The sequence below is a fragment of the Kitasatospora sp. NPDC001664 genome (assembly GCF_053596675.1).
The window spans coordinates 285941-342970 of sequence record NZ_JBSFGS010000005.1 but is presented as its reverse complement, the minus strand read 5'-3'; the positions used below and the strand labels follow the sequence as shown (position 1 = coordinate 342970).

Sequence of the window (57030 nt, the reverse complement as noted above, 5' to 3'; positions counted from 1 at the left end):
AGCCGGCTGACCGGCGGCTCCTTCGGCCGCGGCGCCGGGGCCTCCTTCGGCGGCGGTGCGCTCGGCGCCGACAGCCCGCTGCCCGGGCTCGACCCGAGGGCCCGCAGGGCCGCCGCGGTCCGTCCGCTGGCGGCCGCCGTCCGTCCCGTCGCCGCCGCGGTCCGCCCGCTGGCCGCGCTGGCCGAACTGCCCCCGGCGGTGCGGGTCTCCGCCCCCCGCGGGCGGCGCTTCGTGTTCGCGGCGGCCGGGGCCTTCTCGGTCGCGGCGGTCACCCTGGGCGGGGTCGGCGCGGTCTCCGGCCAGCCGGTGCCCACCCGGATCTCCCCGGTCAGCGGCTCCGGCTCCGGCGGGTCGGCCGTGGTCCCGGTGGACTTCCAGGGCGAGCGCGCCGTCCAACCGGCCCGGGGCCCCCGCCCCTCGGCCACGCCCGACGGGTCCCCCTCCGGGCCGCAGCACTACTTCCGCTGACCTGCACCGTCCCCGCCGCGGCCCGCCCGGGCCACGGCGGGGACGCTTTTTGCCACAGCTTCATCCGGGGGCATCCCTGGTCGGCGCCGGGGCCGTTTACTCTGTACTGACTGCTGTCCAGACCTCTTTTTCAGCGCCGGGAGCTCGGGTGTTCACTGACATAGGCCCACTTGAGTTGCTGACGATCGTCGTCCTGGCCATCGTGATCTTCGGTCCGGACAAGCTGCCGAAGCTGATCCAGGACGTGATGGGCTTCATCCGCAAGGTGCGCTCCTTCGCCGACAACGCCAAGGAGGACATCCGCAGCGAGCTCGGCGACGACTTCAAGGACTTCGACTTCGAGGACCTGAACCCCAAGACCTTCGTCCGCAAGCAGCTGCTCGGCGGCAACGAGGACCCGCTCGGCTTCAAGGAGCTCCGGGACGGCATGGACATCAAGTCGGTGCTGAACGACGAGCCCGCGCCGATGCGCGCCGTCGCCGACCTGACCAAGTCCGCCCCGCCGGTCACCCTGGAGCCGCTGAAGGCCGGCGAGCGCCCGCCCTTCGACCCGGACGCCACCTGACCCGGACGCCGCCCGGCCCGCCGCCTGACCCGCCGTCAGGCCCCCGTACCGCCGCCCCGCCAGCTCCGCTGCGCGGGGCGTCGGCGTCCGGCGCCCGCTACTGTGCTGAGTGCAGATCAGCGGTGTGACCTAGGAGGAGCGGGATGGACGCGAGCAGCACGACGGTGGGGGCCCCGGTCGGTGCGCAGAAGCGCGCCGCCGCCGACCCGTTGGCGCCCTACCAGTCCGCCGACTTCCCCTGGTACGGCCTGGACGACGGCTGGACGGGGCGGCGCTGGCTGATGCAGGCCGGCGCGGGCGGCCGCGACGGCGGCCCCGTCGACTACGGCACCCTCGGCCACGGGGACGAACCCGCCAAGGCCTACGAGCCCCGGGACGTCCGCAAGTTCGCCGTGGTGGTCACGGTGGCCCGCCGCGACTCCCGGCGCAGCGCCGACAACACCGGCACCCTGGAGGCCACCTCCGCCTCCTCCGCCGCCTGGCTGGCCGGCTCCGGCCTGCTCGCCGCCACCTGGCCGGGCCAGCTCGACCGCACCCTGCGCCAGGACTGGCTCGACCAGCAGACCGCCCTCGCCTGGGACCTCGCCGACGACCTCGACGGCCCCGGCTGGTCCCCCCTGACCCTCCCCGTCAACGGCCTCCCGCAGCCCTTCCGCTACCGCGAGTCCGAGTACGGCTGGGTCCTGGCCGGCGAGGCCCCCGGCGTCCTCCTCGGCGCCTACGGCCGCGGCGTCAGTGCCTACGGCGCCGGCTTCTCCACCGTCCCCGACCTGACCGTCTACGACGGCCGCTGAGGCTCCGGCGGGACGGCCCGCACCGACGACGCACGCGGCCCCCGGGAGGATCTCCTCCCGGGGGCCGCGCCGTGCGCCTGGCGGTCCGTCAGAACTTGTTCTTCGGGGTGAGGCCGAGGGAGAGGCCGGAGAGGCCGCGCTGGCGGCCGCCGAGCTTGCCGGCGATGGTGCGCAGGGCGGAGCCGGCGGGGGAGTCGGGGTTGGAGAGGACGACCGGGCGGCCGTCGTCGCCGCCCTCGCGGAGGCGGACGTCGATCGGGATGGAGCCGAGGACGGGGACGGTGGCGCCGACGGAGCGGGTGAGGGCGTCGGCCACGGTCTGGCCGCCGCCGGTGCCGAAGACGTCGATCATCTCGTCGCAGTGCGGGCAGGGCATGCCCGACATGTTCTCGATCACGCCGACGATCTTCTGGTGGGTCTGCAGGGCGATCGTGCCGGCCCGCTCGGCCACCTCGGCGGCGGCCATCTGCGGGGTGGTGACGATCAGGATCTCGGCGTTCGGGACGAGCTGGGCGACCGAGATGGCGATGTCGCCGGTGCCGGGCGGGAGGTCCAGCAGGAGGACGTCGAGGTCGCCCCAGTAGACGTCGGCCAGGAACTGCTGGAGGGCGCGGTGGAGCATCGGGCCGCGCCAGACCACCGGCGCGTTGCCGGGGGTGAACATGCCGATCGAGATGACCTTCACGCCGTTCGCCGACGGCGGCATGATCATGTCCTCGACCTGGGTCGGCCGGCCCTCGACGCCGAGCATGCGGGGCACGCTGTGGCCGTAGATGTCGGCGTCGACCACGGCGACCTTGAGGCCGTCGGCGGCCATCGCGGCGGCCAGGTTGACGGTGACCGAGGACTTGCCGACGCCGCCCTTGCCGGAGGCCACGGCGTAGACCCGGGTGAGGGTGCCGGGCTTGGCGAAGGGGATCTCGCGCTCGGGCGCGCCGCCGCGCAGCAGCTGGGAGAGCTCGCGCCGCTGCTCGTCGCTCATCACGTCCAGCTCGACCTGAACCTCCGTCACGCCGGGCACGGCGGAGACGGCGGTGGTGACCCGCTCGGTGATGGTCTCGCGCATCGGGCAGCCGGAGACGGTCAGGTAGACCGCCACCTTCACCGCGCCGCCGGCCCCGATCTCGACCGATTTCACCATGCCGATCTCGGTGATCGGTCGGTTGATCTCCGGGTCGTTGACGGTCGCCAGCGCGGTGCGCACGGAGTCCTCCGTGACGCCTGCCGGGACCTCAGTCTCGTTCGCCATGCCTTGATGGTAAGGCCCGGCGGTACCCGGCCGACCGGAGAGTAACGTGCGGAGGGTCACAACGTGTCGGCGTGGTCCCGGCGTTCGTCGAGTTCCTTGAGCAGCGCCTGGAGTTCGGAGCGGACGAAGTCGCGGGTGGCGACCTCGCCGAGGCCGTGCCGCAGGGCGGCGACCTCGCGGGTGAGGTACTCGGTGTCGGCGATGTTGCGGTCGCTGCGGGCCCGGTCCTGCTCCATGTTGACCCGGTCCCGGTCGTCCTGGCGGTTCTGCGCGAGCAGGATCAGCGGGGCCGCGTAGGAGGCCTGGAGCGAGAGCATCAGGGTGAGGAAGATGAACGGGTAGTCGTCGAAGCGCCAACTCACCGGCCCCACGGTGTTCCAGACCACCCAGGCGATGATCACCACCGTCATCCAGACGATGAACCGGCCGGTGCCGAGGAAGCGGGCGATCCGTTCGGAGAGCTTGCCGAAGGCCTCGGGGTCGTAGGCCGGCAGCGAGATCAGCCCGGGGCGGGCGGTGCGCGGCTGGTCCAGCCGGACCCGGGCCGAGCTGCCGGTGGACTCGGTGCGGCTGCTGCGCTGGGTGCCCTCGCGCGCGCGCAGTTCGCGCAGCTGGCGCAGTTCGCGCAGCTCGCCCTGGAGGCGCTGGCGCGGGGACTCGTCGCGGCGGTTCCTGCGGTCACCGTCCACCGGTGGTCACCTCGCTCTCGGCATCGCGGTCGTGGGAGTCGTGCGCGTCGCCCGCGTGCAGCGCCTCCTCGCGCCAGTCGTCCGGCAGCAGGTGGTCGAGCACGTCGTCGACGGTGACGGCGCCGAGCAGGTGGTCGGCCTCGTCCACCACCGGCGCGGCCACCATGTTGTAGGCGGCCAGGTAGCTGGTCACCAGGTGCAGCGGGGTGTCCGGCGGCAGTGGGTCCAGGTCGTCGTCGACCAGCGAGCCGACCAGGGTGTACGGGGGCTCGCGGAGCAGCCGCTGGAAGTGGATGGTGCCCAGGTACTTGCCGGTCGGCGTCTCGTTCGGCGGGCGGCAGACGTAGACCTGGGCGGCCAGGGCCGGCTTGTGGTCGGAGACCCGGACCCGGGCCAGCGCCTCGGCCACGGTGGCGTCCGGCTCCAGCACGATCGGCTCGGTGGTCATCAGGCCGCCGGCGGTGTTCTCCTCGTAGCTGAGCAGGCGTCGGACGGAGGCGGCGTCGTCCGGCTCCATCAGCCGCAGCAGCCGCTCGGCCGCCTCCTCGGGCAGGTCGGAGAGCAGGTCGGCGGCGTCGTCCGGGTCCATCGCCTCCAGCACGTCGGCGGCGCGCTCCTCCTGGAGCTTGCCGATGATCTCGACCTGGTCGTCCTCCGGCAGCTCCTCCAGCACGTCGGCCAGCCGGTCGTCGTCGAGGGCGGCGGCCACCTCGGCGCGGCGCTTGGGGGAGAGGTGGTGCATCACGTTGGCCAGGTCGGCCGGGCGGAGCTGCTCGAAGGTGGCCAGCAGGTTGGCCGCGCCCTGGCCCTCCTCGGCCAGCGAGAAGCCGCTGACGGCGGACCAGTCCAGCGTCAGCGTCTCGCCCTTGGCCTTGCGCAGCCGGGAGACCTTGCCGACCTGGACGAAGACCTTGCTGATCTCCCACTCGCGGACCCGGGTCTGCACCATCGCCACGTCCAGCACGGTGACCTCGTCGGAGGTCTTGGTCCGGGTGACGGTGCGGTCCAGCAGCTCGGCCAGCACCAGGGTCTCGGAGGGGCGCTGCTCGAACCGCCGCATGTTGATCACACCGGTGGTGAGCACCTGCCCGGACTCCAGGCTGGTCACCCTGGTCATCGGCAGGAAGATCCGCCGCCGGCCGACCACCTCGACCACCAGGCCCAGCACCCGGGGCGGGCGGCCGCCGATCCGCAGCGAGACCACCACGTCCCGCACCCGGCCGACCTGGTCGCCGTTCGGGTCGAAGACCGCGACCCCCGAGAGGTGCGAGATGAAGACCCGGGTGCCCGGCCCTGCCATTGGCTTCCTCCTCGCGACGATCCGCGCCCAGGCTACCCGCCCGCGACGGCGGCAGCCCGCCGACCGGCGGCGGCGCGGTACGGTCGGACACTTGATCATCCGTCAGACGGAGTGGTCGTCACGCGTCACGGGAGGGGATTGCGCATGAACGGTTCGGCACACGTACGGATCGCCCGGCCGAGCAGGGACCTGGCGGCGGCGGAGCGGTTCTGGATCGAGGGCCTCGGGCTGAGCGTGCTCTGGCGCTCGGAGCCCGAACCGGGCTCAGAGGAGCACGCGCTGCTGATGGCCGGCTGGCCGGACGCCGCCTGGCACCTGGAGCTGGTGGACGCGGGGGCGGTCCGGCCGCAGCCGACGGCGGAGGACCTGCTGGTGGTCTACCTGGGCGGGGAGGTGCCGCAGGAGCTGGTCGAGCGGCTGGAGGCGCACGGCGGCCGCCGGGTCCCCGCGCACAACCCCTACTGGGACCAGTGGGGCGTCACGGTCGAGGACCCGGACGGCTACCGGCTGGTGCTCTCCACCCGCGAGTGGTCGAACGCGGCGGCGCCCGTCCGGTCCTGAGCGGGCGTCAGGCGAGCGGCTGCTGGAGTTCGGTGACCCAGCCGGCCAGGTCGGCCGGGCACTCCAGGTAGAGCTCGCGGTTGTACCCGACGGCGCGGTGCCCGGTGGACTCGGTCCACCGGGCCAGCGTCTGGACGGTCGGCAGGACCTCGTCCATCGAGCCCCGGTGGATGACGGTGGCGGCCCGCTCCACGGCGGGCAGGTCGGCGACCTCGAAGCCGTACGCCGGGTCGGGCGCGGCGTTTACCGGCAGCGCGGCGAACATCCGGACCCGCTCGCTGCCCGGCTCGGCCTCCTCGTACAGGGCTAGGCCCGGGCCGGCCACCGTCAGCCCGGCCTCCTCCACCAGGCGGCAGAGGCGGTCGAACAGCGGCCCCGCCACGGGGGTGATGTGCTCCGGCTCGAAGCTCTCCGCCACGGCGGACAGCCGGGCCACCCGGACCGCCGGAAGGCTCTTCACCACGATGTCGTCGGCAGGCATGTGCCCCTCGCTCTCGATCGACCGGAGCCGCGACTCCACCCGGGTGAGGCGGCTCTCGGCCTCCGCCACCGCCGCCGCCAGCTCGGCCCTGCGCAGGCGCAGCATGCCGCGGAGCTCCTCCGGGGACACCTGCTCGTCGATCACGGCCGCCACCTGCTGGAGCGTGAAGCCGAGGTCCTTGAGCGCGATGATCCGGTTGAGCCGGGCGAGCTGGGCCGCCTCGTAGCCCCGGTAGCCCGTGAACGGGTCCACCCGGGCGGGGGCGAGCAGGCCGATGGCGTCGTAGTGGCGGAGCATCCGGACCGACACCCGGCCGTGCTTCGCGAAGTCTCCGATGCTGAACATGACGAGGGCTACTCCAAGCCCTGACACGGTGTCAGGGTCAAAGGTGGGGGCGGGCCGCAGGCTTGCCCTCCGGGCCCGCCGGGAGGGCAGCGACCCAGGGGCGCGAGGAACTGCGCGCTGCGGGAGGCGCCGCCCGTGTGCCGGGTACGGACGCTCACGTGCAAGTAGATCTCCGTACCCGGCACACGGGTCTCGTTCTTCCGACTCGCGCAGTTCCTCGCGCCCCTGGGTCGCTGCCCTTCCGGACCTTCGGAGATCGTCAGCGGGAGCGCTTGAAGAGGAGCTTGGGGAGGCCGGCCGGGATGGGCTTGCGGGTGGTGGCGTCCGTGGGCATCGGGACGGCCTGGTGGGAGACGTCCGGCATCGTGCCGGGCTTCTCGGAGAGGGCGCCCGCCGGCTCCAGGCGGAGCACGCGGCACTCGCGGGCCCAGCGGTCGCCGATGGTGTCGGTGTCGGGGGCGTTCAGGCGCTTGCCCTTGAGCTCCTCGACCGCGCCCGTCCAGGCCTCGCTGCCCGGGGCCAGCTTGCTGACCCGGGCCGGCCAGGCGGTCAGCCGGCCCCACTTGTCCTTGCTGCGCACCGTCACCTCGGCGCCCTGACCGGCCGTCAGGCCGTGCAGCGGCTGTTCGGCGCCGTCGCCGACCACCACCACCGCGCCGTCGTGCCAGGCGTGCCAGACCGGCCTGGCCTGCGGCTGCCCGTCGGCGCGGACCCAGAGCAGGCCGGACTTCTTCGCGGCCTCCTCCAGCAGGGCGCGGTCCAGCAGGTCGTCGGCGGCGATCGTGGGCTCCATGGCGGACAGCGTACGGCTTGCCGTCCGCCGGATGTCCCAGCAGGCAGGACGACAGTTCCGTCCGGCCGTCACAGCCCTTACGGTAAGAGCCGAAACCCGAGCACCACCCTGAGCACCACCCCGAGGAGCACCGTGCCCGCCGCCCGGTCCGAGACCGTCACCGCCGCCCAGGCGCCCGCCGCCGCGCCCGCCCGGGCCGTGCTGCCCAGGACGGACCTGGTGCTGCTGGCCGTCTCGATCACCGGCATCTCGCTCTCCGCCCCGCTGATCACCGCGACCGCCGCCCCCGCGCTGGCCATCGCGTTCTGGCGCAACGTCATGTCGGTGGGCGTGCTCGGCCCGTACGCGCTGCTGCGCCACCGCGCCGAGCTGCGCGGGATCGGCCGCCGGGCGCTGCTGCTGGCGGTGGCGGCCGGCGTGCTGCTGGGGCTGCACTTCGCGCTCTGGATGCCCAGCCTGCGGATGACCTCGGTGGCCTCGGCCACCGCGCTGGTCACCACCACGCCGCTCTGGACGATCCTGCTGATGCGGCTGATGGGCCACCGCGCGCCCCGGCTGGTGTGGATCGGCACCTGCGTGGCCTTCGCCGGGGTGCTGGTGCTGACCGGGGTCGACATGTCGCTCTCCCCGCGGGCCCTGCTCGGGGACGCGCTGGCGCTCGGCGCCGGGCTGGCCGCGGCCGGGTACATGCTGCTCGGCGCGGAGGTCCGGCGGACCGTCAGCACCACCGCGTACACGCTGGTCTGCTACACCACCACCGCGGCGGTGCTGCTGGTCATCTGCCTGGCCGCCGGCACCCCGATGAGCGGGTGGGACGCCGGGGTCTGGTGGCAGATCGCGCTGCTGATGGTGGCCGCCCAGCTGCTCGGACACTCGCTGAGCAACCGGGTGGTGCGCACCCTCGGCCCCACCGTCACCTCGACCGCGATCCTGCTGGAGACCCCGGGTGCGGCGCTGATCGCCGCCCTCTGGCTGGGCCAGCTGCCGCCGGTGGCCGCCTACCCGGCGCTGGTGGTGATCCTGGCGGGCCTGGCCCTGGTGGTCCGGGGCCAGAGCCGCGACTGACCGGGCGCGGCGGCGTGACGGGCCGTCAGAGCCATCCGTTGCGCCGGAAGCCCCGGTACATGCCGACGCAGAGCACCCCGATGCAGGCCATCACGATCGGGTAGCCGTACTTGGAGTGCAGCTCCGGCATGTAGTCGAAGTTCATCCCGTAGACGCCGGTGACCATGGTGGAGACGGCGAAGATGGCCGCCCAGGCGGTGATCTTGCGCATGTCCTCGTTCTGCGCCACCGAGACCTGGGCCAGGTTGGCCTGGAGCAGCGAGTTGAGCAGCTCGTCGAAGCCGTGCACCTGCTCGACCACCCGGGTCAGGTGGTCCGCCACGTCGCGGAAGTACTTGCGGATGTCCGGGTCGACCAGCCGCTGGCCGGGCTCGGAGAGCTGCTGCATCGGCCGCAGCAGCGGGGTGACCGCACGCTTGAACTCCAGCACCTCGCGCTTGAGTTGGTAGACCCGGCCGACGTCGGCGCCGCGCCCGCCCTTGTTGGCGAAGACGTCGAACTCGATGTCGTCCACGTCGGCCTGGAGACGGTCGGCCACCAGCAGGTACTGGTCCACCACCTGGTCGGCGATGGCGTGCAGCACCGCGGACGGGCCCTTGGCGAGCAGCTCGCCGCCGCCGTCGCTCTCCAGCCGGCGGCGCAGCTGGGTGAGCGAGCTGTGGCCGCCGTGCCGGACGGTGATCACGAAGTCGGGGCCGACGAAGACCATCAGCTCGCCGGTCTCGATCACCTCGGAGGTCGGGGTGAGCGCGTCGTGCTCCACGTACCGGATGGTCTTGAAGACCGCGAACAGCACGTCGTCGTAGCGCTCCACCTTGGGGCGCTGGTGCGCGTGGACGGCGTCCTCCACGGCCAGCGGGTGCAGGCCGAAGCGCTGGGCGATGCCCTCGAACTCGGCCTCGGTGGGCTCGTGCAGGCCGATCCAGCTGAACGATCCTGCATCCGTTTCCCGGGCTGCGCGGACCTGGCGGGCCGCCTCGCGCGGGCTGCACTTGGCTCCGGACCGCTTGCCGTCCAGGTAGACGGCGCAGTCGACCACGGCCGAGGAGGCCTGGTCGCCGGTGGCGGCGTCGTACTTGGGCGCGGTGCGGCGCGGGCGCGGGCGGACGACGGCACGGAGGTTGTCGATCATCGACATGACGGGCTCCTCGGGCAGGAAACCGTCGCACGGCGGAGCTGTGGGCAGACCGTGGTGCGGCGGGGCGGGCGGCACGTTCGTAGCGGCCGAGGCCGGTGTTTCCGGAGCCGTGGAAGAAGTCCTGCTGCCTTGCTGGGGCGCGGTTTGGACCCTGCGGCTTCGGGGAAGGTGCTCTCCCGGCCGGACGTGACGCTGCCTCAGGTGCTCGCTCGGCCGATCTGCTGGGCGATCGGACGGTGCCCTGCGGAGAGGGGCCCTGCGAAGAGGGGCCTCAGACGAGGGTGACGAGGACGGAGCGGAGGCGACGCGGCCGGGCAGAGCTGCTGGTACTGCATGGTCGGCTGGTATCCACCGCAACCACCTCCTTCACGTCGTGGCCCTGTAGGTGGAGTGATGCCCCAGTGGCCAGCTCCATACCCTAACAGTTGACGGGCCGCCAGCGCTGGGGGTCTACGCGCCCCGGCTGTCAACCGGGCGTTAGGGTCTGCCCATGGCGCACGACTTCCACGACCCCGCCGAGCTCTCCCGCACGGCCGTGCTGGCCGCCGTCGAGGCCCGCTTGCTGGCGACTTTCGGCGAACCGACCGGCCGGGCCGCCGTCACGTTCCTCGGCGCGGACCGGATCGAGGTGCTGCGCTTCGGCCCGGACGCGGCCGGTCTGGTGAGGTACGTCACCCTCGGGATGTCGGCCGCGCCGATGACCGATCCCACCGCGGTGGTGGCCGACCCGGTCCGCGGGCCGCGCACCGAACTGGTGCTGACGGTCCGTGGGGGGCGCGACGACGTGCTCCGCACGCTGGCCACCTTCGCCGCCACCCCTCAGGTCGAGGGCCTGGTGGTGGCCCCCGGCGCCTCGCTGGACCTCGGCTCCCCGCTCTGGGCCGGCGCCCCGTTCACCTCGGTGCTGACCGGCGAGCCCGGCGGGCTGGTGCCCGACCTGGAGCTGCCGGAGCCGGCCGAGCCGGTCCGCTTCCTGCCGCTGCTGCCGATGACCCCCAACGAGGCGGCGCACAAGCGGGTGCACGGCGCGGCCGAACTGGAGGAGCGCTGGCTGCGGCACGGCACCGACCTGCGGGACCCGGAGCGCCGCGGGGTGGCGCTGGACTGACGGGCCGTCGGCCCCGGCCGTCAGCTGTAGTCCTTGATGAAGCCGTAGACGCCGCTGGCCACCAGCTGCACCGCGATGGCGGAGAGCAGCAGCCCGGAGAGCCGGGTGATCAGGACCACGCCGCCCTCCTTGATCACCCGGATGATCACCAGCGAGAACCGCATGGTCAGCCACATCACCACGTGCATGGCCAGGATCGCGGTCCAGACCGAGAACTCCTCGGCCGCGCCGTCCGCCCCCTGCACCGCCAGGATCACCGCGACGATCGCCCCCGGCCCGGCCAGCAGCGGAGTGCCGAGCGGGACCAGGGCGACGTTCACGTCCTTGGTCTGGGTCGGCTCCTCGATCTTGCCGGTGAGCAGGTCCAGCGCGATCAGCAGCAGCAGGATGCCGCCCGAGACCTGGAGCGCCGGGATCGAGACGTGCAGGTAGTCCAGGATCTGCTGGCCGAACAGCCCGAAGCAGGTGATCACCCCGAGCGCCACGGCGGCGGCCTGCCAGGCCATCTTCCGCTGCACCTTGGCCGCCCGGCCGGAGGTCAGGGCCAGGAAGATCGGGATGGTCCCGGGCGGATCCATGATCACGAACAGGGTGACGAAGAGCGATCCGAAGGTCGTGAGGTCGAAGAAGCTCATCGGCGGGCGCCCGTCGACCGGGGTGGTACGCGGCTCATGTGACGAATTGTCCGGTCCGTCGAGCCGTGGCGCGAGGTCAGGGGGTGCGGCGGGGGCCGGCCCTGACGCGAGGTCAGCCGGTGATCGGGGCGGCTCCGGTGGCCTGGGCCAGCAGGGCCTCGTAGACCGCCGGGTCGGTGGTGTGCTCGCCGAGCCGGACGGTCTTGCGGGTGCCGTGGTAGTCGCTGGAGCCGGTGGCCAGCAGGCCCAGCTCCGCGGCCAGGGCGCGCAGCCGGCCCCGGGTCTCCGGGTCGTGGTCCATGTGGTCCACCTCCAGGCCGCCGAGGCCCGCCGCGGCCAGCTCCCGGATCGTGTCGTCCGAGACCGTCCGGCCGCGCTTCACCGCGCCGGGGTGGGCGAAGACCGGCACCCCGCCGGCCGCCCGGACCAGCCGGACGGCCGTCACCGGGTCGGTCTCGTGCTTGGGCACGTCGGCCCGGCCGCCGTTGGCCAGCCAGTCGGCGGTGAAGGCCGCCGAGACGTCCGGCACCACCCCGGCCTCGACCAGCGCGCTGGCGATGTGCGGGCGCCCGACGCTGCCGGTCCCGGCGATCCGCTCCACCTGCTCCCAGCTGATCGGCGCCCCGAGCTCCACGCACTTCTCCACCACCGCCCGGCCCCGGCGGAACCGGTCGGTGCGGACCAGCTCGCGCTCGGACGCGAACTCCGGCTCGGCCGGGTCGAAGAGGTAGGCCAGCAGGTGCATCGAGATCCCGCCGGTCCGGCAGGACAGCTCCGCCCCGGGCATCAGCGTCAGCCCCGCCCCGCTGCGGCGCACCGCCTCCGCCGCCTCGGCGTGCCCGGCCACCGTGTCGTGGTCGGTCAGCGCCACCACGTCCAGCCCGGCCGCCACCGCGGCCGCGACCAGCTCGGCGGGGGAGTCGGTGCCGTCGGAGGCGTTGCTGTGGGCGTGCAGGTCGATGCGCACGGGGTGATCGCTCCTCGGGTCCGGGGGCCGTGGGCGCTCAGCCTACGACCTGCCGTCTCCCGGGTGCCGCGGGCTACCCCAGCAGCCGCGGGGAGGGCGCCCCGCAGGGCAGCAGGCCGAGCTCGGCGCCGGCGTCCCGCAGGTCGGTGAGCACCAGCTCGTCGTGCATCATCAGCGCCGACTGCTCGGGCCAGGCGATCGCCCAGAGCCAGAGCCCGCGCGCCTCGCCGACGTACACCGCGCGGTCGTCCGGCGCGTTCGGCACGTGGAACATCGGGGTGGGCCGGCCGGCCGCGGTCAGCTTGGCGTCGGCGGGCTTGTAGAGCGAGACCGAATCGCCCGGATCGGGCCCGGGCAGCCCCGCGTACCGGGCACCGAGGCCGACGCCCAGCTCCTCGGCGACCAGCACCAGCTCGCCGAAGCCGCCGAGCGGGGCAGGGCCGGAGCAGGCCACGGCGGTGGCACGGGCACCTGACACGTCGTCACCCGCGTGCGCGATCCCGGTGAACAGCCAGCCGACCGGCAGCGGCCAGGGCAGCCAGACGGGCACCTGCGAACGGGCGACGGCGACCCCCAGGGCCTCCACGCTCGGCGGCAGCACGGGCTGCATCGGATGGACCGCGCCGTGCTGGTCACACTGCCAGGTGTCGGAGAAGAGACCGGGTGCGCGGACCCGGGCGCCACACCTCGGGCAGCTTGGCTCGCCCCTCATGACGGACAACGGTCCTCCTCCCGGAGCGCCGCGTCAAGGACGATCACCCGGATGGAGTGCCGCTCCGCCGGGGGGTGGTGGGCTGCCCCGTTGTGGGATGTCCCGCCGAGGGGCCCGGCAAACGTGCGCGGGCCCCGTCCGGCCGCGCGGCCGGCGGTGCGGACGGGCCCGCCGGGGCCGTCCGCGGACGCACTGACGCCCCGTCACCCGTGGGGGTGAGCGGGGCGTCGGCTGCTCTCGGGGCGTCGGATCCGGCGTCGGCCGGCCCTGCGCCGGTCAGGCCGTCTTGCACGGGCGGATGTAGATGCGCTCGCCGGTGCGGGCGGCGCGCTCCACGTACTCGCGGACGGTGTCCGCGTCGGCGATCAGGCGGTCGGTGGCGGCGCCCTGGATGTCGTCCAGGCGGAGGATCTCGAAACGCATGGGTCGCTCCCTTCGCTGCCCCACGCGGGGTGGGGCCGTTGTGACAGCTCGGTCTTCGTCGTCCGGGTGTGGTGCTGTCCTGCTACGTACGGTCTCGCACTGCTGAATCCGGGCGGTTGCCCGCCCGTTAAGTCCCGGTTTCGGCGCATCGGCGCCGGTGTGCTTCGAGGGCTACAACCGGGCGCCGGGCTCGGTGATTCCCGGACAGAATCAAATATTACCTGAACTAAAGAAATGGTGCCCGTGCTGAGCCCGCGCCGTCCTCGGCGCGGGCTCATTCCGTCAGGTCAGGTCCCAGAAACCGGCGAGTACCGCGGTGGTCGCGGCGGGCTGCTCCGCGTTGGGGGAGTGCAGCGCGCCGGGGACGGTGGTGTGCGGGACGCCCAGGCGGGCGGCCATCGCGATCTGCTCCTCGACCGGCCAGGCGTAGTCCCGCTCGCCGGAGACCACCTGGGCCGGCAGCCCGGCGGCGGCCAGCTCCGCCACCCGGTCCGGTGCGGCGACCAGGTGGCCGCCCATCGCGATCAGCGCCTCCGGGCGGTTGGCCACCCAGCGGCGGTGCAGGAAGCCGGCGATCTCGGGGTCGAGGGCGGGCTTCTCCTTCTCCTTGTCCATCTCCTGCATCAGCAGCCAGATCTCGTCGAGGGACAGGCCGCCCGCCAGCGCGTCGACGAGCAGCCCGGTGCGGGCCGCCTCCGGCGGGTCGATCGCGCCGGGGCCGGTGGAGAGCAGGGTGAGGGAGCTCCACGGGAGGGCCTGCGGGTCCGCCCGCAGGACCGCCTCGCGGGAGACCTGACCGCCGAAGGAGTGGCCCAGCAGGTGGAGCGGGGCGTCGGTGGGCAGCGCGGCGGTCAGGGCCAGCACGTCGAGTGCCAGCTCGCCGATCGCGTACGCGGCGGTGTCGGCCGGGCCCTCGGACTCGTACTGGCCGCGCTGGTCCACCGCCACGGTGCGGTAGCCGCGCTCGGCGAGCGGCTCCAGGAGGGCGATGAAGTCCTCCTTGCTGCCGGTGAAGCCCGGGACCAGCAGGGCGGTGCCGCGGACCGGCCCGGCCGGTTCCCCCACGAAGGCGGCGAAGCTCCCCCGGGAGGTGGCCAGCCGGACGGCACCGGCGCAGACGGGCAGCTTCAGGAACGGGGGAGTGCTCACCTCGCAGAGCGTAGGCCAAGGGACTTGCCCGGTAGGGCAGCGACCCAGGGGCGCGGGGCTCTGCTGATGTGCGGCTGCGCCGCGTGGGCGCGCGGTGGTGGTTACCCCGGGGGCGCGGGGAACTGCGCGAGGCGGGAGGGAAAGACCCGTGTGCCGGGTACGGAGGCTCACTTGCAGGTGGCTGTCCGTACCCGGCACACGGGTCGTTGTCTTCCGATGCGCGCAGTTCCTCGCGCCCCTGGCCGCCTCCGGCGGCCTGTTACTCCGCGGCCGGGGCCTCGGTGGTGGTGCGGCGGGTGCGCGTGCGGGTGCGGCGCTTGGGGGCCTCGCCCTCGGCCGCCGGGGCGGCCTCGGTGACGGGGGCCTCGGCGACGGCCTCGGTGGTGGCGGCCGCGCGCGGGCGGCGACGGCGGCGCTTGGGGGCCTCGCCCTCGACCTCCGGGGTGGCCTCGCCGGCCTGGGCCGGGATGACCGGGGCGGCCTCGGCGACGGGCTGGCCGTCGGCGCCGACGCCACCGCGGGTGCGGCGGCGCTCACGCGGCTTGCGGGCCGGCTTCTCGGCGGCCGGAGCGGCCTCGGTGGCGGGGGCGCCGCGACGGCCGCCGCGGGTGCGGGAGCCGCGGCCGCCGGTCTCGCCGAGGTCCTCGATCTCCTCCGCCTTCAGACCGGCCCGGGTCCGCTCGGAGCGCGGCAGGACACCGGTGGTGCCGGGCGCGATCTTGAGCAGCTCGTAGAGGTGCGGCGAGGTGGAGTAGGTCTCCTCCGGGTCGGTGAACGGCAGGTCCAGCGCCTTGTTGATGAGCTGCCAGCGCGGGATGTCGTCCCAGTCGACCAGGGTGACGGCGGTGCCCGAGGCGCCGGCGCGGCCGGTGCGGCCGATCCGGTGCAGGTAGGTCTTCTCGTCCTCGGTGCACTGGTAGTTGATGACGTGCGTGACGCCCTCGACGTCGATGCCGCGGGCGGCGACGTCGGTGCAGACCAGGACGTCGACCTTGCCGGAGCGGAAGGCGCGAAGCGCCTGCTCGCGGGCGCCCTGGCCGAGGTCGCCGTGGACCGCGCCGGCCGCGAAGCCGCGCTGGGTCAGCTGGTCGGCCACGTCGGCGGCGGTGCGCTTGGTGCGGCAGAAGATCATCGCCAGGCCCCGGCCGTCGGCCTGGAGGATGCGGGCGACCATCTCGACCTTGTCGAGCGAGTGGGCACGGAAGACGTGCTGCTCGATGTTGGCCACGGTGGTGCCGGTGTCGTCCGGGGCGGTGGCCCGGATGTGGGTCGGCTGGCTCATGTACCGGCGGGCCAGCGAGATGACCTGGCCGGGCATGGTGGCCGAGAAGAGCAGGGTCTGCCGCTTGGCCGGCAGCATGGTGATGATCTTCTCGACGTCCGGCAGGAAGCCGAGGTCGAGCATCTCGTCGGCCTCGTCGAGGACCAGCGCGCGGACCTTGGAGAGGTCCAGCTTGCGCTGGCCGGCCAGGTCGAGCAGACGGCCCGGGGTGCCGACGATGATGTCGACGCCCTTCTTGAGGGCCTCGACCTGCGGCTCGTAGGCCCGGCCGCCGTAGATGGCGAGGACCCGGACGCCGCGGACCTTGCCCGCGGTCTGCAGGTCGTTGGTGACCTGGGTGCAGAGCTCGCGGGTGGGCACCACGATGAGCGCCTGCGGGCTGTCGGAGAGCTGGTCGGCGGTGGCCCGGCCGGCCTCCACGTCGGCCTTGACGACGACCCGCTCGATCAGCGGGAGGCCGAAGCCGAGGGTCTTGCCGGTGCCGGTCTTCGCCTGGCCGATGACGTCGTGGCCGGTCAGCGCGACCGGCAGGGTCATCTCCTGGATCGGGAAGGGGTGGACGATCCCGACGGCCTCCAGGGCCTCGGCGGTCTCGGCCAGGATGCCCAGGTCCCGGAAGGTGGTCTTGGTGGGTTCAGCGGTGGTGGACAGGGTGCTGCCTCTTCCGTGTGGGTGGGCCGAGAGCGAGAGAGGCGGCGTGGCAGCCCCGTGCCCGGTCGCGGGCCGCGTCGCAGCCCGTCCCGTCGTCACGAGGTCGCACAACCGCGCCGGCCCCTGTGCCCTGCCGACCCGAGCGGCCCGGTTCCGGGCGCGGGGTGCGGCGGCGTCGGGGAGGATTCCCTTGAGGGGCGCGGCGCGGGACCTTGCGCCGGGGGGAGGCGCGGTCCGCGGCGGCCCTCGCTCGGCCACTGATGCGGTGCCAGGGCCCGAAGTCCGGGCCATGGTCGGAGCCGATCGGCTCTCCGACCGGGCATCCGCGTACGTGAACGCCCGGTGTCCTGCGCGGCACCGTCATGTGCCGCCCGGATACATCGGGCCTCACTACCACCATACAGTCAGGCGACGACTCGAACACGTGACGTGCCCTACTCCGTGCCGACCTGGCCTGTCGAGGGGGAGGCACTAGGGTGGCGGGAATGGAGACTCAGGCCGCCGACGACGGCACCCCGCTGGACGCTTCCGTCACTCCCGTCACTTCCGACGCTCCCGCCTCCATCGGCGGCTGGGAGGCCAGGGCCGCCGACCCGGGGTACCGGGCGGCGGTGCTGGACCTGCTCGGCGCGCTCGCCTACGGCGAGCTGAGCGCCTTCGAGCGGCTGGCCGAGGACGCCAAGTTCGCGCCCGGGCTGGTGGACAAGGCCGCGCTGGCCAAGATGGCCTCCAACGAGTACCACCACTACCAGCAGCTGCACGACCGGCTGGTCGAGGTCGGGGCCGACCCGACCGAGGTGATGACCCCGTTCGTCGAGCCGCTGGAGAACTTCCACCGGATGACCGCGCCCTCGGACTGGCTGGAGGGCCTGGTCAAGGCGTACGTCGGCGACGCGATCGCGACCGACTTCTACCGCGAGGTGGCCGTCCGGCTGGACGACGACACCCGGGACCTGGTGCTCAGCGTCTCCGCCGACACCGGGCACGCCCAGTTCGCGGTGGACCGGGTGCGGCAGGCGATCGAGGAGGACCCGCGGGTCGGCGGCCGGCTGGCGCTCTGGGGCCGGCGGCTGATGGGCGAGGCGCTCAGCCAGGCCCAGCGGGTGGTGGCGGAGCGGGACGCGCTCTCCAACCTGCTGGTCGGCGGCGCCGAGGTGCAGGGCTTCGACCTGGTCGAGGTCGGCAAGATGTTCAACCGGATCACCGAGGCGCACACCAAGCGGATGGCCGCGATGGGGCTGGCCTCCTAGGGCCCGACAGGCGCCGGCGCCCTCAGGCGTGCCGGTGGCGGCCGTGCCCGGCCGCCCGGTCCGGGCGGGCCAGCACCGAGAGCAGCAGCGCCGAGCTGACCGCCGAGAAGAGCAGGGCCAGGCCGGGCAGCCGGTGGTCGAGGGCGTAGCCGGAGACCACCCCGCCGATCAGGGCCGAGACCACCGCGGTGCAGACGGTCAGTGCCCTCGGATTCGGGAAGTAGTCGACGAACAGCGTCAGCGCCACGGCGGCGACGGCCAGTCCGATGACGGCGAAGGCGATCGACTGCAGGACCACGGGCTGCCTCCCAGGTGTGGGGCCGGGGCGGGGGGTACCACCCGGGCCATACCCAGTGCGGACGGGTGGTACGCGCACCGGACGCGGAACGGCCGCCCCTTCGGGTGAAGGGGCGGCCGTTCCGCCTGAGACAGCGTCAGGTGCTGCCGGTGCGTCAGATGGTGCCGAAGCCCACCTTGCGGACGCTCGGCTCGCCGATCTCCACGTACGCCAGGCGCTCGGCCGGGACGATGACGCGACGGCCCTGCTCGTCGGTCAGCGTGAAGAGCTTCGTGGTGCCCTCCAGCGCCTTGGCGACCGCGCTCTCGACCTCATCGGCAGTCTGCGAGCTCTCGAGAACGATCTCTCGGGGCGCGTGCTGCACGCCGATCTTGACCTCCACGGCTTCCGTCCCTCCGGGTTTGCAGTCATCCGTGCGCTCGAACCGCCGTTCGCGGCCTTCGCGTCTTACGGCTTCACCATAGAGCACCTGCCTGGCCCGGCGGCGAAGGTCCCGCGATCACCGCGGGACTCCGGTCAGCCCGCGGCGGACTCCGGGCCCTGGTCGCCCGGGTGCATCGGGAAGCCCTTGAGGCCGCGCCAGGCGAGGCTGGCGACCAGCTTGACGGCGGCGTCGCGCGGGATCTCCAGGTTCTGCGAGAGCCAGTAGCGCGCGGTGATCTGGGCCAGGCCGCAGACGCCGACCGCGAGCAGCTTGGACTCGGCGTCGGGGAGGTCGGTGTCCTCCGCGATCACCTGGCTGACCAGGGTGGCGCTGGCGTCGGCGGCCCGCTCGACCCGCTCGCGCACGGCGGGCTCGTTGGTCAGGTCGGACTCGAAGACCAGGCGGAAGGCGCCGGACTCGCTGGAGACGTAGTTGAAGTACGCCTCCATGGTGGCGGCCACCCGCTGCTTGTTGTCGGTGGTGGCGGCGAGCGCGTCCCGGGTGGCGTCGACCAGGGCGTCGCAGTGCTTGTCGAGCAGCGCCAGGTAGAGCTCGAGCTTTCCGGGGAAGTGCTGGTAGAGGACGGGCTTGCTGACCCCCGCGCGGTCGGCGATGTCGTCCATCGCCGCAGCGTGGTAGCCCTGGGCGACGAACACCTCCTGCGCGGCACCGAGCAGTTGTTCACGGCGGGCGCTGCGCGGCAGGCGGGCGCCGCGCGGGCGCTCCTGAGCCTCCTGGACGGCCGACACGGGCGCTCCTCACTTCTCGGTCTGCGGCACGCCCGGGAACGGGGACGGTGTGCCGTGCGTGGCTTGCAGAGGAGTCCGATTCTACTTTTGGGTAACCGGATCCGCGCCGGGCGGGCGCCGATCAATTACCCCTCGGACCCCTTGTCGGGAGCCCACAATACGGGGCCGACCTGCGCTGTCCAGAGGTCGAGACGGCGGCGGGGGTGATCGTGGGGGCTGGGCCGGCACCCGCGCGCTCACTACGATCGTGCTCCATGAGCACTGAGCAGCGGGTGGCGGACGGGACGGGCACGGGGCGGACCGTGGAGGTCCCGGGGGCGGTGCTGGCGGTGCACGGGCCCGCCGAGCGGTCGGCCGACCTGCCGGCCGCGCTCTTCGTGCACGGGCTCGGCGGCTCCGGGGACAACTGGACCGAGCTGATGGCCGAGCTCTCCGACGTGCTGGACGTGGAGGCGGTGGACCTGCCCGGCTTCGGCTGGTCGATGCCCCCGCAGGACGGGAACCTGTCGCTCAACGGCCACGTCCGGGCGGTGATCGGCTACCTGGAGGCCACCGGGCGCGGGCCGGTGCACCTGTTCGGCAACTCGCTGGGCGGCGCCGTCGCCGTCCGGCTGGCCGCCCTGCGGCCGGACCTGGTGCGCAGCCTCACCCTGATCTCGCCGGCCCTGCCCGAGCTGCCCCCGCAGCGCACCGCCTGGCCCACCGGCCTGCTCGCGGTGCCCGGGGTGGCCGCCCTGCTGAGCCGCACCCGCAGTCCGGGCGGCGACGTCGAGCAGGCCACCCGGCAGCTGCTCGGGCTGGTCTACGGCGACCCGGACGCCGTCCCGCCCGGGCAGTGGGACCGCGCGGTGGCCGAGCACCGGCGCCGGTCCGGGCTGCCGTACGCGCTCGGGGTGCTGGCCGGATCGGCGCGCGGGATCGTCTCGGCCTACACCGAGCGCGGGGACCAGTCGCTCTGGCGGCAGGCGGCGCAGGTGAAGGCGCCGGTCCTGCTGGTGTACGGGCTGAAGGACAAGCTGGTGTCGTACCGCTCGGCGCACAGGGCCTGCGCGGCCTTCGCGGACGCCCGGCTGCTGGTGCTGCCGGAGGCCGGGCACGTGGCGATGCTGGAGCACCCGGAGCGGGTGGCGCGGGCCGTGCGGGAGCTGCTGGCGGTGGCCTGACCTGCGATCTCCCGGGGTCGGCAGGCCTGTTGACGGGGAGTCAGCGGCGCGGCAGAACGGCCCGGACGCGGCGAGGTCACGCGGTTTCACTCGTTCAGGTGGCACGTACGCCCAGGGCGGCGGCGTTCTCAGCGATTCGTTCTACCTTCGTGGTGTCGGACCGAACAGGTGTGGGGGAGAGCGCGGCCCCTCCGGGTGGTCCCGGAGCAGCCGCGCGGGTTCTGAGTACTGGTACGTGGGCTGACGTCGTCGCGTAACCGCACCCGGTCAACACGAACCGCTGCGCCCTGGAGGTCGTCGTGCGCATTGCCCTGATCACCGAGAGTTCCCACTCGTACGCACGCCGTGCCGACGGCTGGTGCGGGCGGCTGGCCGAGGGGCTCGCCGAGCACGAGTTCCGGATGTACGTGCTGGGCGGGGGCGGCGGGGCCGCGGGCGGGCTGCTGCCGGTGAGCGAGCTGCCGATCTGGGGGCGGCGCCCCCGCGGCCGCGGGCCCGCTCTGCACCGGCGGCGGCCGTACGTGCAGGCCTACCGGGCGCTGGTGCGCTCGCTGGTGATACCGGGCGAGCGGGCCTCCTTCGGCCCCGCGCTGTACCGGCTGGCGGCGCTCGCCCGGGAGGACGGCGCGCTGCCCGCCTTCCTGGCCTCCGGGCCGGCCCAGCGGGTGCTGGAACAGGTCTGGCGCTCGCCCGGGGCCGAGACCGCGGCCGGGCAGCCGCAGGTCCAGGACGTGCTGGTCGCGGCCGACCTGCTGGAGCAGTGCCTGCGTCCGCTCGCCGCCCGCTGGTACGGCACCGGGGAGGACGGGCTCGGCGGGGCCGACCTGTGCCACGTGGTCGGCGGTGGCCCGGCGGCGCTGCCCGCCCTGGTGGCCAAGCAGCTGCACGGGGTGCCGTTCGTGGTCACCGAGCACGGGCTGCACCTGCGCGAGCAGTACCGGAGCTGGCGCACGGCGCCGTACCGGTGGCCGGTGCGGGCGCTGCTGATCGCCTTCTTCCGGCAGCTCACCGAGGAGACGTACCGCCAGGCCGCCGTGCTCACCCCCGGGAGCGACTACGACCGGCGCTGGCAGGAGCGCTGCGGGGCCGACCCGGCCCGGATCCGGGTGGTGCACGAGGGCACCCCGGCGGTGGGGCGGCCGGCGGCCGGGCCGGAGCCGGAGCGGCCGGTGCTGGTCTGGGCCGGGGCGCTGGAGCCCGGGCGCGACCCCGCGCTGGTGCTGCACGCCTTCGCCAAGGTCCGGGCCGAACTGCCGGGAGCGCGGCTGCGGTTGTACGGCGAGGAGGGCGCGCCCGGATACCTCGCGCACCTGCGCGGGATAGCGGAGAAGCTCGGGGTGGGCGCGGCCGTCTCCTTCGAGGGGCGGCCGGAGGGCGGCGCGGCCGAGGCCTGGGGGGCCGGGCAGGTGGTGGTCTTCTCGGCGCTCGCCCAGCGCAGCCCCCGGCTGATCGCCGACGCCATGCTGAGCGGCCGGGCCGTGGTCTCCACCGAGGTCGGGGTGGCCCGGGAGGTGCTCGGGCCGACGGGGCTGCTGGTGCCGCCCCGTGACCCCGCGGCGCTGGCCGCGGCCTGCCTGGCGCTGCTCGGCGACGCGGAGCGGCGGGCCCGGCTCGGGCTGGCCGGGCGGTTGCGGGCGCAGGAACGGTTCGCGGTGGAGCCGGTGGTGACCGCCTTCCGCGAGGTCTACCTGGAGCTGGTCTCGCGCTTCCCGGCGTACCCGGCGGCGGGGCGTGCGGGCGGGGTGGAGAAGAAGGGGGCGCGGGCGGAGGTGCGGCCGTTCGCCCGGCCCGCCGAGTACTGGGTGGCGGGGCCGGTCGGGGGCGAGGCGGCCGCCGAGGTGGACGTGGCCGTGGCCGTGGAGCCGTTGAAGGAAGCGGTCTGATGGTCGGGGAGACGGGGGACCCGGTCCGGGAGTTGATGGAGCGTCACCGGAGGACCTGCGAGCAGGCGGTGGACGCGTGGGAGATAGCGGCCGCGCTGGAGGACTCCGGGATCGGGCCGGGAGAGGCGGCCCGGTACCGGCACGCGGACGTCTTCTCGCTGGCGGAGGAGCTGTACGCCCGGGTCCCGCGGCGCCCGCCGCGGACCGCCGCCGCAGTGCCCGGCGGGGCGTGGCGGGCGCGGGCCGGGGCGGCGCTGCGCAGTGCCGTCCGGCACGGGCTGCCGGTGGTGGGGTTGGCGGTGGGCTGTGCGGTGGTGCCTGCGGCGCGGGGGCCGTTGGCGGTGCTGTGCGGCGGGTGGCTGGCCTGGGCGGCGACGCGGCCCGCTGGGCTGCTGGGCGGTGGTCACAGCGACGGAGGCGGTCAACCCGGGGGCGCGGGGAACTGCGCGCTGCGGGAGACGCCGAGCGGGCTGCCGGGTACGGACGTCCACGTGCAAGTGAGGGGCCGTACCCGGCACACGGGTCTCCTTCTTCCGCCTCGCGCAGTTCCCCGCGCCCCCGGGGCAGCCGCCTACGCTCCGCGCGCCCCCGGGGTAGCCGCCGGTGTCCCGCGCGCCGCTGTCTTGGCGGGGGGAGTGGCGTTGGCGTTGGCCGTGGTGGTGCCGGTGGTGGGCGGGGGGCCGGGCGGGGTGGTGTTCGGGCTGGCGGCGGGGGCCGGGGCCGGGGCGGTGGAGTGGGTGGCCGGGTGGCTGCGGCAGGTGGGCCGGGGGCACCTCGGTGCGGCGCGGACGATCGCGGACTTCCGGGCCCTGATGCGGCCCGTCCTGCCGGTCGCGGTCGGGCTGCACGCCCTGGCCGTGGCCGTGCTCGGCTTCGGCGGCCTGGTGCTGCTCACCGCTGCCCAGCCGGCCGGCGACGGGGGCCTGTTGTACGGCGCGCTGCACCGGGCCGGCGGCGCGCAGTGGGCCGGGCAGGCGGCCCTCGGGGCGGTGTTGGTCCCGGCGGTCGTCCTGCTCCGCGGCGGCCACCCGGCCCCGGGGCTGGCGGGCCTGGTGGCGGCCGGTGCGGGAGGGGCCGTGCTGACGGCCGTTCAGCACGGCGCCCAGGCCGCCCAGCTGCTGGTCTGCGCGCCGGTGGCGGCCGTGCTGCTGCCGTACGCGTGGCTGGTGCTGGGCCGCCCCGGTGCGCACCGCGACCCGTGACGGCGGGCCCGCCCGTACCTCTTGTTCTCTGCAAATGGATCTCGTGGAAGGACACCCCAGATGAGGGTGCTGCTGTTGGGCGCGGACGGTTTCATCGGCCGTCGCGTCGCCGAGCGTCTGCTGGACGAACCGGACCTCCAGGTCACCGTGCTGGGGCGGCGGGATTCGGCCGACATCCGGTTCGACCTGACGGCGGGGAGCCCGGGCGCGCTGGCCCGGTTCCTGGACGCGGTGGCGCCGCAGGTGGTGATCAACTGCGCGGGCGCGACCTACGGCAGCTCGCGGATGCTGATCCGGTCGAACACGCTGGCGGTGGCCACCGTCTGCGAGGCGATCCGGCGCAGCCGGGAGCCGGCCAGGCTGGTGCACATCGGATCGGCGGCGGAGTACGGGCCGATGCCCGCCGGGGTGCCGATCTCGGAGCACGCCGAGCCCAGGCCCTCGGGCCCGTACGGGGTGTCCAAGCTGGCCGGGACGGAGCTGGTGCTGGCCAGTGGGCTGGACGCGGCGGTGCTGCGGGTGTTCGACGTGGTGGGGCCGGGCTCGCCGGCCGCCTCGCTGTTCGGGCGGCTGGCGGAGGGGCTGCGCCGGGCGCTGGAGCAGGGCGAGCGGCAGGTGCGGATGCCGGACCTGTCCGGATACCGGGATTTCGTGGACGTCCGGGATGTCGCCAGGGCCGTGCAGTCGGCGGCCGTCTCGGCGGCCACCGGAGTGATCAACATCGGTAGCGGCCACGCGGTGCGGGCCCGGGACGGTGCGCAGCTGCTGCTGCGGGCGGCCGGGTTCGAGGGCTCCATCAGCGAGGACGCCCGCCCGGCGGCGCTGCCGGGGCAGCCGGGGCCGGCCGGGGACCACCCGCCGCAGTACCCGCCGTTCCGGCCGGGCGGCGAGCCGGTGCAGTGGCGGCAGGCCGATGCCAGGACCGCCCGGGACCGTCTCGGCTGGCGGACACAGGTGCCGCTGGAGGAGTCGCTGGGGGACATCTGGCTGGAGACCGCCTGCCGGGTCTGACCCTCCACCGCCCGCTCCCACCAGGGGTGTTGCGGGAATCCGGCGTGGTCCCACGATCCGGCGAGGGGTGTCTCACCAGTCGGACCTGCTGTCTCGGAATACCTCGGTCGAGTGACACTGTTGGCGTAGCTGAGCCACTTCGGTGGCCCGCCAAGCCCCGAACTGACGACCATCGGAGTCACTGTGTCGCTGCCACCCCTGGTCGAGCCGGCCGACGAGCTCACCATCGACGAGGTCCGCCGGTACTCCCGCCACCTGATCATCCCCGACGTCGGGATGGCCGGGCAGAAGCGGCTGAAGAACGCCAAGGTGCTCTGTGTCGGCGCCGGCGGCCTGGGCTCGCCCGCCCTGATGTACCTGGCCGCCGCCGGCGTCGGCACGCTCGGCATCGTCGAGTTCGACACCGTGGACGAGTCGAACCTCCAGCGGCAGATCATCCACGGCCAGTCGGACATCGGCCGCTCCAAGGCCGAGTCGGCGAAGAACTCCGTGCTGGAGATCAACCCGTACGTCAACGTGATCCTGCACGAGGACCGCCTCGACAACGACAACGTGATGGAGATCTTCTCCGGCTACGACCTGATCGTCGACGGCACCGACAACTTCGCCACCCGGTACCTGGTGAACGACGCCGCGGTGCTGCTCGGCAAGCCGTACGTCTGGGGCTCGATCTACCGCTTCGACGGCCAGGCCAGCGTGTTCTGGGCCGAGCACGGCCCGTGCTACCGCTGCCTCTACCCGGAGGCCCCGCCGCCGGGCATGGTCCCGTCCTGCGCCGAGGGCGGCGTGCTCGGGGTGCTCTGCGCCTCGATCGGCTCGATCCAGGTGACCGAGGCGATCAAGCTGCTGGCCGGTGTCGGCGAGCCGCTGGTCGGCCGTCTGATGATCTACGACGCCCTGGAGATGAACTACCGCCAGGTCAAGATCCGCAAGGACCCGAACTGCGCGGTCTGCGGCGAGAACCCGACGGTCACCGAGCTGATCGACTACGACGTCTTCTGCGGCGTGGTCTCCGAGGAGGCCCAGGAGGCCGCCGCCGGTTCGACCATCACCTCGAAGCAGCTCAAGCAGTGGCAGGACGACGAGGAGGACATCTTCCTGGTCGACGTCCGCGAGCCCGGCGAGTACGAGATCGTCTCGATCCCCGGCGCCACGCTGATCCCGAAGAACGAGTTCCTGATGGGGAACGCGCTGGAGTCCCTGCCGCAGGACAAGAAGATCGTGCTGCACTGCAAGTCGGGCGTCCGCTCGGCCGAGGTGCTGGCCGTCCTCAAGTCGGCCGGCTTCTCCGACGCGGTCCACTTGGGCGGCGGCATCCTCGGCTGGGTCAACCAGATCGAGCCGCACAAGCCGTCCTACTGACGGACCGTCACCGTACGGACGAGGGGCGGGCGGCCACTGGCCGCCCGCCCCTCGTGGTGTCCGCGAGCCCGGTGCTCCGGAGCCCGTCTAGAGCGCGTCCTTGCGCTGGAGGACGTTGTAGCAGAACCAGCCGGGGAGGATCGGGAGCCAGAAGGTCAGCGCCCGGTAGAGGAAGACGGCCGGGGTGGCGACGGTGGGCGGGACGCCGGCGAGGGTCAGCCCGCCGAGGAGCGACAGCTCGACCGCGCCGATGCCACCGGGGGTCGGGATCGCCGACCCGGCCGCGTTGGCGGTCAGGAAGACCACCGCCACGGCGGAGAAGCTCATCGAGTAGCCGAAGGCGCGGATCGAGGCGTCCAGGCAGGCGGTGAAGCTGAGCGTCAGCAGCAGGATGCCGCCGAAGCCGGTGAGCAGCTTGCTCGGGGTCCGCATCAGGTCCAGCATCCGGGGCACCACGCCGAAGAACAGCGCGCGGACCCTGGTCACCACGAAGCGTCGCAGCGGTGCGACGGCGGCGATCACCAGCGAGAGCACCGCGGCGCTCAGCACGCCGATGATCAGGGCACGGGAGGCGCCGAACTCGCCCTCGCGCTGCTGACCGGTGATCAGACCGAAGGTGAAGAGCAGCAGCAGGTGCCCGGCCAGGCCAGCCAGCTGGGAGGCGCCGACGCTGGCCACCGCCTGGACCGGGCGGATGCCCGCCTTCTGGAGGTACCGGGTGTTCAGCGCGATGCCGCCGATGGCGGCGGGCGCGACCAGCTTCACGAAGGAGCCGGCCACCTGGGCCGCCACGGTCCGGGCGAACGGCAGCCGCTCCAGCACGAAGCCGGTCAGGCTCATCGAGGCCGCGATGTAGCTCAGCGCGGCGGCGGCCAGTGCCGCGGCCGCCCAGGCCCAGTGCATCTGGTCCAGGTTGAACTTCTCGGGCTTGATCGCGGTCAGCGCGAAGTAGGCCGCGAAGGCCAGCGCCACCACCGTGATGACGGTCTTCGGCTTGAGCCGCTCCAGCTTCTCGGGGGCCAGCGGGGCCTCCGGGACGACCTGGAGGATCTGGCCGCGGATCCGGCTGAGCAGGTCCTCGCTGGCGACCGCGATGTCCTCCTCGGCCTGCTGCTGGGTGCGCTCCCCGGAGGCCACCTGCTCCAGGGCGAGCGCCTGGGCGGTGGACTTGCGCTCCTTGTTCAGCCGGCCCAGGTCGAGCCGGGTGGTGCGGCTCAGGCCGACGGGCTGGAGCAGCGGGAGCGAGGCGGCCACCCGGTCGGCGCCGAGCACCCGGTTGGCGGTGGCCACCGCGCGCTCGGGGCCGACCCGCAGGGCGAAGGTGGTGAGCAGCTGGGCGATGTCGATCCGCAGGGTGAGGTCGCCCGCCGCGATGTCGCCGCCCGAGAGGTTGACCAGGTAGCCGGTCTTCTCGTCCACCACCAGCAGGGACTCGCCGGTGAGGCGGCGGTGCGCGATGCGGCGCTGGTGCAGGGCGTCGACGGCCTCCCAGAGCGAGGCCATCGCCTCGTCCGTGACCTCCTCGTCGACCAGCTCGTCCAGCGGACGGCCCGTCAGCTTCTCGTAGACCAGGATGGCGGCGTCCGGGCCGAGTTCGGAGGTGGCCACCAGCTGGGGCGCGCGGGCTCCGGAGGCGGTGGCCGCGTAGGCGATCAGGGCCTCCTGTTCGAGGGCCTGGCGGAGCGACTGCGGGCTGCGCCGGACGGCCACCGAGCGGAGCCTGAGGCGGCGCCAGGCGCGGTAGAAGAAGCCGGAGGCCTGCTGCTCCCGGTCGATCACGTGGACGTCCAGCGGGGGGCCGGAGAGCTGCTCCACGTAGTAGCGCCGGGTGCCGCCGGGGGCGTCCGGGGCGACGTGCGCGACCGAGGGGGAGAAGCCGACCTTGCGCAGGCCGATCAGCAGGTGCTGGCCGGTCGGGCGGATGTTCGGCGAACCGATCGCGTAGAGGGTGGCGTAGGCCACCGACCAGCCGATCAGCACCGTCAGGATGAGGGAGAGCACGGTGGTGTAGCCGCTGGCCAGCTCGGTCAGGCCGCTGAGCAGCACCACCGACCAGAGGGCCACCCGCCAGCGCGGTCTGCTCGACATGCCGACGGCGGTCATGTAGGCGATCACCGGGGCCAGGTAGCCGTGCACCGGGTCGGTCAGCGACTGCGAACCGGGCGGGAACTGGGTCAGCGCGTTGCGCACCTCGTTCGGTGCTCCGGCCGCCACCCACCAGTCGACGCCGAGCGAGACCCCGTAGGCCAGCACCGAGGCCAGCACGCCGTCGGCGACCCGCAGACCGTCCCGCTTGATCAGCCGCTCCACCGCGAAGGAGAGCGGTACGGCGAGCACCGCGATGCTGGCGGCCAGCCCGGTGACGGTGGTGAGCCAGCTCGGGATGTGCTCGGCGTTCTTGGAGATGTCGGTCTCCAGGCCCGAGGTGGTGGAGACCGCGAAGCGGGCCACCAGGAAGAGGGCCACTATCCCGAGCACGCCGGCCAGGAACCTCAGCAGATCGGACGGTCGGTGTGCCCGGGCCGCGAGCAGCGGCTCGTCGACGGCGACGTGCTCGCCGTTCGGTGGCTCCTCGGCCACTCCCTCTTCCCCCTCGGTCGTGCCCACCGGCGGCTCGGGAGAGCCGGACGGCTGGAAGGTGGCGGGCTCCGTCGGGCCCTCTTCCACGTCCACGTCTGCCGTCCCGGTCATCTGGTCTTGTCCTCGTATCACCACTCACCGCCCCGTCAGATGGTGGCATGCCGGGGGCACCGGCGAGGGACAGGGTCCGCATCGGGCGCGGCGAATCCCCCGGACGGGCTCCGGCTGTCGGTGCTGTTTGGCAGGATGCCAGAGTGACGAACCGTGAGCCGCCGGATGAGCCCGAGGCGTACGTCGAGTCGGTGCTCGCACTGACCGAGCGGATCCCGCCGGGCCGGGTGATGACGTACGGGGACGTGGCCGAGTACCTCGGCCGGGGCGGCCCCCGGCAGGTCGGCCGGGTGATGGCGCTCTACGGGGCCGGGGTCCCCTGGTGGCGGGTGATCCGGGCCGACGGGCGTCCGCTGCCGGGCCACGAGCACCGGGCGCTGCCGGAGTACCGGGTGGAGGGCACACCGCTGAAGCTGGTCGGCGGCGAGCCGAGGGTGGACCTCAAGAAGGCACGCTGGGACGGCGGTTGAGGGGCTGGCTCTCGGGCCGGGCCGGGCGGGCGCCGCCGGGGCACGCACCTCGCCACCTTCTCGTCAGTCGCCGATGCTCCGCATGGACTCCTTCCTCGGCGGCGCCGAGGCACGCACCCCAACGACGCCCGCTGATCCGGCCCGGCCCGAGAGCCAGCCCCCCGATCTTCGTACGGCGGTTAGGCTCGTCGGATGGCTTCTCCGTTCCGTCTGGTCCGCAACGCACTGGCGCAGCCGGTGGCGCCCGTGCTGGACGAGTACCAGCGGGCGGTGGCCGAGCACGGGGCCGGGCCGCTGCTGGTGCTCGCGGGGCCGGGGACGGGCAAGACCACCACCTTGGTGGAGTCGGTGGTGCGGCGGATCGAGCACGGCACCGACCCGGAGCGGATCCTGGTGCTGACCTTCAGCCGCAAGGCGGCGGCGGAGCTGCGGGACCGGATGACGACCCGGCTGGGGAACGGCTCGGCCACTCCGCAGGCCACCACCTTCCACTCCTTCTGCTACGCGCTGCTGCGCGCGCACCAGGCTCCCGAGGCCTACGCCGAGCCGCTGCGGCTGCTCTCCGGGCCGGAGCAGGACGTGATGGTCCGTGAGCTGCTGGCCGGCGGGGCGGAGGACGCCCGGGCCGGGACGGGCAGGTTCGACTGGCCGCTGGACCTGAGGGCCTGTCTGACCACCCGCGGCTTCGCCGACGAGGTCCGCGCGGTGCTGGCGCGCAGCCGGGAGCTGGGGCTCGGCGGGGAGGAGCTGAGCCGCTTCGCCGCCGGGGTGCAGCGGCCCGACTGGTCCGCCGCCGCGCACTTCCTGGCCGAGTACCTGGACGTGCTCGACCTGCGCGGGGTGCTGGACTACGCCGAACTGGTGCACCGCGCCGTGCTGCTGGCGGAGCGTCCGGAGGTGGGCGGCGAGCTGCGCGAGAAGTACGACGTGGTGTTCGTGGACGAGTACCAGGACACCGACCCCTCCCAGGTCCGTCTGCTGCGGCAACTCGCGGGCGGTGGGAGGGACTTGGTGGTGGTCGGCGACCCGGACCAGTCGATCTACGCGTTCCGCGGCGCCGACCTGAACGGCATCCTGGACTTCCCGTCCGCCTTCCCCAAGGCCGACGGCGGCCCGGCCGAGGTCAAGGTGCTCCGGGTCTCCCGCCGCTCCGGCGCCGTGCTGCTGGCCGCGGCCCGGGAGCTCACCGGCCGGATGCCGATGGGGCGGCTGCCCGCCGACAAGCTGGCCCAGCACCGGGCGCTGCTGCCGTCCCGGGAGGGCGGCCGGGTCGAGGTGTACACCTATCCGACGCCCGGCGCCGAACTGGACTCGATCGCCGACCTGCTGCGCCGCGCCCACCTGGAGGACGGGATCCCCTGGGGAGAGATGGCGGTGCTGGTCCGGGCCGGTGCGCGGTCCATCCCGGGCGTGCGGCGGGCGCTCGGCGCGGCCGGTGTACCGCTGGAGATCGACGGCGACGACCTGCCGCTGCGCGAGGAGCCGGCCGTGGCGGCGCTGCTCGCCGCCCTGCGGGTCTGCGCGCACCCGGCGGCGGCGTGCGACACCGAGCAGGCGCACGCGCTGCTGACCGGGCCGCTCGGCGGACTGGACGGCTCCGACCTGCGGCGGCTCGGGCGGGCGCTGCGGGAGGAGGAGCGGCAGGCGCTGCGGGGTCCTGACGGAGCGTCGGAGGACACCCCGCTGGTGGTGCGGTCGGCGGAGGAGCTGATCCGGGAGGCGCTGGCCGAGCCCGAGCGGCTGGTGGCGATGGAGCCCTCCTACGCCCGGCGGGCGCTGGAGCTGGGGACGCTGCTGCGCAAGGTGCGCGAACTGCTGGCCGGGGGCGGCAGCGCCGAGGAGGCGCTCTGGCAGCTCTGGGACGGCGCGCGCCGCTGGCGGGAGCGCCTGGAGCGGGCCGCGCTCCGGGGCGGCGGCCCGGCGGGACGGAACGCGGACCGCGACCTGGACGCGCTCTGCGCGCTGTTCGACACCGCGGCCCGGGCCGAGGAGCAGTCCGCCGGGCACCGGGGCGCCCTGGAGCTGCTGGCCGAGCTCGAGGCCCAGGACATCGCCGCCGACACCCTGACCGTGCGGGCCGTCCGCCCGGAGGCCGTCCGGCTCATGACCGCGCACCGCTCCAAGGGTCTGGAGTGGCGGCTGGTGGTGGTGGCCGGGGTGCAGGAGGGCCTCTGGCCGGACCTGCGCCGCCGCGGCTCGCTGTTGGAGGCCGACCGGATCGGCCGCGACGGCCTCGCCGAACCGCTCTCCCCGGGCGCCCTGCTGGGAGAGGAGCGCCGCCTCTTCTACACCGCCGTCACCCGGGCGAAGGACCGGCTGGTGGTGACGGCCGTCAAGGCACCGAGCGAGGACGGCGACGAACCCTCGCGCTTCCTGCGCGAGCTCTACCGGGAGGAGGTCGACCGGGCGAGCGGGAAGGTGCTGCGGCGCACCCCGCCGGTGACGGTGGAGGAGGTGACGCACCGTCCGAAGCGGCCGCTCTCGGTCGCGGCGCTGGTCGCCGAACTGCGTGCGGTCACGGTCGACCCGGCGCAGCCGCCCGCACTGCGGCGGGCCGCCGCCGAACGGCTGGCGGTGCTGGCCGCGGCCGCCGACGAGGACGGCGTGCCGCTGGTGCCGGCCGCCCACCCCGACCGGTGGTGGGGCCTGGTGGACCGGACCGAGTCGGCGAAGCCGCTGCGGGATCCGGCCGAGCCGGTGCGGCTGTCGGGGAGCGGGCTGGAGCAGCTGGACGGGTGCTCCCTGCGGTGGTTCCTGGAGAAGGACGTCCGGGCGGGGTCCACCACGACGGCGGCCCAGGGGTTCGGGAACGTGGTGCACGCGCTCGCCGACGAGGTCGGCTCCGGGCGCACCCCGGCGGACCTGGCGGTACTGATGGAGCGCCTGGACACGGTCTGGGACGCGCTGGCCTTCGACGCGCCCTGGAAGTCGCAGCAGGAGAAGGAGCAGGCGCGGGCCGCCCTGGAGCGCTTCCTGCACTGGCACGTGCTGGAGCGCGGCCGGGTCACCGTGGCCACCGAGCAGGACTTCGACCTGACGCTGCCGGTGGGGGACCTCTCGGTGCGGATCCGGGGGTCGATGGACCGGGTCGAGCAGGACGGGGCGGGGCGGGTCTACGTGGTCGACTTCAAGACCGGCAAGCACCTGCCGACGGACAAGTCACTGCCCGAGCACAAGCAGCTGGCGGTCTATCAGCTCGCGGCGCGCAGCGGTGCGCTGGACGGCGTGGCCGGGCTCGGGGAGGCCGTGGAGGTCGGCGGGGCGGAGCTGGTGCACCTTCGGGCGGAGGCCTCGAAGAAGGAGCCGGAGGCTCCGAAGGTGCAGCACCAGGGGCCGCCGGCGGAGCCGTGGATCGAGGGGCTGCTGGCGGAGTCGGCGGGGCGGGTGCTCTCGGAACGCTTCACGCCCAAGGCGAGCGAGGGCTGCGCGCGCTGCTCCTTCCGGGCCTCCTGCTCGGCGCAGCGCGACGGGCGCCAGCTCCTGGACTAGGCAGCCCGGAGGGCCGCCTGGGGGCGCGAGGAACTGCGCGCAGGGGAACGGCACCAGGTGCAACTGGCTCGCCTGCCCCGACCTCACACTGGTCCGCCTTCCGATTCGCGCAGTTCCCCGCGCCCCTGGAGGCGTAGCCACGTTCGTCAGGGCGTCGTCTTAGGCTGGGCGGATGAGATCCGCGCTGAGCAGCCCCGAGGAGTTGAAGGCGCTGCTCGGGGTGCCGTTCAACCCGGAGCAGCTGGCCGCGATCGGGGCGCCGCTGGAGCCCGGGGTGATCGTGGCGGGGGCCGGGTCGGGGAAGACGACGGTGATGGCGGCCCGGGTGGTTTGGCTGGTCGGGTCGGGGGCGGTGCGGCCGGAGCAGGTGCTGGGGCTGACGTTCACCAACAAGGCGGCGGGGGAGCTGGCCGAGCGCGTCCGGGCGGCGCTGCACCGGGCCGGGGTGGCGGGCCCGGAGGAGGAGGTGCTCGGGGAGCCGGAGATCTCGACGTACCACTCGTTCGCCGGGCGGCTGCTCAAGGAGCACGGCCTGCGCCTGGGCATCGAGCCGGACGTCCGCCTGCTGGCCGACGCGACCAGGTACCAGCTGGCGGCCCGGGTGCTGCGCTCCTCGCGCGGGCCGTACCCGCACCTGACGGGTGCGTTCAGCAGCCTGGTCGCGGAGCTGGTCGCGCTCGACTCCGAGCTGGCCGAGCACCTGGTGGAGCCGGAGCGGCTGCGCGCCTTCGACCGGGAGCTGATCGACCACGCCGCCACCGTCAGGCTGAGCAACGACGACCTGCGCCCGATCCCGGTGACGGCCCGGGCCCGGCTGGAGCTGCTGGAGCTGGTGGAGGAGTACCGCCGCCGCAAGCGCCGGGCCAACCTGATGGACTTCGGCGACCAGATCGCCGCCTCGGCCCGCCTCGCGCAGGAGCGCCCGGAGGTCGGGCGGCTGCTGCGCGAGCAGTTCGGCGTGGTACTGCTGGACGAGTACCAGGACACCTCGGTGGCCCAACGCCTGATGCTGGCAGGGCTGTTCGGCACCGAGGGCGGGCATCCGGTGACGGCCGTGGGGGACCCGTGCCAGGCCATCTACGGCTGGCGCGGCGCCTCGGTGGCCAACCTGGACGACTTCCCGAGGCACTTCCCGCGCCGGGACGGCTCCCCGGCCCACCGGTACGCGCTGAGCGAGAACCGCCGCAGCGGCGGCCGGCTGCTGGCCTTCGCCAACGAACTCGCCGCCCCGCTGCGGGAGATGCACGAGGGGGTGGAGGCGCTCCGCCCGGCCCCGGGGGCCGAGCTGGACGGGTACCTGCGCTGCGCGCTGCTGCCCACCCACGCCGAGGAGATCGACTGGCTGGCCGACCGGATCGCCCACCTGACCGCGACCGGCACCCCGCCGGGGCGGATCGCGGTGCTCTGCCGGGGCGGTTCGGCCTTCCCGGACATCCACGCCGCGCTGGTGGCCCGCGAGGTGCCGGTGGAGGTGGTCGGACTCGGCGGGCTGCTCCAACTCCCGGAGGTGGCCGACCTGGTGGCGGTCTGCGAGGTGCTCCAGGACCCGACCGCGAACGCCTCGCTGGTGCGGCTGCTGGTCGGCCCGCGCTGGCGGACCGGCCCGCGTGACCTGGCGCTGCTGGGCCGCCGGGCCGCCGAGCTGGTGCGCACCGGCCGGTCCGAGGGCGCCGACCCGCTGGCGGCGGCGGTGGCCGAGACCGACCCGACCGAGGTGGTCTCGCTGGCCGACGCGCTGGAGACCTTCATCGACACCGAGCAGCCGGACGAGCTGCCGTTCTCCCCGGAGGCCCGCCACCGCTTCGCCCAACTGGCGCGCGAACTACGGGACTTGAGGCGGGTGCTGGCCGAGCCGCTGATGGACGTGCTGCACCGGGTGCTGGCCGTCACCGGCCTGGAGGTCGAACTCTCCGCCTCCCCGAGCGCGTTGGCCGCCCGCCGGCGGGAGACGCTGCACTCCTTCCTGGACGTGGCGGCCGGCTTCGCCGACCTGGACGGGGACCCGGGGCTGACCGCCTTCCTGGCCTTCCTACGCGCCGCCCAGGAGTACGAGCGGGGCCTGGACAGCAGCCTGCCCGGCGGCGAGGACACCGTGAAGGTGCTCACCGCGCACAAGTCCAAGGGCCTGGAGTGGGACGTGGTGGCCGTCCCCGGCCTGGTGAAGGACGCCTTCCCGAGCAGCCGGGGCCGGGAGCGCTGGACCAGCACCAAGCAGGTGCTCCCGCACGAGCTGCGCGGCGACGCCGCCACCCTGCCGGTGCTGGGCGGCCTGACGCCGCGTGACATGAAGGCCTTCAAGGCCGAGATGGCCGAGCACGGCCACGTCGAGGATCTGCGGCTCGGCTACGTCGCCTTCACCCGCCCGCGCGAGCTGCTGCTGGCCTCCGGCCACTGGTGGGGGCCGAGCCAGAAGCGCCGCCGGGGCCCGTCCGCCTTCCTCGCCGCGCTGCGCGAGCACGCCGAGCGGCCCGGCAACGGCGAGGTCGAGCTCTGGGCCGACCCGCCGCTGCCCGAGGCCGAGAACCCGGCCCTGGACACCTCCGTCGAGACCCCCTGGCCGCTGCCGCTGGACGCGGGGGCCCAGCTGGCCCGCCGCCGGGTGGCCGAGGTGGTGCACCGCCGCCTGGCCGGGCAGCCCGCCCCGCCGCCGGAGCCGCAGGCCCCCGAGGACGAGCGCCGGATCGCCTCCTGGGACCGCGACCTGACGGCCCTGCTGGGCGAGCTGGCCCGCTCCCGCCGCGCCGTCCGCGAGGTCGAACTGCCCGCCTCGCTCTCCGCCACCCAGCTGCTGCGCCTGAACGCCGACCCGGACGGCTTCGCCCGCGACCTGGCCCGCCCGATGCCCCGCCCCCCGCAGCCGGCCGCCCGCCGGGGCACCCGCTTCCACGCCTGGATCCAGGCCCAGTACCAGCTGCCCTACGAGGAGCTGCCGCTGGTCGGCCCCGACGCGCTGCCCGGCCTCGACGACGAGGGGATCGAGGACGAGCACGACCTGGAGCGGCTCAAGGAGGCCTTCCTGCGCAGCCCGTACGCCGGGCGGCGGCCGCACCGGGTCGAGGTGCCGGTGCAGCTGGTGCTCGGCGGTCGGGTGGTGCGCGGCCGGATCGACGCGGTCTACCGGGACGGTGACGGTGGCTCAGGGTCACCTCGGGACGAGCGCTGGGAGGTGGTGGACTGGAAGACCCAGCGGGACGAGGCCGCCGATCCGCTCCAGCTCGCGGTCTACCGGCTGGCGTGGGCCGAGTTGACGGGCGTAGAACCCGAGCAGGTCACCGCTTCGTTCCTGTACGTCCGCAGCGGCCGGGTCGACAGGCCGCCAGGACTTCCGGGGCGAAAAGAGTTGACTCGGCTTCTGATCGGGAATAGTGAAGAATGAGTCACGCAGCGCATCCATGCCGTCACGGCCGCGTGCGAAACCTGTGCTCCATGCACGTTTCGCGCCTATTGTGGGGTCGGTAACCGGTCAATCAAGGTACTCCGGCCGCCGGGCAGGGCCCCACCTCTGACCCTCAGTCATCACCGCAGGTGCCACGGGCGCCTGCGCACCCTCGCTGGAGAGACCGAAGTTGAGCGCGACCGGATGGATCAAGGACCGGCTCGCGGGGCCTTCCCCCGGAGCCGTGCCGGGCACGGTCACCGGAACGTGGCCGAAGACCTCGATGGCGCTGCCGTTCATCGGCATGCTGCTGGTGCTCGCCCTGGACTGGTTCAGCGCCACCGCGCTGACCGTCGAACCCGCCCTCACCGCCGTCCCCGCACTGGCCGCCGTGGTCAGCCGCCGCACCTGGTACCCGCTCGCGCTCGGCCTCGCCACCGAGGCCGTCGCCTTCCTGCTCGCCTGGTACAACGGCGTGCTCGGCCAGTCCGTGCACACCGCGACCGTGCTCGCCATCGCGCTGGTGGCGGCCATCGGCTGGGTCAGCGCCACGCTGAGGGTCCGTCAGGAGCAGGCCCTCGCCGACGCCCAGCTGGTCGCGGAGGTGGCGCGGAGGGTGCTGCTGCGCTCCGTCCCGGACCGGCTCGGGTGCGTGCGGGCCGCCGTCCACTACGCGGCCGCCGCCGCGCACGCCTCCATCGGGGGCGACCTGTACGAGGTGGTCAACACCCGGCACGGCGTGCGGGCCGTCGTCGGCGACGTCCGGGGGAAGGGGCTGGCCGCCGTCGAGACCGCGGCGGCCGTGCTCGGCGCCTTCCGCGAGGCCGCGCACCAGGAGCCCGAACTCGACCGGGTCGCGGGGTGGCTGGCCGTCAGCCTGGACCGCGTCCTGCACGAAGGGGAGCACCCCGGCGTCGAGGAGGAGTTCGTCACCCTGGTGCTGATCGGGGTCCGTCCGGACGGGTCCGTGGAGATCGTCAACTGCGGGCACCCCGCCCCGCTGCTGCTCAGCCCCGGCGCACCGGCCCGGGCGCTGGAGCTGCCGGAGACGGTGCCGCCGCTCGGGGTGCTGGACCCCACCGACGTCCGGCCGCCGGTGCAGCGCATCACCATCGCGCCCGGGGACCGCATCCTGCTCTACACCGACGGCGTCATCGAGGCCCGGGACCACCGGGGCGCCTTCTACCCCCTGGCGGAGCGGCTGCCGTACTGCGCGGTCGGATCGCCGACGGAGGTGCTGCGGCGGCTGCACGAGGACGTCGTGCGGCACGTCGGGCACAAGCTGGGGGACGACGCGGCGATGCTGCTGCTCCACCACGAACCCGTCCAGCTCCCGCAGCAGACCACCACGGAGCTCGTTCCGGCCACGTAGGTGGTTGCTTCTGGCGCGACGTTCAGTTGCAGCGACCCAGGGGCGCGAGGAACTGCGCGCGGGGGACGGCAGCACCTGCAACTGGCTGACGTGCCCCGATCTCTCGCTGGTCCGCCTTCCGTACTCGCGCAGTTCCTCGCGCCCCCGGGGCGCTGCCCTGCCGGGCCGCCCGCTACAGGTCGACCTCGACGAGGAGGGGCCGGTGGTCGGAGACCGGGGTGCGGGGGGCCGTGATGGTGCCGACGGCGGTGCGGGGGACGCCCATGGCGAGGACGTGGTCGAACTGGACCGCGGGGCGGTGGGAGGGGTAGGTCGGGGTCTTGGCGAGGTCGTGCCAGCCCCGCAGGACGCGCCGCCGCCGCGGCCCGGGCTGCCGCGCCGGCCGCTGCCCGAGCGCGGCCGCCCCGCCGAGCACGGTCCGCGGCACGGCCCCGATCAGGTTGAAGTCCCCGAGCACCAGGTGCGGCCCCGGCAGGTCGGCGATCCACCGCCGGATCGCCGCGAGCTGCGCCATGTTCCAGCCCGGCACGAAGGACAGGTGGGTGGCGACCACGGTGAACTCGCCGTTCCCGCCGCGCAGGACGGCGGCCAGCGCGGCCCGCGGCTCGTCCGGCACCGGGGTCAGCCCGCGCCGGCCGGCGACCCGCAGCGGGAGGCCGAAGGGGGCCGGGGCGAAGCGGCGGGCGCGCCAGTGGGTGACGGGCAGCCGGGTGAGCAGCGCCGTCCCGTACGAGGGGACCTGGAGGGCGGTGCCGGCCTCGGCGGGGCCGTAGACCTGGAGGCCGGGCCGGTCGGGGTCGAGGATCCAGCCGGCTCCGGCGGCCGGGCGGCCGTGCAGGGCGGCGGCGAACCGCCAGTCGCCGGCGCCCATGGCCTTGGCGGCCACCGCGGTCTGGTCGGTGAAGCCCGAGCGCTCCTGGTGGCGGTCGACCTCCTGGAGGGCGAGCACGTCCGCGTCGAGGGCGGCGACCGCTTCGGCCAGCGGTTCTCCCGGTTCGGCGGGGAAGGGCAGCGGGCTGCCGTCGGCGGCCAGCGGGCGGCCGTGCAGCAGGTTGAAGGTGGCGATGCGCAGCTGGCTCACAAGGCATGACGGTACCGGCTGCGCTTGAGCCGGTGGGGCATACCGGGTATACATACTCGGTATGTCCATCCGTCACGGTCTGCTCGCCCTGCTCGACCAGGGCCCGCGCTACGGCTACCAGCTGAGAACCGAGTTCGAGTCCCGCACCGGGGCCACCTGGCCGCTCAACGTCGGCCAGGTCTACACCACGCTGGGGCGTCTGGAGCGCGACGGCCTGGTGGTCCCGGACGGTGAGGACGAGGAGGGCCACGTCTTCTACGCCGTCACCGAGAAGGGACGCGCGGAGCTGCGCAGCTGGTTCGACACCCCGGTGCCGCGGACCAATCCGCCCCGGGACGAGCTGGCGATCAAGCTCGCGATGGCGGTCACCGTGCCCGGCGTGGACGTCACGGCCGTGGTGCAGGGGCAGCGGCGGCACAGCATGAAGGCGCTGCAGGACTACACCCGGCTCAAGGGGCAGGCGCTGACCGCCCAGGAGAGCGGGTCGGACCTGGCCTGGCTGCTGGTGCTGGAGCAGCTGATCTTCCAGACCGAGGCGGAGATCCGCTGGCTGGACCACTGCGAGACCCGTCTCGCCCAGCACCGCCCGGCCGCCCCGGCGGCTCCCGCCGAGGCCACCGAGCCCGATCCGGAGCCCGCCCCACCCCGCGCCCGCAGGCGCGCCCGATTCTGAACCACCGTCAGGGGGAAGCGATGAGCACCCAGAACGACCGGTCCGGCACCGCCCCGGTGCTGCACCTGGAGAACGTCACCCGGGTCCACGGCCAGGGGGCGGCCGAGGTGCACGCCCTGCGCGGCGTCGACCTCAAGGTCCACCCCGGCGAGCTGGTCGCCGTGATGGGGCCGTCCGGCTCCGGCAAGTCGACGCTGCTGACGCTGGCCGGCGGGCTGGACACCCCGACCTCCGGGCGGGTGCTGGTCGAGGGCAGCGCGCTCGGCGAGCTGAGCCGCCGTCAGCAGGCGCAGCTGCGCCGCCGGGCGGTCGGCTACGTCTTCCAGGACTACAACCTGATACCGGCGCTGACCGCCGCCGAGAACATCGCGCTGCCGCGCGAGCTGGACGGGGTCTCCACCCGGGCGGCCCGCAAGGAGGCGATGGCGGCCCTGGTCGAGATGGGCATCGAGGAGCTGGCCGACCGCTTCCCGGACGACATGTCGGGCGGTCAGCAGCAGCGGGTGGCGATCGCCCGGGCGCTGATCGGGGACCGCCGCCTGGTGCTGGCCGACGAGCCGACCGGTGCGCTGGACTCCACCACCGGCGAGTCGGTGCTCGCGGTGCTGCGGGCCCGCTGCGACGCGGGTGCCGCGGCCATGCTGGTGACCCACGAGGCCCGGCACGCGGCCTGGGCGGACCGGGTGGTCTTCATCCGGGACGGCCGGGTGGTGGACGAGAGCGTCAGCCGGGACGCGGCCAGCCTGCTGGTCTCGGCGGCCACCAACAGCGTGAACGGCCCGGTGGCGGAGTGAGCCTGACCTCGTGGCGGGTGGCCCTGCGGATCGCCCGGAGGGACGCGCTCCGGGCCAAGGGCCGCAGCGCGCTGGTGATCGCGATGATCGCGCTGCCGGTGCTCGGGGTGACCGGGGCCGACGTGGTTTTCCGCAGTGCCCAGCTGGAGCCGGAGCAGAAGATCGTCCGGATCATGGGCGAGGCCGACGCGATGGTGTCCGCGTACGGCCGGGGCATGACGGTCGTCCAGCCGCCGAACCCGGGCGAGGGCGCCAACGCGGACATGCCCCGGGAGGGCCAGAAGCCCACCCCGGAGCAGCAGAAGAGCCTGGACACGGAGCCGGCCGCGCTGCTGCCGACGCTGCTCCCGGCGGGCACCCGGCTGACCCCGGTGAACGAGGGTGCGTCCGCCAACGTCACCACCAAGGAGGGCCTGCTCAGGACCCGGCTGACCGAGGCCGACCTGACCGACCCGGTCTGGAACGGCCACACGGTGCTGACCGGCGGCCGCCTGCCGACCGCCGCGACCGAGGCGGCGGCCACCCGGGGGTTCCTGGAGCTGTCCGGCCTGAAGGTCGGTGACACCACGACGGTGCGCGGGCCGGACCGTCCGTTCACCATCACCGCCGAGGTCGAGTTCCCGGGCGACCTGGGCGTCAGCCAGCTGGTGCTGCGGCCGGGCGCCGCGCCCGCGCCGGAGAAGAAGGCGGACGCCGAGCGGTTCGGCACCGGCAAGTGGCTGGTCCGGCTGCCGGCCGGGGCGGAGCTGACCTGGCCCCAGGTGCTGGAGCTGAACAAGTACGGCTTCTCGGCGACCTCGAAGGCCGTGCTGCTGGACCCGCCGCCGCGCTCCGCGGTGCCGTACTACCAGCAGCAGTCGGGTTCGCAGCTGATCGACAAGACCGCGCTGGCGGTGCTGGCCACCGTGGTCGGCATGGCGCTGCTGGAGATCGTGCTGCTGGCCGGCCCGGCCTTCGCGGTCGGCGCGCGCCGTTCGCGGCGCCAGCTCGGGCTGCTGGCGGCCGGCGGCGGGGACCGCAAGCACGTCCGTGCGGTGGTGCTCGGCGGCGGTGCGGTGCTCGGCCTGTCCGGTGCGGTGGCCGGCCTGGTGCTGGCGGTGCTGCTGGTGGCGGCCACCCGGCCGTGGCTGGAGGAGCTGGCCGAACGCCGCTTCGGCAGCTTCGACCTGGCCCCGCTGGACCTGCTCGGGATCGCCGCCATCGGTCTGGTCACCGGTCTGCTGGCGGCCGTGGTCCCGGCCGTCCAGGCCTCCCGGCAGGACGTGGTGGAGGCGCTCACCGGCCGCGGCTCGGTCAAGCCGCCGAGCAAGCGGCTGGCCGTGCTGGGCCTGGTGATGCTCGGCGGCGGCGCGGCGATCGCGCTGCTCGGCTCGCAGGTGGCGGACCGGGCCCTGTCGGTGCTCGGCGGCTCGGTGCTGGCCGAGCTCGGCATGGTGGCCTGCACCCCGATGCTGGTCGGCCTGTTCGGCCGGCTGGGCCGCTGGCTGCCGCTCAGCCCCCGGCTGGCGCTGCGCGACGCGGTCCGCCACCGGGGCCGGACCGCCCCGGCGGTGGCGGCGGTGATGGCGGCGGTGGCCGGTTCGGTCGCGGTCGGCATCTACACCGCGAGCTCGGACGAGCAGCAGCGGCAGAACTACATGGCCTACCTGCAGCCCGGCGCGGTGCTGCTGCACACCGGCTACGGGGAGAACCGCGACCCGGCCTCGTACGCGCTCCAGCAGGGCGCGGTGGAGGGCGTCGTCCCGGACCTCGGCCCGCGCGGCGAGGTCTACCAGGCGGAGTACAAGGGCGCCCTCCACCAGCGCGGCAGCGGGCGGGTGGAGCTGATGCTGCCGAAGGACCAGCGCTGTCCGGCCAACGACCCGGCGGCCGAGGGGCTCTCGGCGGACGAGCGCGACCGGCTCTACCAGGACGAGCGCTGCAAGCGCTCGGCCGGCTACTACTCGTCCCCGGTCGGCCAGGGGCTGCTGCTCGGCGACGCCACCGCACTGGCCAACCTGACCGGGGTCCGCGACCCGGCCGCCGTCCAGGCGCTGGCCGAGGGCAAGGTGCTGGTCTTCGACCAGGCCTACCTCAAGGACGGCAAGGTCGCCCTGGCGCTGGTCGAGCCGGAGCAGGGCAACACCGATCCGATGACCGGGATGGTCCGCGGGGCGGACGGCACGCTGTCCAGGCCCGAGGTCCAGAGCCGCGAACTCGCGGTGGACGCGGTCCGGTTCGCCCCCGTGCTGCAGAACGCCGGGGCGTTCGCCAGCCGGGAGACCGCGGCGCGGCTCGGTCTGACGGCGGCTCAGGCCGGCACCGTCTGGCTGCCCGCGGCGGTACCGAGCAGCGCCGTCGAGCAGAAGGCCACGGCGGCGCTGGCCAGGCTCGGCCACGAGGGCGGTGTGACCGTCGAGCGCGGCTTCCGGCCCGAGCCCGACCTGGTGCCGCTGGCCCTGACCGGCTTCGCCGGGCTGGTCGCGCTCGGCGCGGCCGGCATCGCCACCGGGCTGGCCGCGGCCGACTCGCAGCGCGACCTGGCCACCCTCGCGGCGGTCGGTGCCACCGGCGGCATCCGGCGCCGGCTGTCCGGCTTCCAGTGCGGGGTGATCGCCGCGATCGGTGCCGTGCTCGGCACCGTCTGCGGGCTGGTGCCCTCGGTGGCGCTGCGGAAGATCGAGGCGCTGCCGCAGTTCCCGGGCGACGAGGGGAGGGAGGCGGTGATCGTCTTCCCGTGGGCGACCATGGGGCTGACCCTGGTGGTGCTGCCGGTGGTGGCGGTGCTGCTGGCGATGCTCTTCACCCGCTCGCGGCTGGGCCTGCTGAGGCGCTCCGCCTGACGGCCCGTCATCCGTGATCCGTGTCACCCCGTGGGGCCCCCGTGCCGCACGGGGTGACGCAGGTTACGGGACCGCCCGGTGGACGGGCCGCACACCGGGAGGCGGCGGCGAACTAAAGTCGTCCGTATGACGAAAACCCCGGACAGCGTCGTCCGCTCCTACATCGACCTCCACCGGGCGGAGTTCCTCTCCGACCTGGCCGACTGGCTCCGCATCCCTTCGGTCTCCGCCGACCCGGCCCGCGCCGGGGACGTCCGCCGCTCCGCCGAGTGGCTGGCGGCGAAGCTGCGGGAGACCGGCTTCCCGGTGGCCGAGGTGTGGGAGACGGAGGGGCTGCCGGCGGTCTTCGCCGAGTGGCCGTCCGGGGACGCGGACGCGCCCACCGTGCTGGTCTACGGCCACCACGACGTGCAGCCGGCCGCCAGGGAGGACGGCTGGGCGACCGACCCGTTCGAGCCCACCGTGGTCGGCGAGCGGCTGTACGCCCGCGGCGCGGCCGACGACAAGGGCCAGGTCTTCTTCCACACCCTGGGTCTGCGCGCGCACCTGGCCGTCACCGGCCGCACCGCCCCCGCCGTCAACCTCAAGCTGCTGATCGAGGGCGAGGAGGAGTCCGGCTCGCCGAACTTCGGGGCGCTGGTCCGGCGCGAGGCCGCGCGGCTGGCCACCGACGTGGTGGTGGTCTCCGACACCGGCATGTGGAACGAGACCACGCCGACCGTCTGCACCGGGATGCGCGGCCTGGCCGACGCCCAGATCGACCTCTACGGCCCGGACACCGACATCCACTCCGGCTCCTTCGGCGGCGCGGTGCCCAACCCGGCGGCGGTCGCCGCCGAGCTGGCGGCCGGCCTGCACGACCAGGACCGCCGGGTCGCCGTCCCCGGCTTCTACGACGGCGTGGTGGAACTGACGGAGCGTGAGCGCGAGCTGTTCGCCGCGCTGCCCTTCGACGAGGACCAGTGGCTGCGGACCGCCAAGTCCCACGGCGTGCTGGGCGAGGCCGGGTACTCGGTGCTGGAGCGGGTCTGGGCCCGGCCGACCGCCGAGGTGAACGGCATCTGGGGCGGCTACACCGGCCCCGGCAGCAAGACCATCGTCCCGGCCGAGGCGCACCTCAAGCTCTCCTTCCGGCTGGTCGCCGGGCAGGACGTGGACGCCGTGCGCGCCGCGGTGGCGAAGTGGGTGGAGTCCAAGGTGCCGGCCGGCATCCGGTACGAGCTGGTCTTCCCCGGCGCCACCCGGCCCTGCCTGACCCCGCTGGACCACCCCGCGCTGCAGGCCACCGTGCGGGCGATGGGCCGGGCCTTCGAGCAGGAGGTGCTGTACACCCGCGAGGGCGGCTCCGGGCCGGCCGCCGACCTCCAGGACGTGCTGGGCGCACCGGTGCTCTTCCTCGGCATCTCGGTGCCCTCGGACGGCTGGCACTCGGTGGACGAGAAGGTCGAGCTCCCGCTGCTGGCCAAGGGCGTGGAGACGGCCGCGTACCTGTGGGGCGAGCTGGCCGAGAGCTGGCCCCGGGCATGAACCCTTCCGGCACCCTTGCCGACAACCTTGCCGACACCCTTGCGACCGAAGCCTTCCGACCGATGGGGATGGACCGCGTTGAGCACCGTGCCTGACACCAAGCAGCTGGCGCTGGCCCGGGCGGGGGTCGACCGGGCCGCCGAGCACCGGTTCGACGAGCCGTGGCTGGCCGCCGCCTGGAGCCACCCGAACACCAAGGTGCTGCCGATCGCCAGCGGCGAGGCCTTCGTGGTGGACACCGAGCACGGCACCGAGCTGGTGCTGCTGCCCTCCTTCGAGGCGCCGGAGACGGGCGACCGCTACTTCCTCGGCACCGACGAGGACGGCACCTCCTACTTCGCCCTGGTGAACGAGACGCTGCCCGGGCGCCTGGACGGCGACGCCCGTCCGGCCGGGCTGCGCGAGGTCGGTGCCCAGCTCTCCGACCGGGACGCCGGGCTGCTGGTGCACGCCGTCGCGCTGGAGCACTGGCACCGGCTGCACAGCTTCTGCTCGCGCTGCGGGCACCGGACCGAGAAGGCCGGCGCCGGGCACGTGCGGCGCTGCACCTCCTGCGCGGCCGAGCACTACCCGCGGACCGACCCGGCGGTGATCATGATGATCACCGACCCCGAGGACCGCTGCCTGCTGGGCCGTCAGGCGCTCTGGCCGGAGGGCCGCTGGTCCACCCTGGCCGGGTTCGTGGAGCCGGGCGAGTCGATCGAGCAGGCGGTGGCCCGCGAGGTCTACGAGGAGGCCGGGGTCCGGGTCGCCGAGGTGGAGTACGTGGCCAGCCAGCCGTGGCCGTTCCCGTCCAGCCTGATGCTGGGCTTCCTGGGCAAGGCCGATCCGGCGGGCACCGCGATCACGGTGGACGGGGAGGAGCTGGCGGAGGCCCGCTGGTTCTCCCGCGAGGAGCTGAAGGCCGGGATGGAGGCGGGCGAGATCCTGCCGCCCTCGGGCATCTCGATCGCCCGCCACCTGGTCGAACTGTGGTACGGCGAACCGCTGCCGAGCGCGGCCCGCTGGTAACGGCGGAGACCGTAGCGAATCGTGGTGAATAAGGGGCGTGCGGTTCAAAACCGTACGCCCCTTGTGCTTTTCTTCGGCTTTTTCGAGCGGATTCGAAATCCCTCGGTCAGTCGCTCTTCCGGTCGATTTCCAACCAGCAGCTGACGGTCTTTCCGGTCAGCCTGGTGGTCACCGACCAGTCGGTGCACAGCGCCCCGACGATGGCCAGGCCGCGGCCGCTGGTCTCCTCCTCTCCGGCCTCCCGGGGCTCGGGCAGCGCCCGGCCGTAGTCGGCCACCGAGATCTGCAGCGCCTGCTCGGTCAGGGCCAGCGTCACCGAGACCGCTCCCCGGCCGTAGCGGAGCGCGTTGGTGACCAGCTCGGACATCAACAGCTCGGCGCTGTCGGCGAGTTCGGCCGCGCCCCAGGCGGTCAGCACGGTCCGGGTCAGCTGCCGGGCCCGGGCCACGTTGCGCGGGCGCGGCGGGAAGCTGGCGGTGGCGTGCCAGGCCCCCCGGTCGGCGGCCTCCAGGGCCCGCCCGGGCCGCGGCCGGGCGCCGGCCGGCTCACTGGGTCGAAGGATGGTCGGCCGCGCCTCGAAGTGCTGCGCGGTACTGGTCACGGGCATGGCTCCGCCCCCGGTGGTGCGTGGGTGAATGCGGCGCTCATCCGGAAGGGCCGAGTGCCGCCGGGCGACTGCGAACGACCTGATCGGGACGGAAACCGAGATCCCCGATCCCGGGCAATATTGGCCGGTTTCGCTGAAATGGCGCAACCCGGATCGCTACATTCACTCGCGTGACAATCTCGCGGGGCAGTTCCCAATCACCGAAGTACCAGCGGCTGGCCGCCGACCTGCGCCGCCGGATCGCGGCCGGCGAGTGGCGCGGCGACGCGCCGCTGCCGGTCGAGACCGAGCTGGAGCAGCAGTACGGGGTCGCCCGGAACACCGTCCGGCTGGCCGTGGACGTCCTGGTCAACGAGGGCCGGCTGGTCCGGCTCCAGGGCAAGGGCACGTACCTCAAGGACCACCCGGTGCTGGACCACCGGGTCTTCGGGCCCGACCTGCTCCCCGGCCCGCCGCCCGGCCGAGCCTCCGGCCACTGCCTGACCGCGCCCACCGGCGTCTACGAGGCGGAGGCCGGGGACGCCGGGCGCCGGCTCTCGGTGGACTTCGAGATGCTCATCGTCCGCGCCAGGGTGGACATCGCCGAGCGGCTCGGCCTGCGGCCCGGCGAGGCGGTGGTGGTCCGCCGCCAGCTGCGGCTGCTGGACCGCGAGCCGTACTCGATCGAGGAGAGCCACTACCGGGCCGGGCTGGCGGCCGGCACCCCGCTGATGGAGCCGGACCAGGTGCCCGAGGGCGACGAGTCGGTGCTGGAGGCCCTCGGCCGGACCGAGATCGGCGCGGTGGACCACCTGGTCTCCCGGATGCCCGGGCCGGAGGAGGCCGCCTGGTTCCAGGGCGGCCCGGGGGCACCGCTGCTGGTGCAGACCCGGGTCAGCTACGACGCCCGGGGGCCGGTGCGGGTTATCGAGACCAGGTACTCGGCGGACCGCTGCCGGCTGGTCTACGGGCTCGGCGAGCTGGCCGGGCGGCCGGCGGTGCAGCCGCTGCCGGTGCCCGGGCCGTCGCGGCCGGTGGACGACGCACAGGTCGCCCCGTCCCGGGCGGGACGGGGCCACCTGGAGCACCACTAGGGACGGCCCCGGGGCCGACGCGGTGTCAGCCGGCCAGCGCGGCCTGGACCTGACGCAGGCTCGGGTTGGTCATCACGACCTGCTCGCCGCCGCCCGCGGGCTGGACGATCACGGTCGGCACCACCTGGTTGCCGTTGTTGACGGACTCGACGAAGGACGCCGAGGCCGGGTCCTCCTCGATGTTGATCACGTCGTAGCCGATGCCCTCGCGGTCCAGCTGGCTCTTCAGCCGGTTGCAGTACCCGCACCAGGTCGTGCTGTACATCGTGACGCTGCCGGACATTCGGGGGACTCCTTCGGGAAGGGGCGTGCGGTCTGTGCCGACAACGTCCGGGGCGCGACGGAACATTCCGCGCGCTCCCGGCGTGTGAGATACCACGCGCGCCGGTCAGTGAGGTGATTATCGTCCGCCGGCCGGGCCCTGTGGACGACGCGGACCGGAACGTCCGAGCGCCCTGCGAGGATGGACGGCATGCAGGAACAGCTCTTGGGCCTCCCCGACGGCCACGGCGACCGGTACGGCACTGCGTCAGGTGGCGGCGCGCACTACGGCGCCCCCCACGGCTCGGCCGGCAGCGCCGACGCCGTGCTGGCCGGGCTCGACCCGGAGCAGCGCGCGGTCGCCACCGCCCTGCAGGGCCCCGTCTGCGTGCTGGCGGGCGCCGGCACGGGCAAGACCAGGGCCATCACGCACCGGATCGCCTACGGCGTGCGCAGCGGCGCCTACCAGCCGCAGCAGGTGCTCGCCGTCACCTTCACGGCCCGCGCGGCCGGCGAGATGCGCGGGCGGCTGCGCCAGCTCGGCGCCGAGGGCGTGCAGGCCCGCACCTTCCACTCCGCCGCGCTGCGCCAGCTCCAGTACTTCTGGCCCCGGGCGATCGGCGGCGAGGTGCCCCGGCTGCTGGAGCGCAAGGTGCAGCTGGTCGCCGAGGCGGCCGGCCGGTCCGGCCTGCGGGTGCAGCGCACCGAGCTGCGCGACCTGACCAGCGAGATCGAGTGGGCCAAGGTCACCCAGATCGTCCCCGACGACTATCCGGCCGCGGTGCTCAAGACCGGCCGCGAGGCCCCGCGCGACGCGGCCGAGATCGCCCGGGTCTACGCCACCTACGAGCAGACCAAGCGCGACCGCGGCGTGATCGACTTCGAGGACGTGCTGCTGCTGACCGCGGCCATCCTGGAGGACCGCCCGGAGATCGCCGAGCGGGTCCGGGCCCAGTACCGGCACCTCACGGTGGACGAGTACCAGGACGTCTCGCCGCTGCAGCAGCGCCTGCTGGAGCAGTGGTCCACCGGCGGCGCCAGCCTCTGCGTGGTCGGCGACGCCAGCCAGACGATCTACTCCTTCACCGGCGCCACCCCCGACCACCTGCTGAACTTCCGCCACCGCCACCCCGAGGCAACCGTGGTCAAGCTGGTCCGGGACTACCGCTCCACCCCCCAGGTGGTCCACCTGGCCAACGGCCTGCTGGCCAAGGCCCGCGGCCAGGCCGCCCAGCACCGCCTGGAGCTGGTCTCGCAGCGCGAGGCGGGCCCGGCCCCGGTCTACGTCGAGTACGCCGACGAGCCCACCGAGGCCGAGGCCACCGCCCGGGAGATCCGCGCCCTGCTCGGCCGGGGCGTGCGGGCCAGCGAGATCGCGGTGCTGTTCCGGACCAACGGGCAGTCCGAGGTCTACGAGCAGGCCCTCGCCGACCTGGGGATCTCGTACCAGCTCAAGGGCGCCGAGCGGTTCTTCGAGCGCCCCGAGGTGCGGGACGCGGTGATGCTGGTGCGCGGTGCGGCCCGGGCCTCCGACGACCCGCTGACGGCCGACAGCCCCGCGCTGGCCGGGCAGGTCCGCGCGGTGCTGGCCACCCGGGGCTTCACCCCGGAGCCGCCGTCCGGCTCGGGCACGGTGCGCGAGCGCTGGGAGTCGCTGGCGGCCCTGGTGCGGCTGGCCGAGGAGTTCGAGTCGGCCCGCCTGACGGCCGGTCAGCCGGCCGACCTGGCGGCCTACGTGGCCGAGCTGGACGCCCGTGCGGCCGCCCAGCACGCCCCCGCCGTCGAGGGCGTCACGCTGGCCTCGCTGCACGCCGCCAAGGGCCTGGAGTGGGACGCGGTCTACCTGGTCGGCCTGACCGAGGGCACCCTGCCGATCATCTACGCCAAGACCGACGAGCAGATCGAGGAGGAGCGCCGGCTGCTCTACGTCGGCGTCACCCGGGCCCGGGTCCACCTGTCGCTCTCCTGGGCGCTCTCCCGCTCCCCGGGCGGCCGGGCCAGCCGCAAGCCCACCCGCTTCCTGGACGGCCTGCGGCCCGGCTCCTCGTACTCCGGCCCCACCAGCCGGGGCGGCCGGGGCGGCGTCGAGCAGGGCGCCGAGCGCTCCGGCGGCCGCAAGGTCCGCGGCCCGGTCAAGTGCCGGGTCTGCGACAGGACGCTGACCGAGGCGGTCGAGCGCAAGCTGCGCCGCTGCGAGAGCTGCCCCTCGGACATGGACGAGGCGCTGTACGAGCGGCTGCGCGAGTGGCGCTCCGTGCAGGCGAAGAAGCAGGGGGCTCCGGCCTACGTGGTGTTCACCGACGCGACCCTGATGGCGATCGCCGAGGCGGTGCCCTCCAGCGAGCGCGAGCTGGCCCTGATCTCGGGCGTCGGCGCGATGAAGCTGGACAAGTACGGTGCCGACGTGCTCTTGTTGTGTGCTGGCGAGGAGCCCACGGACGAGTCCGAGGCCACCGTCGAGGGGCTTCGGGGGGAGTCCGAGGAGCAGGCGTGAAGCCGCTTCCGGGAGCCGCCCGAGTCACTCCGCGAAACTCGCCGGAAAAATAGTTTGCGCGCCGTACACGGGGCGCAATAGCCTGCCGGAGCGGTCAAGGGAACGAGATCGCAAGGCCTCGGAAGGCTCCCTTCCGCACGCCTGCCAGCAGTACCGCAGTACCTGCATGACCGTCCAAACATCCGAACATCGGGGCCCGGGGGACTGGGCCGCGCGAGACGCCGAGAGGAGGCGAAGACAGTGGAAACCAAGATGATCACCAACCTGACTGGCCAGACCGTCGTCGCCGTGCCCTCGTGCGTCTCCTCGCAGGTCGTCACCGCTCCCTTCGGTCTGGGTCTCAACGGCACCGGTGTCTCCGGCGTTGTCAGTGGCTCCGGCATTAATGGCCTGGGCGGCAACGGCACCCGCGGCACCTCCGTCGAGACGGGTCTGTCCCTTGCCGGGGCGGCGTTCGGCGGCGGTCGTGGACTGCGCAGTGAGCGACCGCTCCAGGCATCGAAGGCAATCCAGGTAGACGCCGAGCATGGCGCCTATGCGGCGGCCGTCGATGCCGGGGCCCACCAGAAGCAGGACGAGAAGCAGATCGAGGCCAAGGCCGCCTTCGCAGGCGCCGAGGCCGTCCGGATGTGGGCCTTCCGCGGCCCCGAACCCTGGAGAGTTCGAACCTGAGTAGCCTCAGGTCGGAGCCTCCAGGGCCGCGGAACCCGTCTCACACCGGGATTCGCGGCCCTTCTGTTTTGTCCGGTACGTCAAGACCCAGCCTGGACCTTCGGGTCCTCCGGTCCAGCCCCACCAGTCAGCTGGCCGGAACCACAAGCAAAGACGAGGAAGACGCCACAGTGTCCACGGTCATCACGCCGCCACTCCCGTCCGTACCGACAGACATCACCAAGGCCGACCAGGCCGACCCCCCGGAGGTTTCTCTCATGCAGCTCACCGCGATCGACGAGGCCGAGGTCAACGGCCAGCCCATCCCCTGCCGGGCCTTCGACCCGGAGGTCTTCTTCGCCGAGACCCCCGCCGACGTCGAGTACGCGAAGTCGCTCTGCGGCACCTGCCCCGTCAAGGAGGCCTGCCTGGCCGGCGCCCTCGAGCGGCGCGAGCCGTGGGGCGTCTGGGGTGGCGAGCTCTTCGTCCAGGGCGTCGTCGTCGCCCGCAAGCGCCCCCGGGGCCGTCCGCGCAAGACCGAGGTCATGGCGTGAACCCCGCGATGACCACCGCAGTGCCCGCCCGACGGGGAGAGCAGCCCCCGCTGGGCACCACCACACTGCGCCGGTCGGTCCGCGTCGCCACAGCCAAGGTCGACGCAGCCGCGAACCCCCGTCCGTTTCCGAGCACGTACCACGAGCAGGACCACCACATGACCCCCGCAGCCGACAAGACCGCCCGCGCCGACCAGGCCAAAGAACTTCTGATCCAGAACAGGACCCGCGAGATGCAACTCATGCAAGAAACCCTGGCCCGTGCCCATATGCAGGAACGACTGCACGAGGCCGAACACCAACGGATGGGCGAGCGCCTCGACCGCGCCGCCCGACTGATGCGGAAGGCCGAGCGTGCCTCGCTCCGCGCCCGCAAGGCCCTCGCCGTCGCGGTCATGTGAGACCTGACGGACCGAGAGGTGACGGAGTGACAACCGCGTAGGCCCACGCGGCGCGTCGTTCCAGTGGTACCAACAGCAGTGCCCCGCAGTGACATTCCCCGAACGCCGATGGCCGCCCTCCTCCAGGAGGGCGGCCATCGGCGCGTTCTGACGGAGTCTCAGCCCTCTGCGGGCTCGGCGACCGGTGCGGCGAAGCCGGGTAGCCACTCCAGCATCTCGGCGCGGAACGGGGCCTTGGCGCCGAGCTGGCAGAGCACCCCGATGGTGGAGAGGGTGACCCGGTGGATCAGCAGGTAGGCGGGCGGCAGGTTGAGCTGCTTGCCCAGGTCGTACGCGGGCGAGCGCGGGTCGGCGATCCGGGCCGCCTGGGCCCGCATCCAGGCCCGGGTGAAGTGGAAGACCTCGACCGTGGCGGGCTCGATGATCGGCAGCAGGTAGTCCAGCACCGCCGTCGGGTCCAGCTTGATCGAGGGCTTGACGAAGCCCTCCTCGCGGAGCATGTCCAGCACGCCGTCGGCGTCCCCGGCCAGGGCCATCCGGAGCGAGTCGCCGATCGGGGAGGGCAGGCCGCCGGGCAGTCTGTCCACCGTGCCGAAGTCCAGCACGCCCAGCCGCCAGCCCTCGGCCGGGCCGTCGTCCTTGATCAGCCGGAAGTTCCCCGGGTGCGGGTCGGCGTGCAGCAGGCCCGTCCGGGACGGGCCGGCGAACAGGAAGCGGGCGATCAGCTGCCCCGCCCTGTCCCGCTCCTCCTGGGTGCCGCCGCTGATCACCTCGGAGAGCGGGGTGCCGTCCAGCCACTCGCTGACCAGCACCTGGTCGGCCTGGGCGACCACCTTCGGGACGGTGATGTCCGGGTCGTCGGCGAACTCCTCGGCGTGCCGGCGCTGGGCCTCGGCCTCCAGCGCGTAGTCCAGCTCCTCCGCCACCCGCTCGCGCAGCTCGGTGATCAGGGGCTTGATGTCCAGGCCGGGGATCAGCGGCCCGAGCAGCCAGGCCACCCGGCTGAGCTGGGTCAGGTCGGAGAGCAGGGCGTCGCCCGCGCCCGGGTACTGGATCTTGACGGCCACCTGCCGGCCGTCCTTCCAGACGGCGCGGTGCACCTGGCCGATCGAGGCCGCGGCGGCCGGGCGGTCGTCGAAGCTGCGGAAGTTCTTGCGCCAGTCCTTGCCGAGCCGCTCGGCCAGCGCCGCGTGCACCTTGGCGGAGGGCATCGGGGGAGCGGCGTCCTGAAGCTTCGTCAGGGCGGCCCGGTAGGGGCCGGCCACCTCCTCGGGCAGTGCGGCCTCGAAGACGGACAGCACCTGCCCGAACTTCATCGCCCCGCCCTTGAGCTCCCCGAGCACCTTGAACAGCTGGTCGGCGGTGGCCTGCTGGAGCTCGGCGGTGACCACCTCGGCCGAGCGGCCGCCGATCCGCCGCCCCAGACCGAGGGTGGCCCGGCCCGCCATCCCGAGCGGCAGGGCGGCCAGCCGAGCCGTCCGGGTCACTGCCTTGCGCGGAAGATCGCTCACCCCAGGGCCTCCCTGCTACGACGCCCGTGGGTGGGCGTGTCACTACGCCATTGTGCCCGCTCCGGATGCGGGCCCGGCCGGACTGTGACCAGCGGATCACGGCTCCGCCCACGGCCCGCTCACCGGGGAGGGGCGATCACCTCCGTCCGGTGCACCGGCGGGCCGGAGGGCCAGGTGCAGCCGCAGGCCGGATGGGTGGGAAGCCGCAGGCGGCGGGCCATGCCGTCGGCAGCGGAGACCTCGCACCAGCCGTCCACGCTGGGCGGGCGGACGCCGTCCAGCCAGAGCTCCACGTGCAGGGCGGCCAGCCCCGCGACGGTGGTGGCGAGCGCGCTGTCACAGGCGGGGGTGCGGGGGCGCCCGGCGCCCTCCTCGCCGAGCTGGGCGAGCAGCCGGGGCCAGGCCTCGTCCTCGTCCCGTCTGGTCAGGGTGGCGCAGGCGCCGCAGGCCGAGGCGCCGGGCAGCACCAGCGGGCCGACCACCCCGAGGTGCTCCAGCACCCCGACGTAGAGGTGCGGCACCCCGGCGCGCATCAGCTTGTGCGCCTCGGCCGCCACCCCGGCGAAGGCGCCGGCGCCGTCCCGGGGGGCCAGCACCACCAGGGCGGGTGGCGGCTCGTCCGCGGGCCGGCGGCGCCGCTGCTCCGCGGCCGGGGTGCCCGAGGTGCGGTGCACCACCTCCCTGGCGGCGGTGGTGCGCAGCCGCCCGACGTCCGTCGGCGGGTACCCGGCGGGGGAGCAGTCCCGGGCGGTGACCCGGCCCCGGTCGGTGAGGGTGACGGTGCCGACGCCCCCGGCGGCCAGCACCGCGCCGATCGCTGCCCCGACCCGGCCGGCCCCGTGCACCTCCACCCGGGAGGCGGCCCGGCCGCGGAGCACCGCCGGGGCCTCGCCGGGGGCGGGGTGCACCAGGGAGAGTGACGCCACGTCAGGGCCGAGCAGCTCCTGGCGGGCCCGGGGGAAGCCGCCGAGGGCGGCCTGCCCGGCCTCGGCGTCGTCCAGCAGCCCGGCCTGCTCCAGCGAGCCGAGCAGCTCCTCGGCCACCTCCCGGCCGAGCCCGAGCCGCTCGCCGGCCTCCAGCAGGGCCGGCCGCTCCCGGCTGCCGTCCAGCAGCTCCAGGAAGGCGGCCACCGGCTGGCCGACCTCCTCCACCACCCGTGCGTGCCGGTGCACGGTGCCGAACTGCAGGGTCGATCCGTCCCGCCAGAGGCGGGAGAGCGCGGGCTTCACCATCGGTCGCACGGGCACCTCCGGGGAGGGTGGGGCAGAGCTGACAGAGGCAGCATGCCCGACCCGGGGGCCGTCCCGCCGAGGCCTGTCCACAGGCCCGGTGGGCTGGTACGACGATCGTTCTGCACAGCCTGTGGACAACCGGGGGCCCCGAGTTGACGGTGCCCGCACCGGTGGAGGCCGGCCGTCGGTGCCGCGGGGTACCGTCGGTTGCCATGGCGACCGAACAGGACTTCCGACGGCAGGGCCCGGCAGCGGGCGGCCCCTCAGCGCGGGGCACGTCCCCGCACGCCCCCGGCGAGCCCCTGACGGCCTCCGGCGAGCCCCTGGTCGAGGTCCGGCGCAGCGCCCGCCGCAGCCGCACCGTCTCCGCCCACCGCGAGGGCGACCGCACCGTGGTGCTGATCCCGGCCCGGATGTCGCTGGCCGAGGAGCGGCGCTGGGTGGCCAAGATGGTGGAGCGGCTGGCCCGGCAGGAGAGCCGCCGCGAGCTCGGCGGGGACCAGGAGCTGGCGGCCCGGGCCGAGCGGCTCTCGGCGGCCTACCTGGGCGGCCGGGCCCGCCCCAGCGTGGTCCGCTGGGTCACCAACCAGAACTCCCGCTGGGGCTCCTGCACCCCGGCCGAGCGCAGCATCCGGCTCTCCCACCGCCTGCGGGGCATGCCCGAGTACGTCGTGGACTACGTGCTGCTGCACGAGCTGGCCCACCTGCTGGAGGCCGACCACGGCCCGGCCTTCTGGGCCCTGCTGGAGGCCTACCCGCGCACGGAACGGGCCCGCGGGTACCTGGAGGGCGTGGCCGCCGCTCCCAGGCTCCCGCAGGCCCGTCAGGATCCCGCCGAGGAGGCCGGTTAACGCTCCGTCAGCTTCCGCGCCAGCTCGACCAGTTCGCGCACCGCGTCGTCGGTGGGCTCGGGCAGGGCGTCGAAGGCGAACCAGCCCAGCTCCAGCGACTCCTCGCTGATCAGCGCCTCGGCCCCGGCCGGGGCCAGCGCGACGTACTGCACGTCCAGGTGGGTGTTCTCCGGCCCGGCCTTGCCGGTGCAGCGGACGGTGTGCCGGTCCAGCTTCACCGGCACCGGGGCGCCGTCCACCGCGAGCAGCTCCAGCCCGGCGATGCCGGACTCCTCGGTGGCCTCGCGCAGCGCGGCGGCGGCCAGCGTGGCGTCGCCGGGCTCGCAGTGCCCGCCCATCTGCAGCCAGAGGCCGACCTTGGGGTGGAGCGTCAGCAGCACCCGCCCGGCCGCCGGGTCGACCACCAGGGCGCTGGCGGTGATGTGGGCGGGCAGGTTGGAGCGCCAGAGGCCCTCCGGATGCGCGGCCAGGTGGGCCAGGTAGTCCTGCCGGAGCAGGTCCTGCCCGGCGTCGGCCACGGTCCAGTCGGTCAGTGCGCGGACCGCGTCCGCGTGCAGGGTGGTGCTCACTCGCCCTTGCCGTCCTCGTCCTCGTCGTCCTTCTTCGCGCCGGCCCCGCCCTCGGAGCCGGCCGCGGCCTCGCCGAGCAGCTTGTCCAGCTCGGAGAAGTCGATGCCGCCCTCCAGGGAGTCGCCCGGGCCCCGGTGCACGAAGCCGTCCGGGTCGTCCAGGTCGGCGGCGGTGGGCAGCATGTCGGGGTGCTCCCAGAGGGCGTCCCGGCCCTCGACGCCGCGGGCGTCGGCCAGCGAGGCCCAGAGCCGGGAGGCGTCGCGCAGGCGGCGCGGTCGCAGCTCCAGGCCGACCAGGGTGGCGAAGGTCTGCTCGGCGGGGCCGCCGGCCGCGCGGCGGCGGCGGACGGTCTCGCGCAGCGCCCCGGCCTGCGGCAGGTGCGGCTCGGCGGCGGCGTGCACCACCGCGTCCACCCAGCCCTCGACCAGCGCCAGGGCGGTCTCCAGCCGGGCCAGCGCGGCCTTCTGCTCGGGGGTGTCCTCGGGCTGGAGCAGCCCGTTGCCGAGCGCCTCCTGCAGCGCCTCGGGGTTGGACGGGTCGAGCTGGCCGACCAGCTCCTCCATCCGGGTGGTGTCCACCTTGATGCCGCGGGCGTAGGCCTCGACGGCGCCGAACAGGTGCGCCCGCAGCCACGGCACGTGGGCGAAGAGCCGCTGGTGGGCGGCCTCGCGCAGGGCCAGGTAGAGCCGGACCTCCTCGGCGGGCACGCTCAGGCCCTCGCCGAACTCGGCCACGTTCTGCGGCAGCAGCGCGGCCTTGCCGGCCGGGGCCAGCGGCAGGCCGACGTCGGTGGAGCCGACCACCTCGGCGGCCAGGGCGCCCAGCGCCTGGCCGATCTGGGTGCCGAACATGGCGCCGCCCATGGAGCGCATCATGCCCATCAGCGGCCCGGCCATCGCCTGCATCTCCTCGGGCAGCACGCCGCCCATGGCGTTGCCGACCCGCTCGGCCACCGGGTCCACCAGGTCCTTCCAGACCGGCAGGGTGGCCTCCACCCACTCGGCCCGGCTCCAGGCCACGGCGGTGCCCGCGCCGGAGGGGAACTCCGTCGCCGAGTCCAGCCAGAGGTCGGCCAGCCGGACGGCCTCGGCCACCGCCGAGCGCTCGGTGGCGCTGACCGAGCGGTCCTTGCTCTTCCCCTCGGGCTGCTCGGCGACCACGGTCTGCCGGGCGATGTCCCGGGCCAGGTCCCAGTTCACCGGGCCGCCCTCGAAGGAGAGCATCTGGCCGAGCTGCTGGAAGGCGGCGCCGAGGTCGTTCGGGTTGAGGTTGCCGAACATCGCCCCGAACGGGTTGTCCCCGGGGGCGCCGGAGCCCGCACCGGGGGCGCCCATGCCGAAGAGTGCGCCGAACGGATTGGCCCCGCCGAAGCCGAACGGCTGCTGCGGCGGGGTGGCGCCGGAGCTCTCGTCCTTCTTGTCCTTGTCGCCCTTGGCCTTGCCGTCCTCGGGCTCCTCAGGAGGAACGCCGAATCCGAAGGGAAGGTCGCTCACGGGGTCCTCGATCCGGTCGGCCGTCACGCAAGTGGTGTGGCGGGGGCTGCGACGCCCGGGGAAAACCACCGGCGGGATCGCGGCCCGACCGCGCCGGGTGCACCGCCGGGGCCGTGCCTCGGGCAGGATGGACGTACAAGACACTCGTACGTACGCACATAAGCTAACCGTGGAGGATGGCCGGTGAGTTCCCCGCCCTCGGACGTTCGCTCTGGGCTGACCGGAGGAGAGGACGTCCCTGCCACCGCGGGTTCGCCGCCTCCAGCCTACGGCGGCAAGCCGCTGACCGTGGCCGTGACCGGCGCCGCCG

The 57030-nt window shown here is 74.1% G+C and carries 51 protein-coding genes (2 of these 51 only partly in view); 28 read left to right on the top strand and 23 right to left on the bottom strand.

The features are described 5' to 3' along the window. From ACWCYY_RS10320 to ACWCYY_RS10310, 3 genes are all read left to right on the top strand, one after another. Positions 1-468, top strand: the 3' portion of a protein-coding gene (locus ACWCYY_RS10320; RefSeq protein WP_345287295.1) for an anti-sigma factor family protein. Its footprint begins 441 nt before the window's first position; 468 of the gene's 909 nt are visible here — the last part of the coding sequence; its start codon lies off the left edge, out of view; the stop codon is at positions 466-468. A gap of 148 nt (positions 469-616) precedes the next feature. Beyond that, the gene (locus ACWCYY_RS10315; protein ID WP_345287297.1) at positions 617-1033 is read left to right on the top strand and encodes a sec-independent translocase; all 417 of its coding nucleotides are present in this window, start codon (positions 617-619) and stop codon (positions 1031-1033) included. Between the two features lie 143 nt (positions 1034-1176). Further along, positions 1177-1827 (top strand): hypothetical protein, encoded by a 651-nt coding sequence (locus tag ACWCYY_RS10310; protein WP_449795648.1) that lies wholly within the window; start codon positions 1177-1179, stop codon positions 1825-1827. Positions 1828-1915: 88 nt separating this feature from the next. Here the strand turns inward: ACWCYY_RS10310 and ACWCYY_RS10305 are convergent, their stop codons facing one another. The 3 genes from ACWCYY_RS10305 to ACWCYY_RS10295 all read right to left on the bottom strand — a co-directional run bounded on the left by ACWCYY_RS10305 (position 1916) and on the right by ACWCYY_RS10295 (position 5065). Next, positions 1916-3076, bottom strand: a complete 1161-nt coding sequence (locus tag ACWCYY_RS10305; RefSeq protein WP_345287301.1) for an Mrp/NBP35 family ATP-binding protein — start codon at positions 3074-3076, stop codon at positions 1916-1918. Between the two features lie 56 nt (positions 3077-3132). After that, the gene (locus ACWCYY_RS10300; protein WP_345287416.1) at positions 3133-3678 is read right to left on the bottom strand and encodes a DUF1003 domain-containing protein; all 546 of its coding nucleotides are present in this window, start codon (positions 3676-3678) and stop codon (positions 3133-3135) included. 76 nt (positions 3679-3754) lie between these two features. Continuing rightward, positions 3755-5065, bottom strand: a complete 1311-nt coding sequence (locus ACWCYY_RS10295; protein WP_345287303.1) for a magnesium transporter MgtE N-terminal domain-containing protein — start codon at positions 5063-5065, stop codon at positions 3755-3757. Positions 5066-5209: 144 nt separating this feature from the next. Here ACWCYY_RS10295 and ACWCYY_RS10290 point away from each other — a divergent pair, with 144 nt between their 5' ends. Beyond that, positions 5210-5626 (top strand): VOC family protein, encoded by a 417-nt coding sequence (locus ACWCYY_RS10290; RefSeq protein ID WP_449795647.1) that lies wholly within the window; start codon positions 5210-5212, stop codon positions 5624-5626. Positions 5627-5633: 7 nt separating this feature from the next. On the opposite strand, the gene ACWCYY_RS10285 is transcribed toward ACWCYY_RS10290, so the two are convergent. Further along, on the bottom strand, positions 5634-6452 hold the full coding sequence (locus ACWCYY_RS10285; RefSeq protein ID WP_449795646.1) for a MerR family transcriptional regulator: 819 nt from the start codon (positions 6450-6452) through the stop codon (positions 5634-5636). A 259-nt stretch (positions 6453-6711) separates the two neighbouring features. Next, positions 6712-7245: a hypothetical protein gene (locus tag ACWCYY_RS10280; protein WP_449795645.1), complete on the bottom strand. Its 534-nt coding sequence runs from the start codon at positions 7243-7245 to the stop codon at positions 6712-6714. A gap of 132 nt (positions 7246-7377) precedes the next feature. On the opposite strand from ACWCYY_RS10280, the gene ACWCYY_RS10275 reads away from it, so the two are divergent. After that, positions 7378-8310, top strand: coding sequence for a DMT family transporter (locus ACWCYY_RS10275; RefSeq protein ID WP_380150142.1), 933 nt, complete (start codon positions 7378-7380; stop codon positions 8308-8310). Between the two features lie 25 nt (positions 8311-8335). Here ACWCYY_RS10275 and corA read toward each other — a convergent pair whose 3' ends face one another. Continuing rightward, the gene (corA, locus tag ACWCYY_RS10270) at positions 8336-9448 is read right to left on the bottom strand and encodes a magnesium/cobalt transporter CorA (RefSeq protein ID WP_345287311.1); all 1113 of its coding nucleotides are present in this window, start codon (positions 9446-9448) and stop codon (positions 8336-8338) included. A 490-nt stretch (positions 9449-9938) separates the two neighbouring features. Between corA and ACWCYY_RS10265 the strand changes: the two genes are divergently transcribed. Next, entirely contained in the window at positions 9939-10556 is a 618-nt protein-coding gene (locus ACWCYY_RS10265) for a suppressor of fused domain protein (RefSeq protein ID WP_345287313.1), read from the top strand. A 20-nt stretch (positions 10557-10576) separates the two neighbouring features. Here ACWCYY_RS10265 and ACWCYY_RS10260 read toward each other — a convergent pair whose 3' ends face one another. The 6 genes from ACWCYY_RS10260 to ACWCYY_RS10235 all read right to left on the bottom strand — a co-directional run bounded on the left by ACWCYY_RS10260 (position 10577) and on the right by ACWCYY_RS10235 (position 16474). Further along, positions 10577-11191, bottom strand: a complete 615-nt coding sequence (locus tag ACWCYY_RS10260; RefSeq protein ID WP_345287315.1) for a MarC family protein — start codon at positions 11189-11191, stop codon at positions 10577-10579. A gap of 112 nt (positions 11192-11303) precedes the next feature. Continuing rightward, on the bottom strand, positions 11304-12158 hold the full coding sequence (locus ACWCYY_RS10255) for a PHP domain-containing protein (RefSeq protein ID WP_449795644.1): 855 nt from the start codon (positions 12156-12158) through the stop codon (positions 11304-11306). A gap of 73 nt (positions 12159-12231) precedes the next feature. Further along, positions 12232-12870, bottom strand: coding sequence for a DUF6758 family protein (locus ACWCYY_RS10250; protein WP_345287420.1), 639 nt, complete (start codon positions 12868-12870; stop codon positions 12232-12234). 276 nt (positions 12871-13146) lie between these two features. Further along, positions 13147-13293 carry a hypothetical protein gene (locus ACWCYY_RS10245; RefSeq protein WP_345287319.1) on the bottom strand — a complete coding sequence of 49 codons (147 nt, stop codon included), beginning with the start codon at positions 13291-13293 and terminating at the stop codon, positions 13147-13149. Positions 13294-13575: 282 nt separating this feature from the next. Next, entirely contained in the window at positions 13576-14442 is an 867-nt protein-coding gene (locus ACWCYY_RS10240; RefSeq protein WP_449795643.1) for an alpha/beta fold hydrolase, read from the bottom strand. A 259-nt stretch (positions 14443-14701) separates the two neighbouring features. Next, entirely contained in the window at positions 14702-16474 is a 1773-nt protein-coding gene (locus tag ACWCYY_RS10235; RefSeq protein WP_449795642.1) for a DEAD/DEAH box helicase, read from the bottom strand. A gap of 386 nt (positions 16475-16860) precedes the next feature. Here ACWCYY_RS10235 and ACWCYY_RS10230 point away from each other — a divergent pair, with 386 nt between their 5' ends. Then, positions 16861-17625: a ferritin-like fold-containing protein gene (locus ACWCYY_RS10230; protein ID WP_345287323.1), complete on the top strand. Its 765-nt coding sequence runs from the start codon at positions 16861-16863 to the stop codon at positions 17623-17625. A 22-nt stretch (positions 17626-17647) separates the two neighbouring features. Here the strand turns inward: ACWCYY_RS10230 and ACWCYY_RS10225 are convergent, their stop codons facing one another. The 3 genes from ACWCYY_RS10225 to ACWCYY_RS10215 form a co-directional block, all read right to left on the bottom strand. Beyond that, positions 17648-17923: a hypothetical protein gene (locus tag ACWCYY_RS10225; RefSeq protein ID WP_449795641.1), complete on the bottom strand. Its 276-nt coding sequence runs from the start codon at positions 17921-17923 to the stop codon at positions 17648-17650. Between the two features lie 154 nt (positions 17924-18077). Then, entirely contained in the window at positions 18078-18305 is a 228-nt protein-coding gene (locus ACWCYY_RS10220) for a DUF3107 domain-containing protein (RefSeq protein ID WP_345287327.1), read from the bottom strand. A 134-nt stretch (positions 18306-18439) separates the two neighbouring features. Next, the gene (locus tag ACWCYY_RS10215; protein ID WP_380150140.1) at positions 18440-19096 is read right to left on the bottom strand and encodes a TetR/AcrR family transcriptional regulator; all 657 of its coding nucleotides are present in this window, start codon (positions 19094-19096) and stop codon (positions 18440-18442) included. Between the two features lie 254 nt (positions 19097-19350). Here ACWCYY_RS10215 and ACWCYY_RS10210 point away from each other — a divergent pair, with 254 nt between their 5' ends. From ACWCYY_RS10210 to moeZ, 5 genes are all read left to right on the top strand, one after another. Continuing rightward, positions 19351-20259, top strand: a complete 909-nt coding sequence (locus tag ACWCYY_RS10210; protein WP_449795640.1) for an alpha/beta fold hydrolase — start codon at positions 19351-19353, stop codon at positions 20257-20259. 299 nt (positions 20260-20558) lie between these two features. Further along, the gene (locus ACWCYY_RS10205; protein WP_449795639.1) at positions 20559-22142 is read left to right on the top strand and encodes a DUF3492 domain-containing protein; all 1584 of its coding nucleotides are present in this window, start codon (positions 20559-20561) and stop codon (positions 22140-22142) included. Positions 22143-22783: 641 nt separating this feature from the next. Next, positions 22784-23344 carry a hypothetical protein gene (locus ACWCYY_RS10200; RefSeq protein WP_449795638.1) on the top strand — a complete coding sequence of 187 codons (561 nt, stop codon included), beginning with the start codon at positions 22784-22786 and terminating at the stop codon, positions 23342-23344. A gap of 60 nt (positions 23345-23404) precedes the next feature. Next, entirely contained in the window at positions 23405-24355 is a 951-nt protein-coding gene (locus ACWCYY_RS10195) for an NAD-dependent epimerase/dehydratase family protein (protein ID WP_345287335.1), read from the top strand. Positions 24356-24538: 183 nt separating this feature from the next. Further along, positions 24539-25717, top strand: a complete 1179-nt coding sequence (gene moeZ, locus ACWCYY_RS10190) for an adenylyltransferase/sulfurtransferase MoeZ (RefSeq protein ID WP_345287337.1) — start codon at positions 24539-24541, stop codon at positions 25715-25717. Positions 25718-25804: 87 nt separating this feature from the next. On the opposite strand, the gene ACWCYY_RS10185 is transcribed toward moeZ, so the two are convergent. Then, positions 25805-28408 carry a lysylphosphatidylglycerol synthase transmembrane domain-containing protein gene (locus tag ACWCYY_RS10185; RefSeq protein WP_345287338.1) on the bottom strand — a complete coding sequence of 868 codons (2604 nt, stop codon included), beginning with the start codon at positions 28406-28408 and terminating at the stop codon, positions 25805-25807. Between the two features lie 143 nt (positions 28409-28551). Here ACWCYY_RS10185 and ACWCYY_RS10180 point away from each other — a divergent pair, with 143 nt between their 5' ends. The 4 genes from ACWCYY_RS10180 to ACWCYY_RS10165 all read left to right on the top strand — a co-directional run bounded on the left by ACWCYY_RS10180 (position 28552) and on the right by ACWCYY_RS10165 (position 37115). Continuing rightward, entirely contained in the window at positions 28552-28878 is a 327-nt protein-coding gene (locus tag ACWCYY_RS10180) for an MGMT family protein (protein WP_345287340.1), read from the top strand. A 192-nt stretch (positions 28879-29070) separates the two neighbouring features. Continuing rightward, positions 29071-32367: an ATP-dependent helicase gene (locus tag ACWCYY_RS10175; protein ID WP_449795637.1), complete on the top strand. Its 3297-nt coding sequence runs from the start codon at positions 29071-29073 to the stop codon at positions 32365-32367. A 172-nt stretch (positions 32368-32539) separates the two neighbouring features. Continuing rightward, positions 32540-35743 (top strand): ATP-dependent helicase, encoded by a 3204-nt coding sequence (locus ACWCYY_RS10170; RefSeq protein ID WP_449795636.1) that lies wholly within the window; start codon positions 32540-32542, stop codon positions 35741-35743. A gap of 190 nt (positions 35744-35933) precedes the next feature. Next, positions 35934-37115 carry a PP2C family protein-serine/threonine phosphatase gene (locus tag ACWCYY_RS10165; protein ID WP_449795635.1) on the top strand — a complete coding sequence of 394 codons (1182 nt, stop codon included), beginning with the start codon at positions 35934-35936 and terminating at the stop codon, positions 37113-37115. A 172-nt stretch (positions 37116-37287) separates the two neighbouring features. On the opposite strand, the gene ACWCYY_RS10160 is transcribed toward ACWCYY_RS10165, so the two are convergent. Next, entirely contained in the window at positions 37288-38196 is a 909-nt protein-coding gene (locus ACWCYY_RS10160) for an endonuclease/exonuclease/phosphatase family protein (protein ID WP_345287348.1), read from the bottom strand. 61 nt (positions 38197-38257) lie between these two features. On the opposite strand from ACWCYY_RS10160, the gene ACWCYY_RS10155 reads away from it, so the two are divergent. The 5 genes from ACWCYY_RS10155 (at position 38258) to nudC (ending at position 45023) form a co-directional block, all read left to right on the top strand. Beyond that, the gene (locus tag ACWCYY_RS10155; protein WP_345287349.1) at positions 38258-38869 is read left to right on the top strand and encodes a PadR family transcriptional regulator; all 612 of its coding nucleotides are present in this window, start codon (positions 38258-38260) and stop codon (positions 38867-38869) included. Between the two features lie 20 nt (positions 38870-38889). Then, entirely contained in the window at positions 38890-39663 is a 774-nt protein-coding gene (locus tag ACWCYY_RS10150) for an ABC transporter ATP-binding protein (RefSeq protein ID WP_345287350.1), read from the top strand. Next, positions 39660-42485, top strand: a complete 2826-nt coding sequence (locus ACWCYY_RS10145; protein WP_449795634.1) for an FtsX-like permease family protein — start codon at positions 39660-39662, stop codon at positions 42483-42485. Before ACWCYY_RS10150 ends, ACWCYY_RS10145 begins: the two co-directional genes overlap by 4 nt. A 126-nt stretch (positions 42486-42611) precedes the next feature. Beyond that, positions 42612-44012, top strand: coding sequence for a dipeptidase (locus ACWCYY_RS10140; RefSeq protein WP_449795633.1), 1401 nt, complete (start codon positions 42612-42614; stop codon positions 44010-44012). A gap of 78 nt (positions 44013-44090) precedes the next feature. After that, the gene (gene nudC / locus ACWCYY_RS10135) at positions 44091-45023 is read left to right on the top strand and encodes an NAD(+) diphosphatase (RefSeq protein WP_345287352.1); all 933 of its coding nucleotides are present in this window, start codon (positions 44091-44093) and stop codon (positions 45021-45023) included. Between the two features lie 106 nt (positions 45024-45129). Here the strand turns inward: nudC and ACWCYY_RS10130 are convergent, their stop codons facing one another. After that, entirely contained in the window at positions 45130-45624 is a 495-nt protein-coding gene (locus ACWCYY_RS10130; RefSeq protein ID WP_345287353.1) for an ATP-binding protein, read from the bottom strand. A gap of 176 nt (positions 45625-45800) precedes the next feature. Here ACWCYY_RS10130 and ACWCYY_RS10125 point away from each other — a divergent pair, with 176 nt between their 5' ends. Further along, positions 45801-46703, top strand: coding sequence for a GntR family transcriptional regulator (locus ACWCYY_RS10125; RefSeq protein WP_449795632.1), 903 nt, complete (start codon positions 45801-45803; stop codon positions 46701-46703). A 25-nt stretch (positions 46704-46728) separates the two neighbouring features. On the opposite strand, the gene ACWCYY_RS10120 is transcribed toward ACWCYY_RS10125, so the two are convergent. Further along, complete coding sequence (locus tag ACWCYY_RS10120) at positions 46729-46986, bottom strand: mycoredoxin (RefSeq protein ID WP_345287355.1); 258 nt, start codon at positions 46984-46986, stop codon at positions 46729-46731. Positions 46987-47289: 303 nt separating this feature from the next. Between ACWCYY_RS10120 and ACWCYY_RS10115 the strand changes: the two genes are divergently transcribed. The 4 genes from ACWCYY_RS10115 (at position 47290) to ACWCYY_RS10100 (ending at position 51064) form a co-directional block, all read left to right on the top strand. Next, positions 47290-49458 (top strand): ATP-dependent DNA helicase UvrD2, encoded by a 2169-nt coding sequence (locus ACWCYY_RS10115; RefSeq protein WP_345287422.1) that lies wholly within the window; start codon positions 47290-47292, stop codon positions 49456-49458. A gap of 240 nt (positions 49459-49698) precedes the next feature. Further along, on the top strand, positions 49699-50130 hold the full coding sequence (locus ACWCYY_RS10110; RefSeq protein WP_449795631.1) for a hypothetical protein: 432 nt from the start codon (positions 49699-49701) through the stop codon (positions 50128-50130). 170 nt (positions 50131-50300) lie between these two features. Then, on the top strand, positions 50301-50663 hold the full coding sequence (locus tag ACWCYY_RS10105; protein WP_380150138.1) for a WhiB family transcriptional regulator: 363 nt from the start codon (positions 50301-50303) through the stop codon (positions 50661-50663). 8 nt (positions 50664-50671) lie between these two features. Further along, positions 50672-51064: a hypothetical protein gene (locus ACWCYY_RS10100; protein ID WP_380150137.1), complete on the top strand. Its 393-nt coding sequence runs from the start codon at positions 50672-50674 to the stop codon at positions 51062-51064. Between the two features lie 158 nt (positions 51065-51222). Here ACWCYY_RS10100 and ACWCYY_RS10095 read toward each other — a convergent pair whose 3' ends face one another. Both ACWCYY_RS10095 and ACWCYY_RS10090 read right to left on the bottom strand, forming a co-directional pair. Continuing rightward, positions 51223-52575: an ABC1 kinase family protein gene (locus ACWCYY_RS10095; RefSeq protein WP_345287359.1), complete on the bottom strand. Its 1353-nt coding sequence runs from the start codon at positions 52573-52575 to the stop codon at positions 51223-51225. 119 nt (positions 52576-52694) lie between these two features. Further along, the gene (locus ACWCYY_RS10090; protein WP_345287426.1) at positions 52695-53807 is read right to left on the bottom strand and encodes a TOMM precursor leader peptide-binding protein; all 1113 of its coding nucleotides are present in this window, start codon (positions 53805-53807) and stop codon (positions 52695-52697) included. Positions 53808-54019: 212 nt separating this feature from the next. Between ACWCYY_RS10090 and ACWCYY_RS10085 the strand changes: the two genes are divergently transcribed. Then, positions 54020-54658: a M48 metallopeptidase family protein gene (locus ACWCYY_RS10085; RefSeq protein ID WP_345287360.1), complete on the top strand. Its 639-nt coding sequence runs from the start codon at positions 54020-54022 to the stop codon at positions 54656-54658. Here ACWCYY_RS10085 and ACWCYY_RS10080 read toward each other — a convergent pair. Then, positions 54655-55227: an NUDIX hydrolase gene (locus ACWCYY_RS10080; protein WP_449795630.1), complete on the bottom strand. Its 573-nt coding sequence runs from the start codon at positions 55225-55227 to the stop codon at positions 54655-54657. The genes ACWCYY_RS10085 and ACWCYY_RS10080 overlap by 4 nt on opposite strands. After that, on the bottom strand, positions 55224-56720 hold the full coding sequence (locus ACWCYY_RS10075; RefSeq protein ID WP_345287363.1) for a zinc-dependent metalloprotease: 1497 nt from the start codon (positions 56718-56720) through the stop codon (positions 55224-55226). Before ACWCYY_RS10075 ends, ACWCYY_RS10080 begins: the two co-directional genes overlap by 4 nt. Before the next feature lie 183 nt (positions 56721-56903). Between ACWCYY_RS10075 and ACWCYY_RS10070 the strand changes: the two genes are divergently transcribed. Further along, positions 56904-57030 carry the 5' portion of an NAD-dependent epimerase/dehydratase family protein gene (locus tag ACWCYY_RS10070; protein WP_449795629.1) on the top strand. It continues 1022 nt past the right edge of the window, so 127 of the gene's 1149 nt are visible here — the first part of the coding sequence; the start codon lies at positions 56904-56906; the stop codon falls past the right edge of the window.

Excerpts from the sequence above, each read along its gene's own strand:
- ACWCYY_RS10310 (WP_449795648.1), top strand. The coding sequence starts at position 1,177 with ATGGACGCGAGCAGCACGACGGTGGGGGCCCCGGTCGGTGCGCAGAAG.
- ACWCYY_RS10305 (WP_345287301.1), bottom strand. The coding sequence starts at position 3,076 with ATGGCGAACGAGACTGAGGTCCCGGCAGGCGTCACGGAGGACTCCGTG.
- ACWCYY_RS10295 (WP_345287303.1), bottom strand. The coding sequence starts at position 5,065 with ATGGCAGGGCCGGGCACCCGGGTCTTCATCTCGCACCTCTCGGGGGTC.
- ACWCYY_RS10290 (WP_449795647.1), top strand. The coding sequence starts at position 5,210 with ATGAACGGTTCGGCACACGTACGGATCGCCCGGCCGAGCAGGGACCTG.
- ACWCYY_RS10285 (WP_449795646.1), bottom strand. The coding sequence starts at position 6,452 with ATGTTCAGCATCGGAGACTTCGCGAAGCACGGCCGGGTGTCGGTCCGG.
- ACWCYY_RS10280 (WP_449795645.1), bottom strand. The coding sequence starts at position 7,245 with ATGGAGCCCACGATCGCCGCCGACGACCTGCTGGACCGCGCCCTGCTG.
- corA (WP_345287311.1), bottom strand. The coding sequence starts at position 9,448 with ATGTCGATGATCGACAACCTCCGTGCCGTCGTCCGCCCGCGCCCGCGC.
- ACWCYY_RS10265 (WP_345287313.1), top strand. The coding sequence starts at position 9,939 with ATGGCGCACGACTTCCACGACCCCGCCGAGCTCTCCCGCACGGCCGTG.
- ACWCYY_RS10260 (WP_345287315.1), bottom strand. The coding sequence starts at position 11,191 with ATGAGCTTCTTCGACCTCACGACCTTCGGATCGCTCTTCGTCACCCTG.
- ACWCYY_RS10250 (WP_345287420.1), bottom strand. The coding sequence starts at position 12,870 with ATGAGGGGCGAGCCAAGCTGCCCGAGGTGTGGCGCCCGGGTCCGCGCA.
- ACWCYY_RS10245 (WP_345287319.1), bottom strand. The coding sequence starts at position 13,293 with ATGCGTTTCGAGATCCTCCGCCTGGACGACATCCAGGGCGCCGCCACC.
- ACWCYY_RS10230 (WP_345287323.1), top strand. The coding sequence starts at position 16,861 with ATGGAGACTCAGGCCGCCGACGACGGCACCCCGCTGGACGCTTCCGTC.
- ACWCYY_RS10210 (WP_449795640.1), top strand. The coding sequence starts at position 19,351 with ATGAGCACTGAGCAGCGGGTGGCGGACGGGACGGGCACGGGGCGGACC.
- ACWCYY_RS10195 (WP_345287335.1), top strand. The coding sequence starts at position 23,405 with ATGAGGGTGCTGCTGTTGGGCGCGGACGGTTTCATCGGCCGTCGCGTC.
- ACWCYY_RS10185 (WP_345287338.1), bottom strand. The coding sequence starts at position 28,408 with ATGACCGGGACGGCAGACGTGGACGTGGAAGAGGGCCCGACGGAGCCC.
- ACWCYY_RS10175 (WP_449795637.1), top strand. The coding sequence starts at position 29,071 with ATGGCTTCTCCGTTCCGTCTGGTCCGCAACGCACTGGCGCAGCCGGTG.
- ACWCYY_RS10170 (WP_449795636.1), top strand. The coding sequence starts at position 32,540 with ATGAGATCCGCGCTGAGCAGCCCCGAGGAGTTGAAGGCGCTGCTCGGG.
- ACWCYY_RS10155 (WP_345287349.1), top strand. The coding sequence starts at position 38,258 with ATGTCCATCCGTCACGGTCTGCTCGCCCTGCTCGACCAGGGCCCGCGC.
- ACWCYY_RS10150 (WP_345287350.1), top strand. The coding sequence starts at position 38,890 with ATGAGCACCCAGAACGACCGGTCCGGCACCGCCCCGGTGCTGCACCTG.
- ACWCYY_RS10140 (WP_449795633.1), top strand. The coding sequence starts at position 42,612 with ATGACGAAAACCCCGGACAGCGTCGTCCGCTCCTACATCGACCTCCAC.
- ACWCYY_RS10120 (WP_345287355.1), bottom strand. The coding sequence starts at position 46,986 with ATGTCCGGCAGCGTCACGATGTACAGCACGACCTGGTGCGGGTACTGC.
- ACWCYY_RS10100 (WP_380150137.1), top strand. The coding sequence starts at position 50,672 with ATGACCACCGCAGTGCCCGCCCGACGGGGAGAGCAGCCCCCGCTGGGC.
- ACWCYY_RS10090 (WP_345287426.1), bottom strand. The coding sequence starts at position 53,807 with ATGGTGAAGCCCGCGCTCTCCCGCCTCTGGCGGGACGGATCGACCCTG.
- ACWCYY_RS10085 (WP_345287360.1), top strand. The coding sequence starts at position 54,020 with ATGGCGACCGAACAGGACTTCCGACGGCAGGGCCCGGCAGCGGGCGGC.